The organism is Klebsiella sp. D-Nf1 (assembly GCF_002810515.1).
Classification (GTDB): domain Bacteria; phylum Pseudomonadota; class Gammaproteobacteria; order Enterobacterales; family Enterobacteriaceae; genus Klebsiella; species Klebsiella variicola.
In genome coordinates this window covers 1,766,086-1,822,418 of the sequence record NZ_PIOK01000001.1, presented here as the reverse complement: position 1 = coordinate 1,822,418, position 56,333 = coordinate 1,766,086, and the positions used below count along the sequence as shown (strand labels likewise).

At 56.7% G+C, this 56,333-nt stretch carries 54 protein-coding genes, 3 pseudogenes and 1 riboswitch (1 of these 58 running past the window's edge); of the genes and pseudogenes, 31 read left to right on the top strand and 26 right to left on the bottom strand.

All coding sequences use genetic code 11. The features are described from left to right. Positions 1–133 precede the first annotated feature (133 nt). Positions 134–787: a protein-serine/threonine phosphatase gene (gene pphA / locus CWM54_RS08935; RefSeq protein ID WP_100696781.1), complete on the top strand. Its 654-nt coding sequence runs from the start codon at positions 134–136 to the stop codon at positions 785–787. Here the strand turns inward: pphA and CWM54_RS08930 are convergent. From CWM54_RS08930 to yebS, 5 genes are all read right to left on the bottom strand, one after another. Beyond that, on the bottom strand, positions 784–975 hold the full coding sequence (locus tag CWM54_RS08930; RefSeq protein WP_002911395.1) for a YebW family protein: 192 nt from the start codon (positions 973–975) through the stop codon (positions 784–786). The genes pphA and CWM54_RS08930 overlap by 4 nt on opposite strands. A 97-nt stretch (positions 976–1,072) precedes the next feature. Further along, entirely contained in the window at positions 1,073–1,312 is a 240-nt protein-coding gene (locus CWM54_RS08925) for a YebV family protein (RefSeq protein ID WP_002911393.1), read from the bottom strand. Positions 1,313–1,427: 115 nt separating this feature from the next. Next, complete coding sequence (rsmF, locus tag CWM54_RS08920; RefSeq protein ID WP_100696779.1) at positions 1,428–2,861, bottom strand: 16S rRNA (cytosine(1407)-C(5))-methyltransferase RsmF; 1,434 nt, start codon at positions 2,859–2,861, stop codon at positions 1,428–1,430. Positions 2,862–2,990: 129 nt separating this feature from the next. Beyond that, the gene (locus CWM54_RS08915; protein ID WP_061154116.1) at positions 2,991–5,624 is read right to left on the bottom strand and encodes a PqiB family protein; all 2,634 of its coding nucleotides are present in this window, start codon (positions 5,622–5,624) and stop codon (positions 2,991–2,993) included. Continuing rightward, complete coding sequence (gene yebS / locus CWM54_RS08910) at positions 5,593–6,876, bottom strand: membrane integrity lipid transport subunit YebS (protein ID WP_074385466.1); 1,284 nt, start codon at positions 6,874–6,876, stop codon at positions 5,593–5,595. The genes CWM54_RS08915 and yebS overlap by 32 nt, the downstream gene beginning before the upstream one ends. 132 nt (positions 6,877–7,008) lie before the next feature. Between yebS and CWM54_RS08905 the strand changes: the two are divergent. The 4 genes and pseudogenes from CWM54_RS08905 to htpX all read left to right on the top strand — a co-directional run bounded on the left by CWM54_RS08905 (position 7,009) and on the right by htpX (position 11,468). After that, positions 7,009–7,522 (top strand): annotated as a pseudogene (locus CWM54_RS08905) (GAF domain-containing protein). An 81-nt stretch (positions 7,523–7,603) separates the two neighbouring features. Next, positions 7,604–8,281, top strand: coding sequence for an RNA chaperone ProQ (gene proQ, locus CWM54_RS08900; protein ID WP_008804278.1), 678 nt, complete (start codon positions 7,604–7,606; stop codon positions 8,279–8,281). A gap of 19 nt (positions 8,282–8,300) precedes the next feature. Then, positions 8,301–10,349, top strand: coding sequence for a carboxy terminal-processing peptidase (gene prc, locus CWM54_RS08895; protein WP_074385467.1), 2,049 nt, complete (start codon positions 8,301–8,303; stop codon positions 10,347–10,349). 234 nt (positions 10,350–10,583) lie between these two features. Continuing rightward, positions 10,584–11,468 carry a protease HtpX gene (gene htpX, locus CWM54_RS08890; protein WP_008804280.1) on the top strand — a complete coding sequence of 295 codons (885 nt, stop codon included), beginning with the start codon at positions 10,584–10,586 and terminating at the stop codon, positions 11,466–11,468. 69 nt (positions 11,469–11,537) lie between these two features. On the opposite strand, the gene CWM54_RS08885 is transcribed toward htpX, so the two are convergent. Further along, positions 11,538–12,887, bottom strand: a complete 1,350-nt coding sequence (locus CWM54_RS08885; protein ID WP_100696777.1) for an MFS transporter — start codon at positions 12,885–12,887, stop codon at positions 11,538–11,540. 177 nt (positions 12,888–13,064) lie between these two features. Here CWM54_RS08885 and kdgR point away from each other — a divergent pair, with 177 nt between their 5' ends. Further along, the gene (gene kdgR, locus CWM54_RS08875) at positions 13,065–13,856 is read left to right on the top strand and encodes a DNA-binding transcriptional regulator KdgR (RefSeq protein ID WP_061154121.1); all 792 of its coding nucleotides are present in this window, start codon (positions 13,065–13,067) and stop codon (positions 13,854–13,856) included. A 58-nt stretch (positions 13,857–13,914) separates the two neighbouring features. Here the strand turns inward: kdgR and CWM54_RS08870 are convergent, their stop codons facing one another. Next, the gene (locus CWM54_RS08870) at positions 13,915–14,154 is read right to left on the bottom strand and encodes a YobH family protein (protein ID WP_008804283.1); all 240 of its coding nucleotides are present in this window, start codon (positions 14,152–14,154) and stop codon (positions 13,915–13,917) included. A 159-nt stretch (positions 14,155–14,313) separates the two neighbouring features. Between CWM54_RS08870 and mgrB the strand changes: the two genes are divergently transcribed. The 7 genes and pseudogenes from mgrB (at position 14,314) to rlmA (ending at position 18,572) form a co-directional block, all read left to right on the top strand. Next, positions 14,314–14,457: a PhoP/PhoQ regulator MgrB gene (mgrB, locus tag CWM54_RS08865; RefSeq protein WP_002911375.1), complete on the top strand. Its 144-nt coding sequence runs from the start codon at positions 14,314–14,316 to the stop codon at positions 14,455–14,457. 74 nt (positions 14,458–14,531) lie between these two features. Beyond that, the gene (locus CWM54_RS08860; protein WP_100675394.1) at positions 14,532–14,822 is read left to right on the top strand and encodes a YebO family protein; all 291 of its coding nucleotides are present in this window, start codon (positions 14,532–14,534) and stop codon (positions 14,820–14,822) included. A gap of 284 nt (positions 14,823–15,106) precedes the next feature. Next, positions 15,107–15,316 (top strand): hypothetical protein, encoded by a 210-nt coding sequence (locus tag CWM54_RS28515; protein ID WP_165785796.1) that lies wholly within the window; start codon positions 15,107–15,109, stop codon positions 15,314–15,316. A gap of 97 nt (positions 15,317–15,413) precedes the next feature. Beyond that, positions 15,414–15,485, top strand: a pseudogene (locus CWM54_RS08845) (DUF2627 domain-containing protein); the annotation flags it as partial. 85 nt (positions 15,486–15,570) lie between these two features. Continuing rightward, positions 15,571–15,780, top strand: coding sequence for a transcription antiterminator/RNA stability regulator CspE (cspE, locus tag CWM54_RS08840; protein ID WP_001062678.1), 210 nt, complete (start codon positions 15,571–15,573; stop codon positions 15,778–15,780). A gap of 187 nt (positions 15,781–15,967) precedes the next feature. Beyond that, entirely contained in the window at positions 15,968–17,716 is a 1,749-nt protein-coding gene (ftsI, locus tag CWM54_RS08835; protein ID WP_061154123.1) for a peptidoglycan glycosyltransferase FtsI, read from the top strand. Positions 17,717–17,777: 61 nt separating this feature from the next. Next, complete coding sequence (rlmA, locus tag CWM54_RS08830; protein WP_100681205.1) at positions 17,778–18,572, top strand: 23S rRNA (guanine(745)-N(1))-methyltransferase; 795 nt, start codon at positions 17,778–17,780, stop codon at positions 18,570–18,572. A gap of 3 nt (positions 18,573–18,575) precedes the next feature. On the opposite strand, the gene mntP is transcribed toward rlmA, so the two are convergent. The 5 genes from mntP to manX form a co-directional block, all read right to left on the bottom strand. Beyond that, a complete protein-coding gene (gene mntP / locus CWM54_RS08825) occupies positions 18,576–19,142 on the bottom strand; it encodes a manganese efflux pump MntP (protein WP_061154125.1) in 567 nt (188 codons plus the stop codon). A 117-nt stretch (positions 19,143–19,259) separates the two neighbouring features. After that, a riboswitch (yybP-ykoY riboswitch) is annotated at positions 19,260–19,362 on the bottom strand. A 199-nt stretch (positions 19,363–19,561) separates the two neighbouring features. Beyond that, positions 19,562–20,020 carry a DUF986 family protein gene (locus CWM54_RS08820; protein ID WP_100681204.1) on the bottom strand — a complete coding sequence of 153 codons (459 nt, stop codon included), beginning with the start codon at positions 20,018–20,020 and terminating at the stop codon, positions 19,562–19,564. Positions 20,021–20,082: 62 nt separating this feature from the next. After that, positions 20,083–20,934: a PTS mannose transporter subunit IID gene (locus tag CWM54_RS08815; protein ID WP_061154127.1), complete on the bottom strand. Its 852-nt coding sequence runs from the start codon at positions 20,932–20,934 to the stop codon at positions 20,083–20,085. A 12-nt stretch (positions 20,935–20,946) separates the two neighbouring features. Next, positions 20,947–21,747 (bottom strand): PTS mannose/fructose/sorbose transporter subunit IIC, encoded by an 801-nt coding sequence (locus tag CWM54_RS08810; RefSeq protein ID WP_004203359.1) that lies wholly within the window; start codon positions 21,745–21,747, stop codon positions 20,947–20,949. Positions 21,748–21,803: 56 nt separating this feature from the next. Then, positions 21,804–22,775 (bottom strand): PTS mannose transporter subunit IIAB, encoded by a 972-nt coding sequence (manX, locus tag CWM54_RS08805; protein WP_061154128.1) that lies wholly within the window; start codon positions 22,773–22,775, stop codon positions 21,804–21,806. A gap of 446 nt (positions 22,776–23,221) precedes the next feature. Between manX and yoaE the strand changes: the two genes are divergently transcribed. Continuing rightward, complete coding sequence (yoaE, locus tag CWM54_RS08800; protein ID WP_061154129.1) at positions 23,222–24,781, top strand: CNNM family cation transport protein YoaE; 1,560 nt, start codon at positions 23,222–23,224, stop codon at positions 24,779–24,781. A gap of 33 nt (positions 24,782–24,814) precedes the next feature. Here yoaE and CWM54_RS08795 read toward each other — a convergent pair whose 3' ends face one another. From CWM54_RS08795 to pabB, 4 genes are all read right to left on the bottom strand, one after another. Then, on the bottom strand, positions 24,815–26,386 hold the full coding sequence (locus CWM54_RS08795; protein ID WP_100681202.1) for an EAL domain-containing protein: 1,572 nt from the start codon (positions 26,384–26,386) through the stop codon (positions 24,815–24,817). Between the two features lie 182 nt (positions 26,387–26,568). Further along, entirely contained in the window at positions 26,569–27,933 is a 1,365-nt protein-coding gene (sdaA, locus tag CWM54_RS08790; RefSeq protein ID WP_100696775.1) for an L-serine ammonia-lyase, read from the bottom strand. Positions 27,934–28,095: 162 nt separating this feature from the next. Beyond that, positions 28,096–28,674, bottom strand: coding sequence for a CoA pyrophosphatase (locus CWM54_RS08785; protein ID WP_008804292.1), 579 nt, complete (start codon positions 28,672–28,674; stop codon positions 28,096–28,098). 3 nt (positions 28,675–28,677) lie between these two features. Continuing rightward, the gene (gene pabB, locus CWM54_RS08780; RefSeq protein WP_100696773.1) at positions 28,678–30,033 is read right to left on the bottom strand and encodes an aminodeoxychorismate synthase component 1; all 1,356 of its coding nucleotides are present in this window, start codon (positions 30,031–30,033) and stop codon (positions 28,678–28,680) included. Between the two features lie 88 nt (positions 30,034–30,121). Here pabB and CWM54_RS08775 point away from each other — a divergent pair, with 88 nt between their 5' ends. Further along, positions 30,122–30,319, top strand: coding sequence for a YoaH family protein (locus tag CWM54_RS08775; protein ID WP_061154133.1), 198 nt, complete (start codon positions 30,122–30,124; stop codon positions 30,317–30,319). Positions 30,320–30,349: 30 nt separating this feature from the next. On the opposite strand, the gene CWM54_RS08770 is transcribed toward CWM54_RS08775, so the two are convergent. Both CWM54_RS08770 and CWM54_RS08765 read right to left on the bottom strand, forming a co-directional pair. Further along, positions 30,350–32,356 carry a heparinase II/III family protein gene (locus tag CWM54_RS08770; RefSeq protein ID WP_100696771.1) on the bottom strand — a complete coding sequence of 669 codons (2,007 nt, stop codon included), beginning with the start codon at positions 32,354–32,356 and terminating at the stop codon, positions 30,350–30,352. After that, the gene (locus CWM54_RS08765) at positions 32,356–33,594 is read right to left on the bottom strand and encodes an alginate lyase family protein (RefSeq protein WP_100696769.1); all 1,239 of its coding nucleotides are present in this window, start codon (positions 33,592–33,594) and stop codon (positions 32,356–32,358) included. The genes CWM54_RS08770 and CWM54_RS08765 overlap by 1 nt, the downstream gene beginning before the upstream one ends. Before the next feature lie 525 nt (positions 33,595–34,119). Between CWM54_RS08765 and CWM54_RS08760 the strand changes: the two genes are divergently transcribed. Genes CWM54_RS08760 through CWM54_RS08740 form a run of 5 tightly spaced genes read left to right on the top strand, consistent with a single transcriptional unit; the run spans position 34,120 to position 39,466 of the window. Beyond that, positions 34,120–35,409 (top strand): ABC transporter substrate-binding protein, encoded by a 1,290-nt coding sequence (locus CWM54_RS08760; protein WP_100696767.1) that lies wholly within the window; start codon positions 34,120–34,122, stop codon positions 35,407–35,409. 41 nt (positions 35,410–35,450) lie between these two features. Further along, positions 35,451–36,362 (top strand): carbohydrate ABC transporter permease, encoded by a 912-nt coding sequence (locus tag CWM54_RS08755; RefSeq protein ID WP_413773490.1) that lies wholly within the window; start codon positions 35,451–35,453, stop codon positions 36,360–36,362. Between the two features lie 9 nt (positions 36,363–36,371). Beyond that, the gene (locus tag CWM54_RS08750) at positions 36,372–37,211 is read left to right on the top strand and encodes a carbohydrate ABC transporter permease (protein WP_061154137.1); all 840 of its coding nucleotides are present in this window, start codon (positions 36,372–36,374) and stop codon (positions 37,209–37,211) included. Positions 37,212–37,221: 10 nt separating this feature from the next. After that, positions 37,222–38,316, top strand: coding sequence for an ABC transporter ATP-binding protein (locus tag CWM54_RS08745; RefSeq protein ID WP_100681197.1), 1,095 nt, complete (start codon positions 37,222–37,224; stop codon positions 38,314–38,316). Positions 38,317–38,323: 7 nt separating this feature from the next. Then, entirely contained in the window at positions 38,324–39,466 is a 1,143-nt protein-coding gene (locus CWM54_RS08740) for an alginate lyase family protein (protein ID WP_100696939.1), read from the top strand. Positions 39,467–39,583: 117 nt separating this feature from the next. Here CWM54_RS08740 and CWM54_RS08735 read toward each other — a convergent pair whose 3' ends face one another. Next, positions 39,584–39,928, bottom strand: coding sequence for a RidA family protein (locus tag CWM54_RS08735; protein ID WP_100696937.1), 345 nt, complete (start codon positions 39,926–39,928; stop codon positions 39,584–39,586). Between the two features lie 131 nt (positions 39,929–40,059). Here CWM54_RS08735 and CWM54_RS08730 point away from each other — a divergent pair, with 131 nt between their 5' ends. The 5 genes from CWM54_RS08730 to rnd all read left to right on the top strand — a co-directional run bounded on the left by CWM54_RS08730 (position 40,060) and on the right by rnd (position 46,519). After that, positions 40,060–41,970, top strand: a complete 1,911-nt coding sequence (locus CWM54_RS08730; RefSeq protein WP_100681196.1) for an ATP-dependent DNA helicase — start codon at positions 40,060–40,062, stop codon at positions 41,968–41,970. A 145-nt stretch (positions 41,971–42,115) separates the two neighbouring features. Beyond that, positions 42,116–42,811, top strand: a complete 696-nt coding sequence (tsaB, locus tag CWM54_RS08725; protein WP_061154140.1) for a tRNA (adenosine(37)-N6)-threonylcarbamoyltransferase complex dimerization subunit type 1 TsaB — start codon at positions 42,116–42,118, stop codon at positions 42,809–42,811. Positions 42,812–42,849: 38 nt separating this feature from the next. Then, positions 42,850–43,431 (top strand): Slp family lipoprotein, encoded by a 582-nt coding sequence (locus CWM54_RS08720; protein ID WP_008804297.1) that lies wholly within the window; start codon positions 42,850–42,852, stop codon positions 43,429–43,431. A gap of 205 nt (positions 43,432–43,636) precedes the next feature. Then, complete coding sequence (fadD, locus tag CWM54_RS08715; RefSeq protein WP_077274727.1) at positions 43,637–45,322, top strand: long-chain-fatty-acid--CoA ligase FadD; 1,686 nt, start codon at positions 43,637–43,639, stop codon at positions 45,320–45,322. An 81-nt stretch (positions 45,323–45,403) separates the two neighbouring features. Next, entirely contained in the window at positions 45,404–46,519 is a 1,116-nt protein-coding gene (gene rnd / locus CWM54_RS08710) for a ribonuclease D (RefSeq protein ID WP_165785916.1), read from the top strand. A 77-nt stretch (positions 46,520–46,596) separates the two neighbouring features. Here rnd and minE read toward each other — a convergent pair whose 3' ends face one another. Genes minE through minC form a run of 3 tightly spaced genes read right to left on the bottom strand, consistent with a single transcriptional unit; the run spans position 46,597 to position 48,407 of the window. Continuing rightward, the gene (gene minE, locus CWM54_RS08705) at positions 46,597–46,866 is read right to left on the bottom strand and encodes a cell division topological specificity factor MinE (RefSeq protein WP_004103270.1); all 270 of its coding nucleotides are present in this window, start codon (positions 46,864–46,866) and stop codon (positions 46,597–46,599) included. A gap of 3 nt (positions 46,867–46,869) precedes the next feature. After that, positions 46,870–47,682, bottom strand: coding sequence for a septum site-determining protein MinD (minD, locus tag CWM54_RS08700; protein ID WP_008804300.1), 813 nt, complete (start codon positions 47,680–47,682; stop codon positions 46,870–46,872). Positions 47,683–47,705: 23 nt separating this feature from the next. After that, the gene (gene minC, locus CWM54_RS08695; protein ID WP_008804301.1) at positions 47,706–48,407 is read right to left on the bottom strand and encodes a septum site-determining protein MinC; all 702 of its coding nucleotides are present in this window, start codon (positions 48,405–48,407) and stop codon (positions 47,706–47,708) included. A gap of 126 nt (positions 48,408–48,533) precedes the next feature. On the opposite strand from minC, the gene CWM54_RS08690 reads away from it, so the two are divergent. The 3 genes from CWM54_RS08690 (at position 48,534) to CWM54_RS08680 (ending at position 50,032) form a co-directional block, all read left to right on the top strand. Beyond that, positions 48,534–48,815 carry a YcgL domain-containing protein gene (locus tag CWM54_RS08690; protein ID WP_004203320.1) on the top strand — a complete coding sequence of 94 codons (282 nt, stop codon included), beginning with the start codon at positions 48,534–48,536 and terminating at the stop codon, positions 48,813–48,815. A 16-nt stretch (positions 48,816–48,831) separates the two neighbouring features. Beyond that, complete coding sequence (locus tag CWM54_RS08685; RefSeq protein ID WP_012967776.1) at positions 48,832–49,491, top strand: fumarylacetoacetate hydrolase family protein; 660 nt, start codon at positions 48,832–48,834, stop codon at positions 49,489–49,491. 94 nt (positions 49,492–49,585) lie between these two features. Continuing rightward, complete coding sequence (locus CWM54_RS08680) at positions 49,586–50,032, top strand: YcgN family cysteine cluster protein (RefSeq protein ID WP_100696763.1); 447 nt, start codon at positions 49,586–49,588, stop codon at positions 50,030–50,032. Between the two features lie 8 nt (positions 50,033–50,040). Here CWM54_RS08680 and CWM54_RS08675 read toward each other — a convergent pair whose 3' ends face one another. The 3 genes from CWM54_RS08675 to nhaB form a co-directional block, all read right to left on the bottom strand. Continuing rightward, positions 50,041–50,385, bottom strand: a complete 345-nt coding sequence (locus tag CWM54_RS08675) for a DUF1971 domain-containing protein (protein WP_022065914.1) — start codon at positions 50,383–50,385, stop codon at positions 50,041–50,043. A 152-nt stretch (positions 50,386–50,537) separates the two neighbouring features. Then, positions 50,538–51,068: a disulfide bond formation protein DsbB gene (dsbB, locus tag CWM54_RS08670; RefSeq protein WP_061154144.1), complete on the bottom strand. Its 531-nt coding sequence runs from the start codon at positions 51,066–51,068 to the stop codon at positions 50,538–50,540. Positions 51,069–51,196: 128 nt separating this feature from the next. After that, positions 51,197–52,747 carry a sodium/proton antiporter NhaB gene (nhaB, locus tag CWM54_RS08665; RefSeq protein WP_100696761.1) on the bottom strand — a complete coding sequence of 517 codons (1,551 nt, stop codon included), beginning with the start codon at positions 52,745–52,747 and terminating at the stop codon, positions 51,197–51,199. Positions 52,748–52,995: 248 nt separating this feature from the next. Here nhaB and fadR point away from each other — a divergent pair, with 248 nt between their 5' ends. After that, entirely contained in the window at positions 52,996–53,715 is a 720-nt protein-coding gene (gene fadR / locus CWM54_RS08660; RefSeq protein ID WP_012541278.1) for a fatty acid metabolism transcriptional regulator FadR, read from the top strand. Positions 53,716–53,789: 74 nt separating this feature from the next. Here the strand turns inward: fadR and CWM54_RS08655 are convergent, their stop codons facing one another. Continuing rightward, positions 53,790–55,322, bottom strand: coding sequence for a SpoVR family protein (locus CWM54_RS08655; protein WP_004203310.1), 1,533 nt, complete (start codon positions 55,320–55,322; stop codon positions 53,790–53,792). 88 nt (positions 55,323–55,410) lie between these two features. Between CWM54_RS08655 and CWM54_RS29490 the strand changes: the two are divergent. Both CWM54_RS29490 and CWM54_RS08650 read left to right on the top strand, forming a co-directional pair. After that, a pseudogene (locus CWM54_RS29490) lies at positions 55,411–55,488 on the top strand (hypothetical protein); the annotation flags it as partial. Positions 55,489–55,643: 155 nt separating this feature from the next. Further along, on the top strand, positions 55,644–56,333 hold the 5' portion of the coding sequence (locus CWM54_RS08650) for a D-amino acid dehydrogenase (protein WP_100681192.1). Its footprint extends 609 nt past the window's final position; only the first 690 of its 1,299 coding nucleotides appear in the window; its start codon is at positions 55,644–55,646; its stop codon lies off the right edge, out of view.

The window sequence follows — 56,333 nt, the reverse complement described above, 5'->3', positions numbered from 1 at the left end:
TTAAAGCGAGCCTCTGATAAGCTTAATCCTCTGGCCGACTATATTTCCCGTTTGTTTAAAATCGATTGAGGTGTAAATAAAAATCACCGGGATCCGGCGCAATTACCTATAATTACAGCAGAGAGGTAATTATATGTATCAACGTATTAATGGTAGCGACTGGCGTAATATCTGGCTGATGGGCGATCTGCATGGTTGCTTTGCGCTACTGATGGGCCGCCTGCGTCAGCTGCGCTTTGATCCCTGGGCCGATCTGCTCATTTCCGTGGGCGATCTGATCGATCGCGGACCGCAGAGCGCTGACTGCCTCGGCCTGCTGCGCTGCCGCTGGTTCAGGGCCGTACGGGGGAATCATGAACAGATGGCGCTGGAGGCGCTGGAGAGCGGGGATATGGCACTCTGGCAGATGAATGGCGGCGACTGGTATGGCCGGGGCACCGCGCAGCAGCGGGCCGAAGCCGACCGGCTGTTAGCGCGTTGTCAGCGGCTACCGTTGATTATTGAAGTTGGGTGTGCAGATGCCCGGCATGTGATCGCCCATGCCGATTATCCGGCGCCAGTCTATCGCTGGCAGCAGCCGGTGGATCCCCTGCGGGTGTTATGGAGCCGTCATCGCCTGAGCGAACATCTGGCGGGACGTCATGGCGCCATCGCCGGAGCAGACCATTTCTGGTTTGGCCATACGCCGCTTCGCACGCCTTATGAACGCGATAATCAACACTATATTGATACAGGCGCCGTGTTTGGCGGAACGCTGACGCTGGTGGCGCTACAATCGGCAGGTTAAAAATCGCTGTATTCGCTGGCGGGTTGCCAGAAGCCGTCAATAAAATCTTCTATCGGATAGCAGCCGCCGTGGCGGATCCGCTGATCCTCCATCGCCACTAAACACTGCGTTTCCTCGCGGTAGACGTCAACCACAATGTCCTCACAGCCGCCATCCAGATAGCAAATAAACAACACCAAGGCAAACATCCTGGCCTCATGCTCGGGTTCACATACTATTTAGTGTAGGGGATGACAGCGGGACGGGGAAATAAATAACCCGTCTCTGGCGACGGGTTCATTTGAGTCAGGCAAGGCGCATGACCCAGGCATCAGACTGGCGGTCGTAATGTTTACGGTAGAGAACGGAATGTTCGCCATTGAGAATGGCGGGCACGCTGGTATCGGCATCCCAGGCGTCAAGCTGCATACATAAATCTGGATCGGATTTGCAGGGAATACTTAACGTTCGCTCTCCCTGATGTTCACCGTGCAGTTCGGCATCGTCTATCTCAAACGCGCCGATGCGGACATTGGTTTTACTCATCGCTTCACCCCATTTTTCAGCTGAGTTGTGGTACGACCAGTTGAGGCCGTCATTTTTCAGCGTAGTCAATGGGGTGAAAATCGCCAGTCAAAAAATGCGTATTTTTTGCACGACGTCACACCTTGCCGGCAAAAAGTTTCCCATCGCGCACCAGTTCACGCGGGTAGCTGTTCTTCAGGCGGGAGCCGACGCGCTTGGCCAGGCCCAGCGGGACACCCTGGAAGGTCACGATGGCTTCATCCTGCTGCGGCGCGGTCTGCGGATAGACGTCGCGTCCGCGATACCACTCCTCCGCTTCCTCCTGCGTCAGCTCGAAGGCGCGCTGCGGCGCGGCAAAGGCGATAACCGCCTCATGCTGCCAGCGGTAACCCTTGTTGTGCACCTCCGCCAGGCGTACGCCGATGCGTGAAAAACGCACCTTGCCAAACAGGGGCTCCATAGCCTGCGGGAACAGCCACAGCTCTTTATCGCGCTGCCACAGCGTATGGCCCGCGTCCCACTCGAGGCCAACAGCGTTGGCGGCGGCGGTTACCGCGGCGGCTTCACGGCCCTTCAGCGGAACAAACGGGAATTTGCCGACCTTATAGCCTGGCGCCGGGAGCGGCTCGATCGCTGCAGTCTTGCGCAGACGAGCAACGAAGAAGCCTTCGCAATCGTAGATCTGCGGGAACACGTGCAGAAACCCTTCAGCGGTTAAGGCATCGGCCGCGCCGGAAAACAGATCTCCCAGCGGCAGGATCTCCACCGCCTGCGGATAACGGGACAGCAGCCACTGAACGACCGCCTGATTTTCCTCGCGATTCAGGGTGCAGGTCGAATACACCAGCGTCCCGCCAGGACGCAGGGCATGGAAGGCGCTGTCGATAAGTTCGCGCTGGGTGGCGGCAATGTCGAGGTTGCTCTCCGGCGACCAGTTTTTCAGCGCGTCAGCATCTTTACGCACCACGCCTTCGCCCGAACAGGGAGCATCAAGCAGGATGGCGTCGAAAGCTTCAGGTAGCGCCGCGCCGAAAACCCGGCCGTCGAAGTGGGTCAGGGCGACGTTACTGATGCCGCAGCGGCTGATGTTGGCATGCAGCACCTTCACCCGGCTGGCGGAGAACTCATTGGCCAGGATACCGCCCGCGTTACCCATTCGGGCGGCGATCTGGGTGGTCTTTGACCCCGGCGCAGCGGCAACGTCCATCACTCGTTCAGGCTGCGGGTTATCAGCGAACAGGGCGGCGACCGGTAGCATCGAGCTTGCTTCCTGAATATAGAACAGCCCGCTGAGATGTTCGGCGGTACTGCCCAGCGGCAGTGCATCGTCGTTGTCCCGCTCGATCCAGAATCCCTCTTCACACCAGGGGACCGGCGTCAGCTGCCAGCCATACGGGGCGACCAGAGAGAGGAAATCATCAACGCTAATCTTCAGCGTGTTGACGCGAATACTGCGGCGTAGCGGGCGCTGGCAGGCGGCGATAAAGTCGTCGAAGGAGAGGTGCGCGGGCATTGCCGCACGCATTTGAGCGAGAAACGCTTCAGGGAAATAGACAGTATTTTCAGCCACAGGCAGCGCACCACAGAAAAAAAGGGTGCGCAGTTTAGCACAAACGCCCCGGTGCAGGACACCGGGGCGTGCGGTTGGTTATCTTCCCGCCCCCGGCGTTGGCCGGGGCGGGAGAAGGGGTCGTGAGGGTTACTGCGGCAGGGCGGTGCCCCATTCCCGCCACTCTTTCGGCTCGCTCTCCTGCAGCAGGAAGTGCTTGCCATCCTGAGCCTTTGGCGCCAGCGGCGTACCCGGCGGCGTGGCAAACGCGATCCCACCGCGGATAAACTGATTGAAGGTCCCGGTTTTCACCACGCCGCCAATCAGGCCGAAGTCGAGGCTGTAACCTGAGGCCAGCCAGAACACCGAGTTATTGCGTACCAGATACTGGTAGCGCTTGCTGATACGCAGTTTCACCATCACCCGATCGGACATCGACCCCAGCGACAGGCCGGTGACCGTCCCCACTTCAAGGCCGCGGAACAGGACCGGCGTACCGATGCCAAGCGACCCCGCCTCCGGCGCTTCCACCACAATGTTCAGGCCGTCGATATAGCGTGAGTCGCTGATCGTCGTATCCTGGATCTCAAAGTCGCGGCGCGCCGGGCCGCGTCCGGGCTCAACGTTGATATACGACTGGAACAGGGTGTCCAGATGCTCAACGCCCGCGGCGGAGATTTGCGGGGTGATCACCGAGAAGCGGGTCCCGGCCCGGGCGAAGGTGCCGACGTATTCCGGGTAGAGCACCGCTTTCGCCTGCACTTCGTTTTTGGCGGTGATCAGCTCCAGGGACTGGATCTGACCGATATCGATGCCGAGATAACGAATCGGCATCCCGGCCGCCATCTTCCCGGCGTCAAACGCGTGCAGGGTGATCTGGCCGCCCACGGCGCGTGCCGCCGTTTCAGAAGCATAAAGGATACGTTTGTTATTCAGCCGCGCGTTGGCGCTACTGCCGTTGAGGTTATCGAAACTGATCGCTCCTTTAATGGCGCGCGCCAGCGGCGAGGCCTGGACGGTGAGCCCGTTGCCGTCAAGTTTGACCTTCGCCCCCCCTTCGGCCCAGAAGACGCTGTTGTTGGTCAGCAGGTAGCGGTACTCCGGCTTGATATGCAGATCGATATCGAACGCGTCGCTGCGCGGTTTGACGGAGATGATTTCGCCGACGGCGAATTTACGATACAGCACCACCGAGCCGGCCTGAACGTCAGGCAGGGTCTCCGCTGAGAGGCTTAAGGTGGTGGTCGGCACTTCGCTCAGGCTGTTTTCCTGGGCCTTTTCGAGGTTGGCGTACAGCGGGTAGCTGCTCTGCATTTCGCCTTTTTCTCCCGGAATGACCCGGATCCCGCCATTAACCCATTCGCTGGCGCTGGCCCCCAGCACCTGCACGCCATCGAGTCCGACTTTGACATCCAGACGGCTGTTAACCACAAACTTGCTGTCGCCGCGAATGAGATCGCGGTATTCCGGGGCAATGGCGACCTGGAAGGTGACACCTTTAGCCGTCAGTTTGCGCTCCAGCACCTGGCCGACTTTTACCCCGTGCAGCACCAGCGGCTGGCCGCCGTCAATCCCGTAACTTTCCGGCGCGGAGAGCGTGACGGTGGCGACGTTGGGTTCCTCCAGCAAGGCTTTATCTGCTGGCATGACCGAGAAGTGATTGCGCGGCTCGCCTTCCCCGGGTACCAGTTCAAAGGTATTGCCGGTGAGCAGGGCGCTGACGCTGGGGTTGTCGAGGGAGATCTTCGGCTTCTTCATCTGAATCAGCGTTTTCTCACGCAGCAGCGTCACCACGCTCGGGTCGACGGTCATCTCGCCGGTCACCTTGCCGCCGGGGTTAAGATTCAGCTTACTTAACTGGCCCACTTCCAGCCCCTGATACATCAGCGGCGTCGAGCCTGCTTTCAGCCCATCGCCGTCGGGCAGGTCGAGGGTGACCAGCACACCACGCTGGCTATGCGCCAGATCTTCGTACAGATGATAGTCATCGTTTTGCGCCGCAACCTGCGAATCGGCGGGGGAGTCAAAGGCGATAGCGCCGTTCACCAGTGCAGAAAGGTTCTCCAGCTGCACTTTTGCCCCACTCAGGCCGACGTCGGCTTTGATCCCGGAGACGTTCCAGAATCGGCTGCCTTTTTTCACCAGGTTGGTAAATCGGCGTTCGATCAGGACATCGATGGTGACTCCCTGATTATTGGCATTCAGGGTGAAGTCATACACGCGTCCGACCGGGATCTTGCGGAAATAGACCAGCGAGCCGCTGCTCAGGGAGCCAAGGTCAGGCGCCTGCAGGTGGATCATCAGCTCGCCGTTGTTGATGCGGTATTTCGGCTGAGTGTCGAGGGCCACGAAGTGATCTTCGGGATCGCCTTTGCCTGGCATCATGCCGATGTAGTTCCCGCCCACCAGCGCATCCAGCCCGGAGACCCCGGCCAGAGAGGCTTTCGGCGTGACCAGCCAGAACTGGGTCTCTTTACGCAGTGCATCTTTCATATCGCGTTTGATGCTGGCGGAAACCTCAATCTTGCTCAGGTCTTTACTGAGGCTAATATCCTGGACGGTGCCGACTTCCACCCCCTGATAACGGATAGGCGTCCGCCCCGGGACGATGCCGTTAGCGGACTGGAAATCGATGGTAATCGTCGATCCGCGGTCGTCAAAGCTGGTCCAGATGAGCCAGGCGGCAATCAGTAGCGCGATGACCGGCAACAGCCAGAATGGCGAGATGCGGCGTTTAGTTTTTATTCTGGCTTCAGTCTGCGAAGCGGGCGATTCCTGACTCATGTGCGTCCCAAAGTAAGCGGCTGTCCAGCCATTCAACTGCAAGAATAGTTAAAATTACTGCACCGCCGAAGTAAACCGCCGCCGGCCCCATGGTGAAGGCGAGGAGCTGATCGCGATTTATTAGCGACATGGTGAGTGAGATAACAAACAGATCCAACATCGACCAGCGGCCAATCCAGGTTATCAGCCGCAGCAGCAGGATGCGGGTGCGCAACCCCTGCTCACACTTGAATTGTATGCTGACCAGGAGGGTAAATAACACTATAACTTTGGTGAATGGCACCAAAATACTGGCGATAAACACCACCCCGGCGATGGCGATATTGCTGTTGGCAAGGGAGATTATCCCGGAGAGGATCGTATCGTCCTGGCGCGCACCATTGACATAGATGATCGAGATCGGCAGCAGGTTGGCCGGTAAGAGGAAAATCATCGAAGCGACCAGCGCCGCCCAGCTGCGCTGCAGGCTCTGGGGCCGGCGATGATGCAGCGGGGTGTGGCAGCGTCGGCAGCGGCCACGCGCGTCGCGGTAGCCGGTGTAGTGGCAACTGGTGCACACCTGCAGATTATTATCGGCGCGGGTCGCCGGCCGTTCAGGGTAGAAACGCTCCCACAGCTCTTCGACGTTCATGTGAATAAGCGTCAGGATGCTCAGCAGCGTCAGCGAGATAAACGCCACCAGGCCGATGCCGGGCTGCAGAAAGGCGTAATCCTGCACCTTGATGGAGGCGACGCCAATACCCACCAGATAGATATCCAGCATCACCCACTCTTTGAGCTTGCCGAGCATCAGCAGCACCGGGCGCAGGTTCATCCCCAGGACGTTGCCCAGCCAAAGATAGCTAATCGAGACCACCAGCAGCACCGGGGCGACCACCGCGCAAAACAGCACCATGGCGGCGGTAAGCGGGTCACCCTGTGCGGTCATCTGCCAGATCCCCTGCAGGACGTTGGCGTCGATGCGTACGCCCAACAGATGCAGGCGCAGCAGAGGTTCAGACCAGGCAAAAGGCATTAACAGCAGCATCGCAACAGCCATGCTGCCCAGACGCGTCAGCGACCAGTCGCGCCCATCACGCACCTTCGCGTTACAGCGTGGACACCAGGCGCTTTGGTAGCGTTTAAGCACCGGTAAGCGAAAGAGCATGTCACACTGCGTACAGCGCTGATAATGCGCATAGGGAAGCGGCGTGCTGACGGCATGCACGACCATCTTCTTCGCAGGTTTGATCGTTGGTGTTTTTATCGGCATTTATTACGTACAGGAATGAATGTATCCCACTATCTTAACCTATGAATGAATTCATCTTGAGCCTAAGCGCATTTAATGCTTATTTTAGTAGGCTGTACGTATCAGGCAGTAAGACAACCAAGTGAAGATATAATGAGCAAAACAGAATTTTACGCGGATCTAAACCGCGATTTCCAGGCATTAATGGCAGGTGAAACCAGTTTTCTGGCGATGATCGCCAATACCAGCGCGTTGCTGTTCGAGCGGCTGAGCGAAGTCAACTGGGCCGGTTTCTATCTTCTGGAAGGCGATACCCTGGTATTGGGGCCGTTCCAGGGCAAACTGGCCTGTGTGCGCATTCCGGTCGGTCGCGGCGTGTGCGGCGCCGCGGTGGCGCAAGCCCAGGTCCAGCGCGTTGAGGACGTGCATGCGTTTGATGGTCATATTGCCTGCGATGCGGCCAGTAATTCGGAAATCGTCTTTCCCCTGCGCGTGAACGACCAGATTATCGGCGTGCTGGATATCGACAGCCCGGCATACGGCCGCTTCACCGCTGAAGATGAGCAGGGGTTGCGCACGCTGGTCGAGCAACTCGAAAAACGTATCGCGGCCACTGATTATCAAAAAATCTTTACCCGTGTCGTGGGATAATCAACGGATAACGTAGCATTTAGCGAGGACGTCATTATAATGTCGCCTGTTCATGCCTGCGGCTTGTTGGCTACGTCCGTTGTAATCAGGAAATTTCATGGAAAATCAACCTAAGTTGAATAGCAGTAAAGAAGTTATCGCCTTTCTGGCCGAACGTTTCCCTCAGTGCTTTAGCGCTGAAGGCGAAGCGCGCCCCCTGAAAATTGGTATTTTTCAGGATCTCGTTGAGCGAGTGGGTGGTGAGATGAATCTCAGCAAAACCCAGCTTCGCGCTGCATTACGTCTCTACACGTCTAGCTGGCGTTATCTGTACGGCGTGAAAGCCGGCGCTATCCGCGTTGACCTGGACGGCAACCCGTGTGGCGAACTGGAAGAACAGCACATCGCCCATGCGCGTCAGCAGCTGGAAGAAGCAAAAGCTCGCGTTCAGACGCAGCGCGCTGCCCAGCAGGCGAAAAAACGCGAAGCCGCCGCCGCCGCAGGCCAGCAGGATGAAGGGGTTCGCCGCGAGCGTAAACCGCGTCCTCAGCAGCCGCGTCGTAAAGAAGGCGCTGAACAGCGTAAACCGCGTCCTGTTGCGGCCAAAGCCCCGCGTGAAGAGCGTCATACTCCGGTATCGGATGTTTCCGTTCTGACCGTCGGCCAGGCGCTGAAGGTAAAAGCAGGCAATAACGCAATGGACGCCACCGTTCTGGAAATCACCAAAGATGGCGTTCGTGTACAGCTGACTTCTGGTATGTCAATGATTGTACGCGCAGAACACCTGGTGTTCTGAAACGGAGGCCGGGCCAGGCATGAACACATTTTTTAAAATCACCGCGCTTGCGGGCCTGCTGGCAATAGCAGGCCATGCTTTCGCTGTTGATGAAATAACCCGAGCAGATCAAATTCCCGTGCTGAAAGAAGAGCCGCAGCACGCGACGGTGAGCGAGCGCGTGACGTCGCGCTTTACCCGCTCTCACTACCGTCAGTTTGATCTCGACAACGCCTTCTCGGCAAAGATTTTTGACCGTTATCTGAACCTGCTGGACTACAGCCATAATGTGCTGCTGGCCAGCGATGTGGCGAAGTTTGCGGCCAAAAAAGACCAAATCGGCGACGAACTGCGCACCGGGAAACTGGACGTCTTCTACGACCTCTACAACCTGGCGCAGCAGCGTCGCTTTGAGCGCTATCAGTATGCGCTGAAGGTGCTGGAACGTCCGATGGACTTTACCGGCAACGATAATTTCAACCTTGATCGCTCCAAAGCACCGTGGCCAAAAGATGAGGCCGAGCTGAACAAGCTGTGGGACGCCAAGGTTAAGTTTGACCAGTTAAGCCTGAAGCTGGCGGGTAAAGACGATAAAGAGATCCGCGACACCTTAACCCGTCGCTATAAGTTCGCGATCCGTCGTCTGGCGCAAACCAACAGCGAAGATGTTTTCTCGCTGGCGATGACTGCCTTCGCTCGCGAAATCGACCCGCACACCAACTATCTGTCTCCACGTAATACCGAGCAGTTCAACACTGAGATGAGCCTCTCTCTCGAGGGGATCGGCGCTGTCCTGCAGATGGATGATGACTACACCGTCATCAATTCGCTGGTGGCGGGCGGTCCGGCCGCGAAGAGCAAAGCGATCAGTGTCGGCGACCGCATCGTTGGCGTTGGCCAGACCGGGAAGCCGATGGTTGATGTCATCGGCTGGCGTCTGGATGATGTTGTCGCGCTGATTAAAGGGCCGAAGGGCAGCAAAGTGCGCCTTGAGATCCTGCCGGCCGGCAAAGGAGCCAAGACGCGTATCGTGACTCTGACCCGCGAGCGGATCCGTCTGGAAGACCGCGCGGTGAAGATGTCGGTGAAAACCGTCGGTAAAGAAAAAGTCGGCGTGCTGGATATTCCGGGCTTTTACGTTGGCCTGACCGATGACGTGAAAGTGCAGTTGCAGAAGCTGGAAAAACAGAACGTCAGCAGTATCGTCATTGATCTGCGCAGCAACGGCGGCGGGGCGCTGACCGAGGCGGTATCGCTCTCGGGTCTGTTTATTCCGTCCGGCCCGGTGGTGCAGGTGCGGGATAACAATGGCAAGGTCCGCGAAGACAGCGACAACGATGGCGTGGTCTATTACAAAGGACCGCTGGTGGTGCTGGTTGACCGCTTTAGCGCCTCGGCGTCTGAGATCTTTGCCGCGGCGATGCAGGATTATGGCCGCGCGCTGATCGTTGGCGAGCCGACCTTCGGTAAAGGGACGGTACAGCAGTATCGCTCGTTGAATCGTATCTACGATCAGATGCTGCGTCCGGACTGGCCAGCCTTAGGTTCCGTCCAGTACACCATCCAGAAGTTCTACCGCATTAACGGCGGCAGTACGCAGCGTAAAGGCGTGACGCCGGATATCATGATGCCAACCGGTAATGAAGATCGCGAAACCGGCGAGCAGTATGAAGACAACGCCCTGCCGTGGGACAGCATCAATGCGGCCACCTATGTGAAGTCCGGGGACCTGACCCCGTTTGGACCGGAACTGCTCAAGCGCCATGATGAGCGTATCGCGCAGGATCCCGAGTTCCAGTACATCATGAAGGATATTGCCCGTTATAACGCGATGAAGGACAAGCGTAACATCGTCTCTCTGAACTACGCCCAGCGTGAGAAAGAGAACGAAGAGGATGATGCGATTCGTCTGGCGCGGATTAACGATCGCCTGAAACGCGAAGGCAAGCCGCCGCTGAAAAAACTGGATGACCTGGCGAAGGATTACCAGGAGCCGGATCCGTATCTTGATGAAACGGTCCATATCGCGGTAGACCTGGCGCATCTTGAAAAAGCGCGCCCGGCGGTGGAACCGCCAGCCAGTAAATAAACAGCAAACGGGCACCTCTGAAGGTGCCCGTTTTTTTTGTGCTTTTGTCATTCCCGTTCAGCTCAACTAACAAAATGTCAACCTGCCCGGTCGCTGTCAGCAAGATGCTACAAAATGTAAAGTTGTGTTTTTATCGTGACTTAGCGGGGGCTGATGGTTGAAAATTGCAGTCTGACCCATACGATGTGGGTAATCGCATAGTGCGTTTTGTTAAATTGAGGTAAAAAGAAAATTATGATGCGAATCGCGCTTTTCCTGCTGACGAACCTGGCAGTGATGGTCGTGTTCGGGCTGGTGTTAAGCCTCACGGGGATCCAATCCAGCAGCATGACCGGTCTGTTGATTATGGCCCTGCTGTTCGGCTTCGGTGGTTCTATCGTTTCACTGATGATGTCGAAATGGATGGCGCTGAAGTCTGTGGGTGGGGAAGTGATCGAGCAGCCGCGCAACGAAACGGAACGTTGGCTGATGCACACCGTCGCCCAGCAGGCGCAGCAGGCGGGCATTGCCATGCCGCAGGTGGCTATTTACCACGCGCCTGATATCAACGCCTTTGCCACAGGCGCGCGTCGCGACGCCTCGCTGGTCGCCGTCAGCACCGGGCTGTTACAAAACATGAGTCGTGATGAAGCGGAAGCAGTCATTGCCCATGAAATCAGCCACATCGCTAATGGCGACATGGTCACCATGACGCTGATCCAGGGGGTAGTGAACACCTTCGTTATCTTTATCTCCCGTGTAATTGCCCAGATTGCGGCCGGTTTCCTCGGCGGCAACCGGGAAGATGAAGGGGAGAGCAGCAATGGCAACCCGTTGATTTATTTTGCCGTTGCCACGGTGCTGGAGCTGGTGTTCGGTATTCTGGCCAGCATTATCACCATGTGGTTCTCTCGTCATCGCGAGTTCCACGCTGACGCCGGCTCGGCGCGACTGGTGGGCCGCGAGAAGATGATTGCAGCCCTGCAGCGACTGAAAACCAGCTATGAGCCGCAGGAAGCCAGCAGCATGATGGCGTTCTGCATCAATGGTAAAGCGAAATCCATGAGCGAGCTGTTTATGACTCACCCGCCGCTGGATAAGCGTATTGAAGCCCTGCGTAGCGGTGAGTATCTGAAGTAATTCGTCGGTCCGACGCTAAAAATAAAAATCCGCAGCCCGAAAGCTGCGGATTTTTTTTGCCGCCGTTTATCAGGCTGCGCGCGGCTGGGTGACGCGCAGACCGCTAATCAATGCGGCAACGGTCGCCAGAATACCAGCCAGCAGCAGGGCAGTATGGGTGCCGCTGTTGCCGAGCAGGTTGAACAGCAGGGCGACCAGCGCCGCGCCGGTGCTCTGACCGAGCAGGCGGGCGGTGCCCAGCATCCCGCTGGCGCCACCGCTGCGATGACTCGGGGCCGAGGCGACAATCGTATGGTTATTCGGTGACTGGAACAGCCCGAAACCGGCGCCACACAGCGCCATGCGCCAGATGATATCCAGATCGGACGGCGACTCGGGCAGTAGCGCCAGGCCGAACAGGCCGCAGGCCATAATAAGCAGACCGATGGCCCCCAGCAGCCCCGCATGGCATTTCTCAATCAAATAGCCAGCCAGCGGCGCCATCACCATGGTCGCCAGCGGCCACGGTGTCAGCAGCAGGCCGGTCTCCACTTCGCTGCGTCCCATCATTGACTGCAGAAAGAAGGGCAGGGAAACCATCGCCAGCATCTGCGCGCAGAAGGAGCAGATGGAGGTGCAAATAGAAAGCGAGAAGAGTGGGATGCGCAGCAGGTCGACCGGCAGCAGGGGGACGGGCATGCTGAGCTGGCGGCGAACAAAGAAGAAGCCCACCACCAGCATGGCGGCCACTTCAGCCAGCACCAGTTGAAGAGACTGTCCCTGGGCGAACCCGCTGAGCGCAGTGATCAGCAGCCCGAAGGTGAGGGCGTTCATGATGGCGCTTGGCAGATCGAAGCGGATGATTTTGCTGCGTGCGCTGTTGGGCGGCAGAAAGCGCATGGCCAGAACAAACGCGACGATCCCCAGAGGCACGTTAATTAAAAACAGCCATTGCCATGAGGCGAGGGAAAGGATCGCCGCGGCGATAGTCGGGCCTGCCGCTGATGAGACCGCGACGACAAAGGAGTTAATGCCCATGCCGCGTCCGAGAAAGCGCTGCGGATAAATCAGGCGGATCAGCGCGGCGCCGCCCAGCCCCTGAGCGACGCGGGCGAAGGTCAGCATTTCGAGGCTACGCGACAGCGCGCAGGCCAGCGAGGTAAAGATAAACACCACCAGGCCTATCTTATAGATGCGGCGATAGCCGACCATATCGCCGAGGAAGGAGAGCGGCAGCAGGGCGATAACAATGGCGATTTGGTAGGCGTTGACGATCCAGATTGACGACGCCGGCGAGGCGTTAAGATCGCTGGCGATGGTCGGGAGCGCGACGTTGGCGATAGCCCCGTCGAGCACGGCCATGGTCAGCCCAAGCACGATGGTCAGAATGGCGCCATAGCGTTGCGGCAGCGGCACGCCATCGGAAGAATTTTTATCCATGGTGAATATAAGTCTTAAATGAAACGGGTTTTTGAATGATGAGTTTAGCATTGATTAATCCGCAGTATGTCGCAGATTTGTAACGAAGTGGCAGAAGAATGATTGCGGCGCAGAGGCGGCGAATTTATAATAAAAACCGGTTCTAAATTTTATAAAACAGTTACGACGAGGTGATAAATGGCAGGTGCAGATTTGGATAAACAGCCAGATTCTGTCTCTTCGGTATTGAAGGTTTTTGGCATCCTACAGGCGCTGGGTGAAGAGCGTGAAATTGGCATTACCGAACTGTCCCAGCGCGTCATGATGTCGAAAAGCACCGTTTATCGCTTTTTACAGACCATGAAATCACTGGGCTATGTGGCACAGGAAGGGGAGTCAGAGAAATACTCCCTCACGCTCAAGCTGTTCGAGCTGGGCGCACGTGCGCTGCAGAACGTCGACCTGGTGCGCAGCGCGGATATTCAGATGCGCGAACTCTCGCGACTGACGAAAGAGACTATTCACCTCGGCGCGCTGGATGAAGACAGTATTGTCTACATCCACAAGATTGACTCAATGTACAACCTGCGGATGTACTCACGCATTGGCCGCCGCAACCCGCTGTACAGCACCGCGATCGGCAAGGTGCTGTTGGCCTGGCGCGATCGCAGTGAAGTTGAGCAGATCCTCGAGGGCGTGGAGTATAAGCGCAGCACCGAGCGGACGATCACCAGCACGGAGGAGCTGCTTAAGGTACTGGATGGCGTGCGCGAGCAGGGATATGGCGAAGATAACGAAGAGCAGGAAGAGGGGCTGCGCTGCATCGGAGTCCCGGTGTTCGACCGTTTCGGCGTGGTTATCGCCGGACTGAGCATCTCTTTCCCGACGCTACGTTTCTCAGAAGAACGTCTGCATGAATACGTGGCGATGCTGCACCAGGCGGCGCGTAAGATTTCTGAGCAAATGGGATACAACGACTACCCGTTCTGACGCGGTAGCTGAAACATCCGGTGAGCGCGGTGCTATTGTCGCGCTCGCCGGACCAATTTTAACCGTTATCAACCACGGTTGCGCTTTTGCGCAGAATGGGACAGTTACTGACGCCGATCACACCGCTGTTGGAATGCACATAAAGTGCGGTACTGACCCCGCGGGCGGTGAGATACTGACACTTAAGACCCAGACCACCGACGTTTTCTTCACTGTGGAATAATACGCCATAGCCGCTTAATAATACGCCAATCCATAAGATAGCCACGACGACAATAGTACGAATGATTAATCGCATTGATGCCTCATTATTTGTATGATCCTTGCCGTGATTTTGACACGAACACGTTTTGAAACAAGTCGATGATTCCTAAACTTGCCTTTCGTATTACAGTTAGCCGCGGTTTAAGAAGGCCGTGTTATCCTGGCGACATAAAGTACTAAAGCGGAGAGTGGAGTGAAAAAATTACGGTGGGTTTTACTGATAGTCATCATAGCAGGCTGCCTGTTGCTGTGGACTCAGATGCTTAACGTAATGTGCGACCAGGATGTTCAGTTTTTCAGCGGCATTTGCACTATCAATAAATTCATCCCGTGGTAAGACATTTTTCTGACGACTGATTTCCTTCTGCGGTGTGGGTGGTAGAATGAACGCCTTCTCTTTGAGGTGGTGAAATGAGTGAGTTACTAAATCCTGGGATCTTAAATCTGGCATCGCTGGCCGTGTCCGTCGCGTTGCTGCTTGTCGGTCTGTTGTTATGGTTCTTCGTCAACCGCGCCAGTTCGCGGGCGAACGAGCAGATAGAACTGCTGCAAGCGCTGCTGGATCAGCAAAAGCGGCAGAATGCGCTGTTACGTCGCCTCTGTGAGGCCAATGTGCCGGAAAAAGAGGACGTGGCTGAGCCAACCGTCGCGGGTAAGGCGAAAGGGGAGGATGAGTTTATCCGCCTGGTGGCAGAGCGCTAAGTACCTCGACAGGTGTGCATCATAAGGTGCGCACCTGCATGATAGCTGGCAGTAATATCTTATTCTTATTCCATTATTCCTTTCTCAGCGCAATATTCTCTTTATTACACGCTGTAAATAAAGTCATCCCCGCCACGTTTATTGCTATGGAATGTGACACTGTCATCATTTTTTCATTATTAAGGTGCAGAATTAGCACTATTTTTAGCGTGGCGACTAACAGGTTTTATTATCACTACACTGGCGCGGCTTTAGCGATTTTTCGTCTGCTGTTATGACTAAATATGCGCATCAATATTCATCACCTTCAGCGTGCCGCCGTCAGTATGGCGGTTCGTATACGTACATACCTGGACGAAGCGAAGTTGTTGAGCTATGGTAAAAAAGTTGCAGTAATGAGGCAGCAACCAGGTGATATTAGCGAACGCTATAGTGCCTTGCCAGGGGCGGCAAAGACGCATAAATGTGCAGGCGATCAAATGATTACCTTATAATTTGTGCGAACGATCGTGACACGTTTAAAAATGGCTTGCCATTATTTACGTAGTATGTGATAACACGTTTCGGGTTAAACGAGGTACAGTTCTGTTTATGTGTGGCATTTTCAGTAAAGAAGTCCTGAGTAAACACGTTGTCGTTGAATACCGCTTCTCTGCCGAACCTTAAATTAGTGCCTCATGCAGTTATGTGTCAGTTTTATCTATGTAAACGCCAGCAGGCGAAGAAAACAGTCTAAGGAATTTTGCAAATGGCAAAGATTAAAGGTCAAGTTAAGTGGTTCAACGAGTCTAAAGGTTTTGGTTTCATTACTCCGGCTGATGGCAGCAAAGACGTGTTCGTACACTTCTCCGCTATCCAGGGTAACGGCTTCAAAACTCTGGCTGAAGGCCAGAACGTTGAGTTCGAAATTCAGGACGGCCAGAAAGGTCCGGCTGCAGTTAACGTAACTGCTATCTGATACAAGACCACTCTTCTTGTATAAAAGCCTCGCCTGCGCGGGGCTTTTGCGTTTTTATTGCAAAGCATGTCATTTTACCCCCTCCTGTCGCGTCTTGTTGCAAATACTCAACTTTATTAGCATTGTGTAGCAGTCTGTTTTGCTAATTTTCTGTTAAATCAGATGGTTGCAAAATAATGCCGGAGCTATGGTGCTAAAGAAAAAAATGAAGTCCTCCGCCAGCTTTACCCCGATTCGCTTCGGGTTACTGTGTGTGGCCATTCTCGGTTGTCTGGGACTGCTGCTGGCCCGCGTGGGCTGGCTGCAAATTATCTCTCCCGATAATCTGGTAAAACAAGAAGATATGCGTTCTCTGCGCGAAGAGCCCGTGGCGGTAGAGCGCGGCATGATTAGCGACCGTGAAGGCCGGCCGCTGGCGGTGAGCGTACCGGTCAGCGCTATCTGGATCGACCCACAGACTACCATGGAAAAAGGTGGGGTTGGCTATGGTCCTCGCTGGCAGGCAATGGCCGAAGCACTGCATCTCAACCTCGGGGAGCTGGCCCAGCGGGTACAGAGCCATCCGCACGCCCGTTTTCTCTATCTGGCGCGTCAGATCAATCCGGAGCAGGCGGAGTGGATTGATAAACTGCATCTCCCGGGCGTCTATCTGCGCGATGAATCGCGACGTTTCTATCCGGCAGGACATGTGGCTGCCAATCTGCTGGGCTTTACCAACGTCGATAATCAGGGCATCGAAGGGGTGGAGAAAAGCTTTAATGCCCAGCTGACCGGCAAACCCGGCCGACGTCTGGTGCGCAAAGATAAACATGGCAATGTTATTGAAAATATTACCGAAGTGCCGCCAGTCCCGGCGCACAACCTGCAACTGAGTATTGATGAACGCCTGCAGACAGTGACCGAAGATGCCCTCGACAATGCTGTTCGCTGGAATAAGGCAGAATCCGGGGCGGCGGTGTTGATCAAAATTGATACCGGCGAGATTCTGGCGATGGCCAGCTACCCGGACTTCAATCCGAACAATCGCGATACCGCGACGCTGGATGATTTCCGCAACCGCGCCATCAGTGACACCTTCGAACCCGGGTCGACCGTTAAACCGCTGGTGATCATGACCGCGCTCCAGCAGGGGATTGTCCAGCCGGACAGCGTGGTAGACACCCATCCGTTTGTCCTCGACGGCCACCGTATCCGTGATGTTGGCTATTATCCGGAGCTGAGTCTGACCGGGATCCTGCAAAAATCCAGTGATACCGGCGTGTCGCATCTCTCGCTCGCTATGCCGGTGCAGCATCTGCTTGATACCTATCAGGCATTCGGTTTCGGCGAGCCGACCGGATTGGGGTTGACCGGCGAAAGCGCCGGGCTGATGCCGCATCGTCGCTACTGGGGGCAACTGGATCGCGCCACCTTCGCGTTCGGCTATGGATTAATGGTGACGCCGCTCCAGCTGGCGCACGTCTACGCGACTATCGGCGGTTTCGGTATTGAACGACCGTTGTCGATCACCCGCATCGATCCGCCGGTGATAGGCACACGGGTGATGCCGGAGAACATTGTTCACAGCGTGGAGCATATGATGGAGAGCGTGGCGCTCCCGGGCGGGGGCGGGACCAAAGCGGCGGTGCGCGACTATCGGGTGGCGGTAAAAACCGGGACCGCGAAGAAAATCGGCCCGGACGGAAAATATATCGACAAGTATGTGGCCTATACCGCCGGTGTGGCGCCCGCCAGTCGCCCGCAGTTTGCCCTGGTGGTGGTGATGAACGATCCGAGCAATGGTTCCTATTACGGCGGGGCGGTGTCCGCGCCGGTCTTCAGCCAGATCATGGGCGATGTCCTGCGGCTGGAAAATGTGATGCCGGACGGTATGCCGCAAGGGGCGGAGAATCTGATCGTGATGCACGACAGCCATCCGCTGGCACCGGCGCTGTAACAGTGGTCTGCGGGGGCGAATAGCGCTACACTTTCGCCCTTTCAGCGACACCGGAGCCGTCATGTCATACAGTTGCCCCCTTTGCCACGCGCCGCTATGCCGCAGCGACAACCACTATTCCTGCCCGCAGCGGCATCAGTTCGATCTGGCGAAAGAGGGATACGTCAATCTGCTACCGGTGCAGTTCAAACGGTCACGCGATCCTGGCGATAGCGCAGAGATGATGCAGGCCCGGCGGGCGTTTCTGGATGCGGGTCATTATCAGCCGCTACGGGAGGCGATCGCCGAGCGGCTGCAGCACTACGCCCCAGCGGACTTACTGGATATCGGCTGTGGCGAAGGGTATTACACCCACGCGTTTGCCGCCATCGCCAGCCGCAGCTGGGGGCTGGACGTGTCGAAGCCGGCGATTCGCGCGGCGGCAAAACGCTATCCTGAGGTCAGTTTTTGCGTGGCCTCCAGCCAGCGCCTGCCGTTCTCCGACGCCAGTTTCGATGCAGTGGTGCGCATTTACGCGCCCTGCAACGCCGAAGAGCTGGCGCGGGTGGTGCGTCCTGGCGGATGGGTAATCACTGCCACGCCGGGTCCACGCCATTTACTGGAGCTGAAAGGGCTGATTTACGATGAAGTTCGTCTTCATGAGCTGAAGACGGAAGCGATGCCGGGGTTCCGCCTGGATGCTCAGCAGCAGCTGGCCTATCCGATGACGCTGACCGGTGATGAAGCGCAGGCGCTGCTGCAGATGACGCCGTTCGCGTGGCGGGCAAAACCCGAAGTGCACGCCGCGCTGCGTCAGCAGGCGACATTTGGCTGCCAGACCGATTTCATGATCCATTGCTGGCAGCGAGAGGCATAAGGCTTAGCCGGCGAAATGGCTCCAGAGGATTTCGCTGCCGATACCAATCAGCACAATACCGCCGAGAATTTCGGCCCGTTTGCCCAACAGCGGGCCGATAAAGCGACCGACCATGATCCCCAGCGTCGACATAAGAAACGTCGCGCAACCGATCGCCAGCGCGGTGGTCACAATGCTGACCTGCAGGAAGGCCAGACCCACACCAACGGCCATTGCGTCAAGGCTGGTGGCGAAGGCGGTGGTGACCAGCAGCCAGAAACCATGACGGCGAGGTGCTTCACACACCTCGTCGCTGTCGCCGCGAAAACCTTCCACGATCATTCGCCCGCCGAGAAACACCAGCAGAATAAAGGCAATCCAGTGGTTCCACTCGAGGACAAACTGGCTGGCCAGCATGCCGAGTCCCCAGCCGACCAGCGGGGTCAGGGTTTCGATGGCGCCAAAAATCAGCCCGGTACGGATGGCTTCTGAGAATTTAGGTTTGTGCAGGGTGGCACCCTTGCCGATAGAGGCCGCGAAGGCGTCCATAGACATGCCGAAGGCAAGAAGAATGGTAGCGGATAAATTCATGTGCGTGTCCTGACCGGGGATAATCCATATGACACATCGCTGCCCCCAGTAAATATACGCGGAGCCGCTCAATGGCTGAGCAATACGTACAGCAGTGATGTATCTATGGTCTCGCCTGATTGAATCACTTCAACCCGTACGTGCCACGTTTTGCAACGAGTATGTTGACACGTACATTTCCTGGCAAACAGGAAATCGGCTACTCCCCAACGACGGGCGCAACCTTAACATATTTTTAGAATATAAAACAATAACAGAAGACGGCTATTTTAATAACCAAATGATAACGATTTTCATTTGAATTTATAAGTAAATAAATAGTTAATAAAAAAGGGGAGAGGAGGCGGGGAAATATAGCCATGGCTATATGTTTTTCCAGACGAACGCTGGAAAGATATAGCGCTGGCTATATTCTTAACTCATTGAGTTGAAAGGAGGAGTTTGTATATCTTCTCCAGATCGTCGATATTTCGTACGCGAATAAGCAGCCGCCGTTGCTCTAATTGCATCACCAGCACGCCGTCTTCGGATAAATTCATCTCTTTAATTCGCTGATATTCTATCCACACGTTGGCGAAGAAAAAGCCGCGCGATTTAAAAATGATTTTCGGTGTGCGCATCCAGAATAAATAGAGACCCATCAGCGCCAGGGCAGATAATAACCAGGTGGTGATCGCGGTGCCGTTCTGGGTGATGTTGTTATAGATCAGAATGGCGGTGAGGCCGACAAAGATCAGGCCGTCAACACGGCTGCGGCGAAGCAGGGGGATGGCCAGCAGCACCGGGCCGTTCCGCCTCGGCATAATGAACTGGTCGTACACCGCGTAGGCCAGTAGCGCAAGGATAAACAGAAAGATCACCAGGTCCGTGAATGTCATTGCTTTGCGTTCCTCCTGATAAAAAAAAGCCGGGGGCAAGCCCCCGGCGTACAGCTTGAAAATTACAGACCCAGCAGGCCGACCGCGTAGCCCGCGATACCGATGACGAAGAAGCCAACGATGATCCACAGCGGGTTAACTTTCTTGCGCAGCAGCCACATACACGCGAAGGTCAACAGCAGCGGCACCAGGCCCGGCATCAGCTGGTCGAGGATGGTTTGCACCGTGGTGACGTGAACCTGTCCGTCAGAACCGGTGATTTTTGACACCACCAACGGAATGTTCACGTGCGTCCACTTGTTAACCAGTGCCCCCATCACAAACAGGCCGAGGATTGACGCCCCCTCAGTCAGTTTCTGCAGGAAACCGCCGCCCATGTCCTTCACGATGTCCACGCCTTTACGATAACCGTAGGCAACGCCGTAGTAACGGGTCAGCAGACGCACCGCGTTGAACAGGATAAAGAACAGCAGAGGCCCGAGCAGGCTACCGCTCATCGCGATCCCAGCGCCTAAGGCCGCGAACACGGGACGCACAGTACCCCAGAAGATCGGGTCGCCGACGCCGGCCAGCGGCCCCATCAGACCGACTTTGATGCCGTTGATGGCGCCATCGTCAATCTCTGCGCCATTGGCGCGCTGCTCTTCCATTGCCAGCGTTACGCCCAGTACCGGAGCGGCAACGTAAGGATGGGTGTTGAAGAACTCAAGGTGACGCTTAATCGCCTGCTTACGCGCATCGTTGTTCTCCGGGTACAGGCGACGGATCGCCGGAACCATAGAGAAGCAGAAGCCCAGCGCCTGCATACGTTCGAAGTTCCATGAACCCTGGAACAGGTTAGAACGAATGAACACGCCACGAATATCACTCTGAGTGAGTTTTTTCTCGGTGGTATTTTTAGTCATATCAACCATTTCGCTCACCTGTTAGTCCAGTTCGTTATCGAGATCGTTGTTACCAGCCGCCTGAGCCGGCGCACCGGCAACGCGGTTATATTTCGGGCTCAGCTGGATGTAGAGGATAGCCATGACCGCACCAATCACACCCAGAGCCACCAGGTTGAAGTTGGTGAAGGCGGCGGTGACGAAGCCGAGGTAGAAGAACGGCATCAGGTAGCCTGCGCGCATCATGTTGATGACCATCGCATAACCGACAACCACGATCATACCGCCGGCGATGTTCAGACCGCTGGTGACCACTTCAGGGATCGCGTTCAGCAGGCCCTGGACTTCGCTGGTACCGACGGAAATCGCCACGATAACGGCCGGGATAGCGATACGCATCGCCTGCAGGAACAGGGACGAGACGTGCAACCACGACAGGGCGGTCAGGTTGCCATTCTCCGCCGCTTTATCCGCCGCGTGCTGGAAGGCTACGGTGATGGTACGAACGATAATGGTCAGCACCTGGCCTGCCGCCGCCAGCGGGATAGCCAGCGCGATACCGGCACCGATGCTCTGATGGCCGGCAATAACCAGAACGGTGGAAATAATGGACGCCAGTGCGGCATCAGGGGCAACCGCCGCACCGATGTTCATCCAACCCAGGGCGATCATTTCCAGCGTACCGCCGATGATAATACCGGTTTTCATATCGCCGAGAACGGCACCGATCAGCGTACAGGCGACCAGAGGACGGTGGAACTGAAATTCATCAAGTACCGACTCCATACCCGCAATACACGCGACGATGAACACCAGCACAATCTGAAGAAGGGTAATCTCCATTGTACTTCTCCTGTTGATTAAGTCTTAAAGTGAAAACTGGGGCGCGATCGGCAAGGTTATTTATCAGCCTTAGCGATCAGATCCATCATTTTCAGTTTCGGGTCGGTGGACACTTTACGTGCCTCCAGCTCGATACCGCGTGCGTTCAGTTTTTTAAACGCCTCAATATCTTTAGCATCGACGGAAATCGCGTTGTTAACCTGGGTTTTGCCCTGGCGGAACGCCATACCACCGATGTTGACGCTGGTGATTTTCACGCCGCCCTCGACGATACGCTCAACGTCAGTCGGGTTAGTAAACAGCAGCATAACGCGCTGTCCGGCATACTTCGGGTTGTTGTAGACGCGGATCATTTTAGCCACATCCACGACGTGGGCGGTGACGCCTGGCGGCGCAACCTGAGTCAGCAGGGTTTTGCGCACGGTATCCGCGGCGACTTCGTCGCTGACGACGATGATGCGGGTGACGTTGGTCTCTTTGGTCCAGCGGGTGGCGACCTGACCATGGATCAGACGGTCGTCAATGCGCGCGAGGCCAATCACCATGTAGTCGTTCGGGCCCATCGGTTTGGCCGGCGCGGCGGCTTTTGGCGCCGCGGCAGGGGCTGGCGCGGGAGCCGCTTTTTCTACCGGTTTGGCCTTCAGCGCTTTCACGCCTTCGCTACCGGTCTCTACCGCTAAGGCGACCAGTTCATCAAACGAAGGGTCGTCATCGCGGGCCATGAAGGTTTCCACCAGCATCGGGATGTTGACGCCAGCGATAACTTCGTAATGCTCTTTATCGACGACAATGCGGCTCGCAGCGTTGAACGGGCTGCCTCCCCATGTATCGACGAGAAATAGCACGCCTTTACTGGTATCCAGTTTTGCCAACTGGGCATTGTATTTCTCGATCAGCGTTTCGGCGTTTTCACCCGGAACGAAATCGATCCAGCCAACGTTTTCCTGCTCGCCCAACAGCATCTCTGCTGTTTTCAGCAGCTGTTCTGCAGCCCAACCATGTGTGCCTATTACAATAGCAATCGTCACTTGCTACCTCCTTTATTATCGTGAATGCATCATCTGCTTTGATACATCCTGAATCACTCTTGAGGACAAAATCGATTCAGTTAGGGTGTAAGATAGAAAATAGTTACTACCGCGAATTATTTTAGACAGTGAAAAAATAATTAATGTGATGAAGATCCGTTAATCAGGCATCGCCTGGTAATAATTTTGCAGCGCAAAAAATAGCCTTAGTTATTGCAAATTCAGGTAAATTTTTTCCAATTTCGATCTATATTTTGCTATGTTTAACTTCCGTTTAATTACTCAGGAGTATAGGGCATAGCCCGCAGTATGGACCGTCATCGACGTCTTTTCACTTTCTGGCACCAGGTTGCCACCTCCACGCATCACGCTTTTCTCTCAGCACCTATTGTCGCGCCCATGCATGACATGGCGATGACTCAGCTTGCCGCTAACCGGAGTCGTACATGGAATTGTTAATGGATCCCTCAATCTGGGCCGGCCTGTTGACGCTTATCGTTCTGGAGATTGTGCTCGGTATCGACAACCTGGTGTTTATTGCCATCCTGGCGGATAAACTGCCGCCGAAACAGCGTGACAAGGCCCGACTGATCGGCCTGTCGCTGGCGCTGGTGATGCGCCTGGGGCTGCTGTCGGTGATCTCCTGGATGGTGACCCTGACGAAGCCGCTGATTACCATCGCCGATTTCTCTTTTTCCGGGCGCGACCTCATCATGCTGCTCGGCGGGATCTTCTTGCTGTTTAAGGCGACGACCGAACTGCATGAGCGGCTGGAAAACCGCCAGCACGATGCCGGTCACGGTAAAGGGTATGCCAGTTTCTGGGTGGTGGTACTGCAGATCGTGGTGCTGGACGCCGTCTTCTCTCTGGATGCGGTGATCACGGCGGTCGGGATGGTTAACCATCTGCCGGTGATGATGGCGGCGGTGGTGATCGCCATGATCATGATGCTGCTGGCGTCGAAGCCGTTGACGCGCTTTGTCAACCAGCACCCGACGGTGGTGGTGCTCTGTCTGAGCTTCCTGTTGATGATCGGCCTGAGCCTGGTGGCGGAAGGCTTTGGCTTCCATATTCCGAAAGGGTATCTGTACGCAGCGATCGGTTTCTCGATCATCATCGAGTTCTTTAACCAGGTGGCGCGGCGCAACTTTGTACGACATCAGTCGACGCTGCCGCTGCGTGCCCGTACCGCGGATGCGATCCTGCGTCTGATGGGGGGCCGGAAACAAGCCTCTGCTAGCCATGACGCCGACAGCCCGGCAGCCATACCGGTCCCGGAAGGGGCGTTTGCCGAAGAAGAGCGTTACATGATTAACGGCGTGCTGACGCTGGCCCAACGCTCTCTGCGCGGTATTATGACCCCGCGCGGGGAAATCAGCTGGGTTGACGCTGAACAGAGTGACGATGAAATTCGTCGTCAGCTGCTCTCGTCGCCGCACAGTCTGTTTCCGGTCTGCCGCGGAGAACTGGATGAAATCATCGGTATCGTGCGGGCGAAAGAGTTGCTGGTGGCCCTGGAGGCGGGTGAGAACATTGCGGCGCTGGCCTCTGCCTCTCCGGCAATTGTCGTCCCGGAAACGCTGGACCCGATCAATCTGCTCGGGGTTCTGCGCCGTGCGCGCGGCAGCTTTGTTATCGTGACCAACGAGTTTGGCATGGTACAGGGGCTGGTGACGCCGCTGGACGTCCTTGAAGCCATCGCCGGTGAATTCCCGGATGCCGATGAGACGCCGGAGATCGTCATTGACGGCGATGGCTGGTTGATCAAAGGGTCGACCGACCTGCATGCGCTGCAGCAGGCGCTTGGACTGGATGCGCTGGTCAATGAAGATGAGGATATTGCCACGGTGGCCGGGTTGGTGATCGCCGTCAATGGCCATATCCCGCGCATTGGCGACACCGTGTCGCTACCGCCGCTGCAGTTTACCGTGGTCGAAGCGAATGATTACCGGGTCGACCTGGTCCGCGCGGTGGTCACCCGTCCACTGAGCGACGAAGAAGAGTAATTGCCCTGCTCGTCGGCCCCTGGGGTCGGCGAGCTATTCTGCCCACTCGGTTTTCTGTCCCTCTCTGTCTGCCAGCCACGCCGGAAACGCCTCAACAGGCATCGGCCGGGCGTAATAAAATCCCTGCAGTACATCGACGCCGTGGCCTCTGAGGTAGCTTTCCTGCTCCAGCGTCTCCACCCCTTCGGCAACGGTAACGATATTCAGACGATCGGCGAGGGCAATAATAATATCCGTCACCGTGGCATTGACGCTGTCTATCCCGACTGAACTGGTAAACGAGCGGTCAATCTTCAGCACGTCCGGACGCAGTTTTTCCAGCCACGAGAGCGAGCTGTTACCGGTGCCAAAATCATCTATCGCCAGCTGAACCCCTTTGAAGTGCAGATGTTCAGCCATGTGCTGGTCGCCATCCTGCAGGACATCGCGCTCGGTGAGCTCGACCACCAGCTGCTGTACCGGGTTGACGCTAAACCAGTAATTGTGCAGGTCGCGGAGCAGTAAACCATTGGCAAAGTGACGGGCGGCGACATTAATCGCAATATGAAAATGGCGGTCGCTGGGGAAAGCGTCCAGGCGGCGGGCGGTTTCGGCAATCACGTAGCGGGTGAGGGGAATGATCAGATTGTCCCCTTCGGCGATGGGAATAAACACTTCTGGCGAAATCGCCCCGCGGCGGGGGTTGTTCCAGCGCAGCAGGATTTCCACCCCGCAGCAGCGTCCGCTGCGCGCATCCTGCAGCGGCTGGCACCAGAGCGTAAACTCCCGGGCAGAGATGCCGAGACTTATCTCTCGCGAGAAACTCATCCTGCCGGCGGTGGCCAGCCAGGCGATGCCGGTCATCAACAGGCTGAAGATAAGGGCCAGCGGCAGCTCACCAGGCAGCTCCTCCAGCGCGATAGTCGAGGCGCCCGGACCGTTAATGTTGATGGTAAAGGGAAATTCTGTGGAGCGCTGGCGATAAATCACCGACGCCTGCGGGGCGTGCGCTTTGTCAATCAGGCCGAGTCCGCTGATAAAATAATGGTCGCCAACCTGCAGGCTGACGTCACTGATCAGGGGCGATTTTTCCTTGAGAATTAAGGTTCCCAGCAGCTCGATGTTGACAATTAACATCACGCCGTCGAGGCCGCTTTCCGAGGCAGGATACCACTGGATCAGCACCGGCGTGCCTTTGAGCAGTGAGTTGTCGGTAGAAAAGAGCAGTAAGGGGTGGTGAGCCGGAAGGGCGGGCTGCAGCTGGTGCAGATCCGCCTGCCGTTGCCCAAAGATACTGGAACAGTAGATCATCCCTGACGCCACCAGCGCGACGGAGCGGACCGTCTGCAGCGAGGCCGCCATTTTGCGCAGCGTGAGATGAATATCCATGCAGGGTTTGTCGACCAGGGAGAGTAGCGTCGCCCGCTCTGCACTCAGCGGACGCAGGATATTATTCAGCGCCGTGACCCGCTGGCTGGCGGCAGTACGAATATACTCTTCATTTACGCTACGCTGTGAAATAAATCGGATAGCTAAGGTGGTACCCAGGGTTAGCAAGGCTACCAGCAGGCAGACAATAATGCGTTTGCGACGATAGGCCGTAATGACTTTTTGTGCAGTCTGCATGTGCGACACCCTGTCGACAGGACGAGTGGTTAAGCGTGGCTTATTTAATAGAGCAATTGTAGTGGCAGAATATCGCCAGGTATAGAAAAAAGAAAATGCGCCGGTGAAGGCGCATCAGGGAGCTGTCAGTAACCCATGTTGTCCCCCTGCGCGCTTTGCGGGCGCAGGGGAAGGCGAACAGTTTAGTCACACTGAACTTTAATCGCCAGGCCGCCGCGTGAGGTTTCGCGATACTTGGCGTTCATGTCTTTGCCGGTTTCGTACATGGTCTCGATCACTTTGTCGAGCGAGACGCGCGGTTCGCTGGTACGGCGCATCGCCATTCGCCCGGCATTGATCGCCTTGACAGAGGCAATGGCGTTACGTTCAATGCATGGCACTTGCACCTGGCCAGCGACCGGGTCGCAGGTCAGGCCGAGGTTGTGTTCCATGCCGATCTCCGCCGCCACGCAAACCTGTTCCGGGCTGGCGCCGAGCAGTTCAGCCAGACCTGCCGCCGCCATCGAGCAGGCAACGCCCACTTCACCCTGACAACCGACTTCCGCGCCGGAAATGGACGCATTCATCTTGTACAGCGCGCCGATCGCTCCGCAGGCCATAAAGTAGCGAATATAGATCTCCGGACTGACGGACTCGATAAAGTGATCGTAATAGGCGAGTACGGCCGGAACGATGCCGCAGGCGCCGTTGGTCGGCGCGGTCACTACGCGGCCACCGGCGGCGTTTTCTTCATTGACCGCCAGCGCGAACATATTGACCCAGTCAACGACGTTCATTGGATCGCTGGAGAGCTTATCGCTGGCCACCAGCAGACGACGCAGCGCCGAGGCGCGACGCGGCACGCGAAGCGGACCCGGCAGCACGCCCTCGGTGTTCATCCCGCGGTCGATACAGGCGCGCATGGTCTGCCAGACGTTGGCGAAATAGTCCTCGATCTCTTTTTTGCTGTGCAGCGCCAGTTCGTTCTGCATCACCATGCCGGAGAGCGACAGGCCGGTCTCTTTACAGTACGCCAGCATTTCCTGTGCCGATTTAAACGGGTAGGGAACCTGCAATTCGTTGGCGTCTTCTTTGCCGAAGTGCTCTTCGTCGACGATAAAGCCGCCGCCAATCGAGTAGTACGTTTTGCTGTAGATCTCTTTCTCGCCGGCCCAGGCATGAATGGTCATGCCGTTTTCGTGCAGCGGCAGATTGTCACTGCGAAAACGCATGCCGTCATCGGCCGGGAAGTCGACTTCGTGCTGCCCGTTGGCCAGCAGCAGTCGGCCGCGCGCCTCGACGTCACGGATAAATGCCGGGATCGCGTCAATATCGACCGTATCGGGCTGATTGCCCGCCAGTCCCATGATAATAGCGATGTCCGTATGGTGGCCTTTGCCGGTTAATGACAGTGAACCGTAGACGTCAACCGCCACACGGGTCACCGCATTAAGCAATCCTTTTTCGACCAGGTCATCGACGAACTGTTTACCGGCCTTCATCGGGCCAACAGTGTGGGAAGATGAGGGACCAATCCCCACCTTGAACATGTCGAATAGACTAATCACGATAATACTCCTGACAGGGTTACCGCGGGTGCGGTAACGATGTAATAACTGCGCATAGTGTAAGAGGGAAGCGCGCTGCCAGTTGAACTATTCACATGAATTAAACTAATGGATAACCGCGATTTTACTAATAGTGAGAGCGCTCTCTCATAAACAGTATAGCTAAGGTCGAGCGCCAATTTGCAGCGCCAGTTCGCGAATGATCCCGGCGGTCATTCCCCAGACAAAATAATGCTGGTACCAGGAGAGCCAGACGCGGTGGTCGTTACCCCGACGGTGGATGTCGAGCGGATGGTAGCGCCCCAGGCGCAGGGCTTCGGCGAGCGGCATTTCGAATACCGCTGAGACTTCGTCCTGACTGGCGTGATAGTGCAGATTGGGGGGAATAATGCCCACCACTGGCGTCACCTGAAAACCGGTAACGCTGTCCACCGGCGGCAGAACGCCGATCACCTCGACGGCTTCCGGCGGGATCGCGACCTCTTCCTGGGCTTCGCGCAAAGCAGCAGCGATAAGCGTCGCATCGGTATTATCTACCGCGCCGCCGGGAAAGGCGACCTGACCGGCGTGCTTGCGCAGCAGCGGCGAACGCTGGGTCAGCAGCAGGCCGGGCTGCGGGCGGCGCACGATCGGCACCAGCACCGCCGCCTGCCGCTGATTGAGCGCATGGCGCGAAGGCTGGGGGCGCAGCAGCTGGAAGCGGGACAGAAAATCATCCAGATTGAGGGCGTGGTCCGCCATGGTCTAGTTCTCCAGTTGGTGCAGGATACGATTAACTTTATCAAAAGTTTCCTGATATTCCGCATCTTCCTCGCTGTCCGCGACGATACCGCCCCCGGCGGAGCAATACAGTTGCCCCTGCCAGGCCGTCAGGGTGCGAATGGTGATGCTGGTATCCATATTGCCGCAATAGCTCAGGTAGCCAATGCTCCCGCACCAGGCGTTACGTCGCTGAGGTTCCAGTTCATCAATAATCTCCATCGCCCGGACCTTCGGGGCGCCAGTGATAGACCCCCCGGGGAAGGCGGCGCGCAGCAGATCGCTGGCGTGCAGCGTCGCCGGTAAGCGGGCGGTGATGGTGCTGACCAGATGATGGATCGCCGGGAACGGCTCCACCACGAACAGCTCGGGTACCCGCACGCTGCCCGGCACGGCGACGCGGCCGATGTCGTTGCGCATCAGGTCGACAATCATTAAATTCTCGGCGCGGTCTTTCGGCGAATTCGCCAGCTTCTCAGCCTGCCGCGCATCTTCCTGCGGCGAATCGAGCCGTGGCAGGGTGCCTTTTATCGGGCGCGTCTGGATCTCTCCCTGGCGCAACTGAATAAAGCGCTCCGGCGACAGGCTTAAAATCGCCCCTTCCTCGAGGCGAATAAAGGCGCTAAAGGGGGCGCGGTTGGCGGTATTCAGCTGGCGGAAGGCCTGCCATTCATCACCGACGTAGCGGGCCTGAAAACGCTGGGCGAGGTTGACCTGATAGCAGTCGCCGCTGTGCAGATAGGCCTGCACCTGGCGAAATTTCTCGCCGTACTGCTGGCGGCTCATATTTGACTGCCAGGCAGAGGTCAGGGTGAAGGGTTCCCTCGCCGGACGTGATTGCGCCTGCAGCCACTGCAGGCGCTGCTGCGGATCGTCATAGCTGAGCAGCGAAATTTGCTGGCGCTGATGGTCGACAATCAGCGCCCAGTCATAGATCCCCACCGCCATATCCGGCAGCGCGATATCGGCCTGCGCATAGTCCGGAAGTCGCTCAAAGCGGCGGCCCAGATCGTATCCGAATAGCCCCAGTGCGCCGCCAAGAAACGGCAGATCGTCATCGGGCTGTGGCGTGAACGGTTGACGATCCAACTGCTGTTGGAGCAGTTGCAGCGGATCTTCCGTGGAGACCAAAACGGTTTCGCCGTCATCGACCCACGTCTGTTCACCGCGCGTCAACAGCGTGGCGCGCGGGGCAGCCACCAGAATATCAAAGCGGTTATGGGGATGGTCGGCAAAGCCGGAATGCAGCAGCATCGCCCAGGGCAGGGCGCTTAACGGCGCAAAATAGTGTTCGGCCGCATCCGGGCGCCAGGGCAGGGTAATAATCGCGGGGGACAACATCTTTCTCGATCCTGAACGTTGCCATCCCTCTGGCGTAGGCGGGGACGGCGTGAAATAATTACGCCCCACAATGTAGCAGGAGTAAAAGATGTTTGCAGGTTTACCTTCGCTGAGCCACGAGCAACAGCAAAAAGCGGTCGAACGTATCCATGAACTGATGGCCCAGGGGATGAGCAGCGGCCAGGCGATTGCCCTGGTGGCGGAAGAGCTGCGCGCTAATCATACCGGCGAGCGGATCGTAGCGCGCTTTGAAGATGAAGACGACGATCAGGATGAAGACGAGTAATTCAGTTTCGTCTTGCTCAGGTCCGAAACCTTACCTCCTCGACAGGATCACATCAGGGACTCGTCCGGGTTCGTCATAGAGCGTTACCTGCGTCATGTGATGACTGCGCCAGAAGGTTACTCGGGTTCCCTTTGGCGTGGGATCCACATGCGCTTCGGTGAGCGGGGAGCCGTTGGCCAGATCCCACAGACCGACAAAACGCGCCTGTGGAAGATGATTGCGGATAACCAGATAGCTAAGGTCGGTTATCGCCGGGTTATCAGGCGCCAGCCCTTGCCATAGCTCGCCGTCGCCCGCCAGCCACAGCGCGATGGTGCTCCCGTCCCGCACAAAGTGGCGTGGCTGACAGCCATTCAGTGGCGTCATCGTTGCCATCTTCATATGCCGAAGCGGTCCGCTGAGCGAAAAAGGCTGCGGTGTGCCGTTCTGATCCAGCGCCCTGGCAGCCAGATGCAGCGTCCAGTCGAGCTGCTGGCGATGGGGGTTTTCCACCGTTGAGAGATCGATCAGAACGTCTTCAAGCCACAGCAGGCGGCGGCGAAAGCGTACGTCACGCCAGGACTCCCGGTCCCATTCGACTCGACTATGACTGTCGAGCGCTGGCGGCGGTTTACCCCAGTCGGTCTCACAATCCAGCCAGTAAACGTCGTCAGCTATCTGCCAGCCCAGCACCGTCGGGATGGCAGGGGGTTGATTGCTCTGGTTAACTGACAGCGTATTATGCGTGGCGCTGTTTTTATAATAGTCATAATGCATTTCCGCCCCGTAGCCGGTGGTGCCAGGATCCGGCAACAGCCAGCCGTCGCGCTGCCATAGCATCAGGCTTTGTCTGTCGTAGTGGTCGTGTTCCCCTCCCCAGGGACTGTGTTTAATCAGCACCGCCAGCTGTTGCTTCGGACGTCGCCACAGGGTCAACCCCGCGCCAGGTGCAAAAAAGGATTGCTGGGGGATCGGCGACAGCGGTGACTCAGGCAGCGGATGATGGCGCCACAGTAACGTCTCACCCTCGTCAGGCTCCGTTTCGGTGAATTGCAGCACGGCGGCATACAGCGGATCGCGCCAGATAAACCAGGCGAACTCGTACAGATCCCGGTGCTGCAGCTTTTCCTGCCCGGCAAGACAGTCATTCAGCCGCGGGAATGTGCCATCCGGCAGCAGCAGCGACAGCGGGAATTTCAGCATCGGCTGATACCAGGGGCCATCCAGCAGGCTCCAGCGGGTGCCGCGCGCCAGCTTCTCAAAGGCGAAAAAGCCCTGCAGCGCGTAGTAGTGGTAGTGAATCGAACCCTCAAACCATAGCCCCTCTGCCAGCAGGCCATTTTCCAGCTGCCAGCGCAAGCCGTACGGCTGAAAAACGGCAAACTCCAGTAGATCCTCATCTTCGAGGATGAAGCCAAGTACAGCCAGCGCCGCATTGATTTTGACTTCGTGGTTATGGATCTGCGGCGTGCGATGTTGCCGCAAAAACGTGGCTGCACAGCGCAACAGATTTTCCCTGATGTGCTGCTGTTCACCAGGCGTCAGGCTGTCGCCAATAAAGTCATAACCCAACGCCATGTCCAAAATGCAGTTGGCTTCGCACAGGGTCTGGGCGTTCATTTTGCCCGGCCCGTTGTTGGGAATATCGCCGTGGACTTCATAGCCTGGATAGACATCCGCATAGCCCATCAATATGGCGCGTACTTTATCGCGCCAGGCTCTCTCACCGGTTAACTGCCATAACAGGCCGAGCCGCTGGCATGCGCTGGCATTACGTCCGTTCATTTCGCGCCACCACGCGCCGTCCCACGGTTCGCCGCGAAAAATCTCGCCATCGACCGGGCAGGCATGCTGGTGGGGCATGTCCGCTCGCCACGTTAATCGTACGCCGTGGTGCGGGCAAAAGTAGTAAAGATTCCAGCTGGCAATCCCGGTCTGCGGAATGCGTAATGCGGCATGAAGTACCGGCTGTGCATCCTTCACGAGCCGTTCGAGCAGCCCGCTATGGGCGGCGGCACGTTCGACAATGTCGGGCCAGAGCCCAGTAAATTGTTTCATTAGCGGTTATCCCTGACCTCTGAGGATGGTAAAAGCGGGGCAATAAGGGTGGTGATATCGTCGGGATATTTCGCCCGCAGCCACTGCGCTTTGTTGCGAAACAGCGGATCTTCCGGCCAGGCGTGGGCGGCAGTGGCGATATTGCGCAGCGCTTTTTGGTCATCCATGTTATCAATGTCTTTCCATGGCCATGGAGTATCGCTGTTAATAAATCCGGCGATGTACTGATAGCCTTTGCGCAGACTATGGTCATCAAGGGTGAAGTTCCAGATATCGACGCCCGCTTTCTCGCCCAGTCGCCCGAGGCGGTTGTAGGCTTCAAGGTTGAAATTACTGTAGTGCCAGGGCCGCGTACGCTCCAGCTCGGCCATCTGACGGCCTTCGATATCAAATTGACCGGCAATGCGCCGTAGCTGGGTGAGATACAGGCGCTGTTTCGCCTCGTCGGTTTTTCCGCTAAACAGGGCGAAGGTGACGGCCTGCATGTCAAAATAGCTGCCGTGGTTGTTGTGCCAGTTATCTTCTTCGAAACCGTTCTGGCTGGTGGTCATCCAGTGATAATACTCGCCAAACCACTGCTTCAACGCACTCACGTCCTTCTCGCTAAGCGCCGCAGAGGATTGCAGCAGGGCGATAGCGTCCACCACCTCAACCAGCGCCCGGCTATCAATAATGCCGATACCGCGCCCGTTGTTAATGCCGGGAATGGCCTGGGCGTATTGCAGATTGGGGTTCATACGCGTCTGTGGGTCGAGAAACCAGGTCTTCAACTGGGCTGCCGCTTTTTGCGCGTAGCGATCGTCGTGGGAGAAGTACCACGCCAGCGCCAGGGTTGATACATCCTGACTCATCTTCACCAGGCGGTTTTTATCGGTGGCATCGCTATTGGCGTCCGGGTTGGTTTGCCCATCTTTGCGGATATACGGCAGCCCGTCTTTGGTATCGGGATTCGGCCACCAGTAAGGGGGGAAACTATAGTAGTCGTGCTTGTTGCCGCTGGCGGCGACCAGCGTTTTGTCCATCACTGAGCGCAGCGGATGCGTGAGCGCCAGATCGGCTTTTTTTAGCAAGGCCGCCTGCGCCAGAACAAACAACGGATCTTTGGCGGCAATCTGCTGGCGGCTAAAGGCTAAATCCTTTTCGTCCAGCGTGTACGGCTCGGCGGCATGCAGAGAAGCGCTAAGGCTGGAACAAAATAGCGCAACGCATAACCAACCTCGGCGAGGTATTGCGTTCATGGTGATAACCCTTCTGCAAGTGTGAGAAAAGATAACAACGGATTTAAGCCTGTCGCGTATTTAAATAACACATAAAACAGGCGGTTTAATTAAAAACAATATATTTGAATATACAGTGGCGAGCAGTGTAAAAGACAAAGTTATTTTTTGTGTGACGCTCATCAAATTTATCGCTATCGATGGATAATGACCTTTTTAATGTTATGTACATCACGGAATTTAGCGTTTTTCTATATTTTTTGATTATTTTAACAAAAACGATAAATTTATAATTAATTGATTTTAATGTGTAATTTTTTGATGTAACTTTCATTGTCACTTTTCTATGTGATCTGATTCAACTTTTTTGTTTTTGAAACGCAATTTCTTTTTACTGTGGTTGTATTGATGGGTGTGTTTCTATCTAATGAATGGAAATATTTCTTGCGTCAGCTGTTTTAACGCCTGAGTGATATTCAAATTAATTCCTGCGTATTAATTGAGAATTTAATTACCTTTGTGTCCAACAATAAAGGATATGCAATCATGTCTGCGAATAAATTCCGCTCATTATTACTACTCACCGCGCTTGGACTCGGCGTGAGCCAAAGCTATGCCGCCACGACCCTCAACGTCTGGATCCGCGCCAGCAACGACTCGAAAAATATATACAAGCAAGAGGCGGAGAAATTTGAAGCAAAAACCGGTATCAAAATTGAGTATTTCAACGCCACTACTGACTTTGAACAGCGCCTGGCGCGCGCCACGGCGGGTAACGCTTTGCCCGATCTGATTTTTAACGACGCGGCTTCGCTGGGGCAGTTTATCCAGTTGGGTATTGCTGAGGAAATAGATCCGCAGTCGATCGCCGGCGGCGACCAGCTCTTCCCGACCGCATGGAAGAGTACCCGCTATATTGACGGTAAGTACTACGGTGTGCCGACCTCCGCCCAAACGTTCGCCCTGTTTGTACGCAAAGACTGGCGGGAAAAGCTGGGGCTGCCGCAGCCTAAAAGCTGGGAAGATATTCAGACCCTGGCGAAAGCCTTTACCACCGAGGATCCTGACGGCAACGGTAAAAACGATACCTACGGCTTTATCGTCCCCGCCTCCACGACGCGCGGCTATGCCAGCTGGTTTATGAGCAGCTTTATCTGGCAGGCGGGAGGGGATTTCGTCAAAGAAGAGGGCGGCAAATTCCGCGCCTCACTCAATACGCCAGAAGTGGTTCAGGCGATGACCTTTATACGCACCATGATTTGCGAAAAAGTCACCCAGCCGGGGGCGATTAACGCCACCACCGCCGACGTCATCCCGTCTTTCCGCTCCGGGCAAAGCGGCATGTTCTTTAGCGGCCCGTACCATATCGCGCTGTTTGATAAAGACCCGGGTAAAGACAACTTTGAAGTGATTCCGGTGGCAGGGCCAACAGGCGAAGCCACGCTCGCGGAGGGCACCACGGTCTTTATGATGAAGAGCAGCAAACAAAAAGACGCCGCGCGTAAATTTATCGAATTTATGATCTCGGCGGAAGGTCAGGAGATCGGCATGGGTAAAGGCAGCCAGCATATTCCGGTGGTGCGCCTGTCGGTGAATAAGAACGTCGACGTCAAAGCCGTCTATCAGGACGCCCGCTGGGAGACTTTCGCCAGGCTTTACAATGAGCAGGGACGCTATGTGCCGCAAATACCCAACTGGACGCCGGTGCGTCAGGTGGCCGCCGAGGGCTTTAACCGTATTTTTGCCGACTGCAACAGCCCGATCGCCGGCGAGCTGGAGAGTATCGACGGCAAGATGAACGCTGAGCTGAAAAAACAAAATGTGCTGGCTAACTGAGGACAACCGTGATGACGCTGCATGAGACGAAGTCCTCGCCGATGAAGCAGGCCGCGTCGCCTGACTCGATCGGATGGCTGAGCGCAAAGCGTAAGCGGGCGCTGATCCCGTGGCTGTTTTTAGCGCCTGCGCTCATTATTTTTAGCTGGTTTAAGTTCATCCCGATGATTCAGGGTCTGGTGATGAGCTTTTACAAGGTCAACTTTAATCAGCCGAACGAGTGGGTAGGACTCGATAACTTTACCCGTGCTTTTGCCGACGTCGAGTTGCACGCGGCGGTGGTGAATACGCTGCTGTACGTGGTAGTCACGATGTTCGCTGCGGCTATCCTGGCGTTCTTCCTCGCGATGCTGCTGGAAGGCCCGGCGCGCCACCTGCGTTTTATTCGCACCGCCATCTTTTTACCCGCCGTCACCAGCGCGGCGATCGTCGCCGAAATGTGGCGTATTTTATTCAACCCGACGCCCAACGGCGTGGTTAACCACATTCTCAGCTGGTTTGGCGTCGCCGATCAGGGCTTTCTTGCCAGTTCCGACCAGGCGCTGGGGGTCATCATGCTGCTGCACATCTGGAAAGCGGTGCCTTACAACATGGTGATCTTTATTGCCGGTCTGGCGGGGATCAGCCGCGATTTATACGATGCGGCGAACGTCGACGGCGCTAACTGGTGGAATCGTCTGCGCTACGTCACGCTGCCCGGCATGATCCCGGCGCTTTCGGTGGTGCTGATGCTCTCCTTTATCCGCGGTTTCCGAGTGTTTGCCGAGGTGTATGCCACCACCGGCGGCGGGCCATCTAATGCGACGGAAATGGTCATGACCCACATCTACAAACTGGGGTTTGAGCAGTTTGACTATGGCTACGCGTCGGCAGTGTCGTTCCTGCTGTTCGCCTTCACGGTTTTCTTAACCATTTGTCATCTGACGCTGAAAAAACGTATTGCACGTTACTAAGGAGCCGCGATGTTAAGTCAACGTTGGGATACTGCAGGGCGCTGGTGCATCTATGCGCTGCTGCTGATCGTTTTTGTCGGACCGTTCTGGGGCATCGTCGCCACGGCATTCAGCGGTGCGCCGGTGAAACCGGGTGAGCTGCTGGCCTGGCCGAATCAATTCTCGTTTGAAAATTTCATCTTCGCCTGGCGGGATATCGGTGTCTGGCAGTATCTGTTGAACTCCATCCTGGTGGTGTTCTTCGGCACTGTTTTGCAGGTGTCGGTCAGCGCGCTGGCGGCGTATGCCCTGGCCCGTAAGCAGTTCCGCGGCGTGGCGCTGGTGAGTCTGGTGATTTTGTCGACCATGATGCTACCGGAAGAGGTGATTGCGATCCCGCTGTACATGATCATCAACTGGCGGCTGCCGCTGATCGATGCCTCACTCTACAACAGCTATCTCGGGATGATACTGCCGGTCGTTGGCTGGGCGTTTTCCATCTTTGTGCTCACGGAATTTATGTCGGCGATCCCAAAAGAGCTGGAAGAGGCGGCGCGCATTGATGGCGCCAACGAATGGCAGATTTTCTTTCACGTGATCCTGCCGCTGGTGAAACCGGCGCTTGGCACGGTAGTCACCTTCGGCTTCATTATGATTTGGGACCAGTACCTGCTGCCGCTGATTGTGGTCAACCACGACAGTCTGAACACCATTCCGGTGATCCTCGGTACGCTGCGTACTGACGAGAGCATCACGCCAAACATTTTTATCGCCATTACGCTGCTGGCGATGCTGCCCAGCATCATCGTCTATCTCGGTCTGCAAAAACATTTCAATCGCGGGATTATGTCCGGCGCGGTCAAAGGATAAGGAGTTACCCATGGGATCTGTTGTACTGAATAGCGTACGTAAATCGTATGGTGATGCGCACGTGATAAAGGATGTGTCGCTGACCATTCCGGACGGCGAGTTCTGCGTGCTTGTCGGGCCCAGCGGCTGCGGCAAGTCGACGCTGCTGCGCATGATTGCCGGCCTGGAGGAGATTTCCGGCGGGGAAGTGCATATCAATGAACGCAATGTTACCGACGTCGAGCCGAAGCTGCGCGACATTGCCATGGTGTTCCAGAGCTACGCCCTCTATCCGCAGATGACGGTGCGGGAAAATATGGGCTTTGCGCTAAAGATGGCTAAGTTGCCGAAAGCGGAGATTAACCAGAAGGTGAATGAAGCCGCTGCACTGCTGGGGCTGGATCCCCTGCTGGAGCGCTTACCAAAGGATCTCTCCGGCGGCCAGCGGCAGCGCGTGGCGATGGGACGTGCCATCGTGCGTAAACCGCAGGTGTTTTTGTTTGATGAACCGCTGTCAAACCTCGACGCTAAGCTGCGTACCCAGGTGCGGGGTGAGATCCGCGAACTGCATCGCCGGCTGAAAACCACCTCGGTATACGTCACCCACGATCAGATCGAAGCCATGACCATGGGGCAGATGATTGTGGTCCTGCGCGATGGGCGCATCGAGCAGGCGGGTACCCCACTGGAGCTGTACGACCAGCCGGCGAATCTGTTCGTTGCCGGGTTTATTGGTTCGCCGGAGATTAACCAGCTGCCCGGTGAGGTCGAATTGAACGGAGATGCGACCAGCCTGCGGCTGAAAGATGGTTCGCTTCTGGCATTACCTGCGGGGTTAGCGGTCACCAATGGTCAACAGGTGGTGTATGCCATTCGCCCTGAGCAGGTCAACGTGGTGCATGAGCCCCGCGATGATGCGCTGGCGGCGAAGGTCACAGCGGTAGAGAACACCGGTTCGGATATGCAGTTGTTCTGCGATACCGGCGGCGGGGCGTTTACTTCGGTATTTAAACAGCGACTGGCGGTGAAAGAAGGCGACAGCATCTGGCTGCAGCCGAAGCTTTCTGGCGTGCATCTGTTCGATGCGCAAAGCGGTCAACGTATAGCCTGCCGGGAGGGCGTCTGACGTGGCGATGAAGCTGTACACCCTTGACGAAAGCTGTCTGGAAAACGCGCGTGCGGGATTAAAACAGCCGTTCTCGCCGCTGCAGCTGGCGCTGAGCAAGCTGGTTTCGCAGGCCGATATTCTGCGTCGTGAAGCGCCGGAAAGCGTTGTGCATAAAAAACTGCGGCCGGCGAGCGGCGACGCGCACGATTACTACAGCCTGGGCACCTACTGGTGGCCGAACCCACGGCGCCCCAACGGGCTGCCGTATATTCGCCGCGACGGGCATATCAATCCGCAGTGTGAAAATAACGATACCGACACCTCGCGCATTATCCGCATGTGCGAACGCTGTCTGACTCTGGGACTGGCGTGGTATTTCACCGGTCAGCGCCACTACGCCCAGGCGGCGGCCATGCAGATCCGCTGCTGGTTCCTGGATTCAGAGACGCGAATGAATCCGCATCTGAACTACGGCCAGGCAATTCCGGGGATTGTCTCCGGTCGCGGCACCGGGCTAATAGACACTCGCTTAATGTGGATGGTGGTCGATACCATCGGCTTGATTAGCCCGGCGAACGTGCTGGATACCGACGATATTATCGGCCTGCATCAGTGGTTCCGGGATTTTAACCACTGGATGTACTACAGCGAAATCGGCCATTCAGAGTATGTCTGGCACAACAACCACGGCACCTGGTACGACGCCCAGCGGACGGTTAACGCGCTATTCTACGGCGATAAAGGGCTGGCGGCGCGGATCATTGCGCAGGGGATCACCCAGCGAATGGCGGCGCAGATTGACCAGGATGGCAAGCAGACCATGGAGCTTGAGCGCACCATTCCGTTCCATTACTCGCTGTTTAATCTGGAGGCGCATCTGCTGCTGAATCGCTATGCCGAGCATGTCGAATTCGATCGCTGGAACACCATCCGCGACGGGCGAGGAGTGAAGCAGGGGATAGATTACCTGGTGCCGTTTATCCGTGAACCCGATCTCTGGCCGTACAGTGACCTGCAGGGGATAGTGTGGGATAGCGCGCTGCGGGTGCTGCTGCAGTCAGCCCGTGGTTATGCAAAACAATCCGCCAGCTATCGCGATGTGCTGAAATGCCTGCCGCAGGAGACGCTGCAGTTGAAGGAACAACTGATGTGGTGTCCGGGTTTGTAGGCCTGATAAGCGCAGCGCCATCAGGCATTAGGTGCACGTTGCCGGATGGCGGCGTGCCGCCTTATCCGGCCTACAGATACCGTGTCTCGCCGACCTCGGGAGGCACGGTATAACGAGTTACACCGCGGCGATAATCTTAATCTCAACCTTATATTTTGGGTTCATCAGTTTCGCCTGTACCGTACAGCGTACCGGCGCGTGACCGGCGACGACCCATGCATCCCAGGCCTGATTCATTGCCGCAAAGTCTGCGCCGTCGGCGAGGAAAATGGTGGCATCAAGAATACGCGACTTATCGCTGCCCTGTTTTTCCAGCACCGCGTCAATCTGCGCCAGGGTGTTGGCGGTCTGCTCGAAGGCGTCGGCATCGAGATTTGTCGGCACGCCGGTGTAGTACAGGGTCTGGTTGTGGATCACCACGTCTGACCAACGGGCTTCGGCATCAATACGCGTAATTGTCATGTCTTTTTCCTCTTTGAGCATTCCATTCGGCAGCGGCAAGACTGCCATAATGTTCCGCTCGCGTCACTACCCGGACTGGCGAAACGCCGTCCTCCCTGACATAATCACTGTCCAAATAACCAGGGGGCAATGTGATCGACGATTTTGCAGCAGACGGCCAGCTAGCCAAAGCCATACCGGGATTTAAGCCGCGCGAGCCGCAGCGCCAGATGGCGATAGCCGTTAGCGAAGCGATTGAGGCCTCCCGTCCGCTGGTGGTGGAAGCGGGGACCGGAACCGGTAAAACCTACGCTTACCTGGCGCCTGCGCTGCGGGCGAAAAAAAAGGTGATTATCTCCACCGGCTCGAAAGCGCTGCAGGATCAGCTCTACAGCCGCGATCTGCCCACCGTCGCCAAAGCGCTCAAATTCACCGGCAAACTGGCGCTGCTCAAAGGGCGCTCCAACTACCTGTGCCTCGAACGTCTTGAGCAGCAGGCGCTGGCGGGCGGCGATCTGCCGGTACAAACCCTCAGCGATGTGATCCTCCTGCGCTCCTGGTCGAACCAAACCCAGGATGGCGATATCAGCACCTGCGCCAGCGTGGCGGAAGACTCCCAGGCCTGGCCGCTGGTCACCAGCACCAACGATAACTGTCTCGGGAGCGACTGCCCACTGTATAAAGATTGCTTCGTGGTGAAGGCGCGTAAAAAAGCGATGGACGCCGACGTGGTGGTGGTCAACCATCATCTTTTTCTTGCCGATATGGTGGTCAAAGAGAGCGGCTTTGCCGAGCTGATCCCCGAGGCGGAAGTGATGATCTTCGATGAAGCCCATCAGCTGCCGGATATCGCCAGTCAGTACTTTGGTCAGTCGCTCTCCAGCCGCCAGCTGCTGGATCTGGCGAAAGACATCACCATTGCCTACCGCACCGAACTGAAAGACACCCAGCAGTTGCAAAAATGCGCCGACCGCCTGGCGCAAAGCGCGCAGGATTTCCGCCTGCAACTGGGGGATCCCGGCTATCGCGGCAACCTGCGCGAACTGCTGGCGGATAGCCACATTCAGCGCGCGCTGCTGCTGCTCGATGACGCGCTCGAGCTATGCTATGACGTCGCCAAACTTTCGCTGGGCCGTTCGGCGCTGCTCGACGCCGCTTTTGAGCGCGCCACCCTCTATCGCGGGCGCTTAAAGCGGCTGAAAGAGATTAACCAACCGGGCTACAGCTACTGGTATGAGTGCACCTCGCGCCACTTTACTCTCGCCCTGACGCCGTTGACCGTGGCCGAGAAGTTTAAAGAGGTGATGACGCAGAAGTCGGGGAGCTGGATCTTTACCTCAGCGACGCTGTCAGTGAACGACGATCTGCACCACTTCACCGCCCGGCTGGGGATCGACGAGGCGCAGTCCCTGCTGCTGCCAAGCCCCTTTGATTATCAACATCAGGCGCTGCTTTGCGTGCCGCGCAATCTGCCGCTGCCGAATCAGCCTGGCGCGGCGCGCCACCTGGCGGCGATGCTCAAGCCGCTGATCGAGGCCAACGACGGTCGCTGCTTCATGCTGTGTACCTCGCACGCCATGATGCGCGATCTGGCGGAGCAGTTCCGTGCCACCATGACGCTACCGGTGCTGCTGCAGGGGGAGACCAGCAAAGGCCAGCTGTTGCAGCAGTTTGTCAGCGCCGGCAACGCCCTGCTGGTGGCCACCAGCAGCTTCTGGGAAGGGGTCGACGTGCGCGGCGATGCGCTGTCGCTGGTGATCATCGATAAGCTGCCGTTTACTTCGCCGGACGACCCGCTGCTAAAAGCGCGCATGGAAGATTGCCGGCTGCGCGGCGGCGATCCGTTCGATGAAGTGCAGTTGCCGGAAGCCGTCATCACCCTCAAACAGGGGGTGGGACGCCTGATCCGCGATATCGACGATCGCGGGGTGCTGGTGATCTGCGACAACCGGCTGGTGATGCGCCCCTACGGCGCGGTGTTCCTGGCCAGCTTGCCTCCTGCGCCGCGGACCCGCGATATCCGCCGGGCGGTGCGCTTCCTCGCCGTGCCGCCGGCAAGGTAATCCGCACTAAAATGTGTTAAGCTGCGCGCCATTTTGTTAATTAGCGGTTCCCAATAGACTTCGGGCGGCATGGCGGCGGGTTGGCCGTTTGCCGGAAAACAGGCTGCCTGAAGGCCTGAACTATGTAACGAGAGCGTGACCACCCATGCGAATTTTGGCTATCGATACCGCCACAGAGGCCTGCTCCGCGGCGCTGTGGAATGATGGCACCCTTAGTGCTCATTTCGAAATTTGTCCCCGCGAACATACCCAACGTATCCTGCCGCTGGTGCAGGAGGTCCTCACCGAGAGCGGCACCACGCTGACCGAGCTGGACGCGCTGGCCTTTGGCCGCGGTCCGGGTAGCTTTACCGGCGTGCGCATCGGCATCGGTATCGCTCAGGGGCTGGCGCTGGGCGCTGAGCTGCCAATGATCGGCGTTTCCACGCTGGCCACCATGGCGCAGGGCGCCTGGCGCAAAACTGGCGCCACCCGCGTGCTGGCGGCTATTGACGCGCGGATGGGCGAAGTCTACTGGGCCGAGTACCAGCGCGACGAGCAGGGCGTGTGGCATGGCGAAGAGACGGAAGCGGTGCTCAAACCGGAAGCGGTAGCCGAACGGCTGGCACAGCTTTCCGGCGAATGGGCCACCGTCGGCACCGGCTGGCAGGCGTGGCCGGATCTGGCGAAAGCGAGCGGACTGACCTTAAGCAGCGGCGAAATTGAACTGCCGGCGGCGGAGGATATGCTGCCGTTAGCCTGTTACCTGCTGGCGGCGGGGAAAACCGTGGCCGTGGAGAAAGCGGAGCCGGTTTATTTGCGAAACGAGGTGGCGTGGAAGAAACTTCCAGGCCGCGAGTGAATCTCAGTAACAAGAAGACTGAGAAAAGGAGTCGCATCATGGCGGGTCAAAAACAGGGCGTTCGCTGGCTGTTAGCCGCGGCGGTTGCCGTTGCGCTAAGCGGCTGCGTGTCAGTGCCGGATGCCATCAAAGGCACCAGCCCTACGCCGCAGCAGGATTTAGTGCGGGTGATGAACGCGCCGCAGCTGTACGTTGGCCAGGAAGCACGCTTTGGCGGCAAAGTGGTCAATGTGCAGAACCAGCAGGGTAAAACCCGCCTGGAAATCGCCACCGTGCCGCTGGACAGCGGCGCACGGCCTGTGCTCGGCGAACCGTCACGTGGGCGGATCTATGCCGACGTTAATGGCTTCCTCGATCCGGTCGACTACCGCGGCCAGCTGGTGACCGTGGTCGGGCCGATTGCCGGGGTGGTCGACGGCAAAGTGGGCAGCACGCCGTATAAATTTATGCTGATGAACGCCATCGGCTACAAACGCTGGAACGTGGTGCAGCAGGTGGTGATGCCCCCGCAGCCCATCGATCCGTGGATGCTGGGTCCGCGCCCCTGGGGTTACGGCTATGGCGGCTGGGGCTGGTACAACCCCGGCCCTGCTGAGGTGAGAAACGTCGTAACTGAATGATTTTGTTGTTTATGTTAGTTCAAAGAAACAGCGGCCGGTCCGCTGTTTCTTTGTTTTCAGTCGAATAAGAAAAAAAATAGTGACGCGCTTCGCAACCTGCTCATTGCCTAATTAATAAACTGGTACGCTGAGTTAATATAATGTTAACAAAATGTATTTGCCAGGGGCTGTGATGACGACGAATAACTATTTCAGAGGTGATGCAGTGAAAAAGGTTTGGCTAAACCGTTATCCCGCAGATGTTCCTGCGGAGATAAACCCTGACCGCTATCAATCCCTGGTTGAACTGTTTGAACATGGCACCACCCGCTACGCCGACCAACCGGCGTTTATCAATATGGGTGAAGTGATGACCTACCGTAAGCTGGAAGAGCGTAGTCGCGCCTTCGCCGCTTACCTTCAGGAGGGGTTAGGATTACAGAAGGGCGATCGCGTGGCCCTGATGATGCCTAACCTGCTGCAGTATCCGGTGGCCCTGTTTGGCATCCTGCGCGCCGGGATGATCGTGGTCAACGTCAACCCCTTGTATACCCCGCGTGAACTGGAGCATCAGCTCAACGACAGCGGCGCGGCGGCGATCGTTATTGTCTCCAACTTTGCCCATACCCTGGAAAAAGTGGTGGCGAAAACTCAGGTTAAGCACGTGATCCTGACGCGAATGGGCGACCAACTCTCCACCGCCAAAGGCACGCTGGTGAACTTTGTGGTCAAGTACATCAAGCGCCTGGTGCCGAAGTATCACCTGCCGGATGCCATCTCGTTTCGCAGCGCGCTGCAGCATGGCTACCGCATGCAGTACGTGAAGCCAGAGATCGTTCCAGAAGATCTGGCGTTTCTGCAGTACACCGGGGGCACCACCGGCGTGGCCAAAGGGGCGATGCTGACCCACCGCAACATGCTGGCTAACCTCGAGCAGGTCAATGCCACCTACGGCCCGCTGCTGCATCGCGGCAAAGAGTTCGTGGTGACCGCGCTGCCGCTGTATCACATTTTCGCCCTGACCATGAACTGCCTGCTGTTTATCGAACTGGGCGGGCAAAATTTGCTGATCACCAACCCACGCGACATTCCCGGGCTGGTGAAGGAGCTGGCGAAATATCCCTTTACCGCCATGACTGGGGTCAATACCCTGTTCAACGCCTTGCTGAACAACAAAGAGTTCCAGCAGCTTGATTTCTCCTCGCTGCACCTGTCCGCCGGCGGTGGGATGCCGGTGCAGCAGGCGGTGGCCGAGCGCTGGGTAAAACTGACCGGACAATATCTGCTGGAGGGCTATGGCCTGACCGAATGTTCGCCGCTGGTCAGCGTCAACCCGCACGACATCGACTACCACAGCGGCAGCATTGGCCTGCCGGTGCCCTCCACCGAAGCCAAACTGGTGGACGACGACGATAACGAAGTGGCGCCGGGTCAGCCGGGCGAACTCTGTATCAAGGGGCCGCAGGTGATGCTGGGCTACTGGCAGCGTCCTGACGCGACGGATGAGATTATCAAAGACGGCTGGTTGCACACCGGGGATATCGCGGTGATGGATGAAGAGGGATTCCTGCGCATCGTTGACCGGAAAAAAGATATGATCCTGGTGTCGGGGTTTAACGTCTATCCGAATGAAATCGAAGATGTGGTCATGCAGCACAGCGGCGTCCTCGAAGTGGCGGCCATCGGCGTGCCGTCCGGCAGCAGCGGTGAAGCGGTGAAGATTTTCGTGGTCAAGAAAGATGCCGCGTTAACCGAAGAAGCGCTGATTACGTTCTGCCGCCGCCATCTCACCGGCTACAAAGTGCCGAAGCTGGTGGAATTCCGTGACGAACTGCCGAAATCCAACGTCGGGAAAATTTTGCGGCGAGAACTGCGTGACGAAGCGCGCGCTAAAGTGGACAATAAAGGCTAAGTAACGAATGAGTCGCCTGACGCCGGCTACGCCGGCGTTTTTTATGGGCGCAAGTTAAGAGAGTATGCTTTGAACTATCAGATGATCACCACCGACGATGGCCTGCGCGCTGTCTGCGAAGCGGCAAGCGCGGCCTCCACCGTTGCTCTGGATACGGAATTTGTCCGCACTCGCACCTACTATCCGCAGCTGGGCCTGCTGCAGCTGTTCGACGGCACTCAGGTCTCTCTGATCGATCCCTTGACGATTAGCGACTGGGCGCCGATGCGTGAGCTGCTGCTCAACCAGGATGTGACTAAATATCTGCATGCCGGTAGCGAGGATTTAGAAGTCTTCCTCAATGCGTTCAACCTGATGCCGCAGCCGCTGATCGACACCCAGATCCTGGCGGCGTTCTGCGGCCGCCCGATGTCCTGGGGCTTTGCCTCCATGGTGGAAGAGTATTCCGGAGTGGCGCTGGATAAAAGTGAATCCCGCACCGACTGGCTGGCTCGCCCGCTGACCGAGCGTCAGTGTGAATACGCCGCAGCTGACGTCTGGTACCTGTTGCCGATCGCCAGCAAATTAATGGCGGAGACCGACCGCGCAGGCTGGCTGTCGGCGGCGCTGGACGAATGTCGTCTGATGCAGCAGCGCCGTCAGGAGGTGGTCGACCCGGCCGAGGCCTGGCGCGACATCGGCAACGCCTGGCAGCTGCGTACCCGCCAGCTGGGCTGCCTGCAGCTGCTGGCAGAGTGGCGTCTGCGCAAAGCGCGTGAGCGCGACCTGGCGGTGAACTTTGTGGTGCGGGAAGAGCATCTGTGGAGCGTGGCGCGCTATATGCCCACCAGCCTCGGCGAGCTCGACAGCCTCGGGTTGTCCGGCAGTGAAATTCGCTTCCACGGCAAAACGTTGATTAGCCTGGTCGAGAAAGCCCAGGCGCTGCCGGAATCGGCCCTGCCGGCGCCGCTGCAGAACCTCATTGACATGCCGGGTTACCGCAAAGCCTTTAAAGATATTAAAGCGCTGGTGCAGGAAGTGAGTGCCGACAAGGGCGTGAGCGCGGAACTGCTGGCCTCGCGTCGGCAGATCAACCAGCTGCTGAACTGGCACTGGCAGTTGAAAACGCAAGCCGGTGAGCCTGAGCTGATTTCCGGCTGGCGCGGCGAACTGATGGCCGAGCGGCTGAAGTTGCTGTTAAACGACTATCCGCGTTAACGAACGGCCAGTTCCAGGCAATAAAAAACCGGCGGCGCAGGGCGTTGCCGGTTTTTTTTCGGGGCGGAACAACAGGGTCAGGGTTTCGACTCTTCCGTTTCGGGTAGGGTCACGTTCAGCTCAAGAATCGAAATATCACCATCCCGCTGCTCCAGCTGCACGCTGACCATCTCCGGGTCGATCTGCACGTATTTACAGATCACTTCCAGAATATCTTTGCGCAACTGCGGCAGGTAGTGCGGCTCCGCGTCGCCGCGGCGACGCTCGGCGACGATGATTTGCAGGCGTTCTTTCGCAATATTTGCCGTGTTCTTTTTTCGCGAGAGAAAAAAGTCGAGTAAAGCCATAATTTATCCTCCGAACAGGCGTTTGAGGAATCCTTTCTTCTCTTCTTCAATGAAGCGGAAAGGGCGTTCTTCTCCGAGCAGACGTTCAACGGTATCGGCATAGGCTTTGCCTGCGTCCGACGCGGCATCCAGAATCACGGGCTCACCCTGGTTGGATGCGCGCAGAACTGACTGGTCTTCCGGGATCACGCCCACCAGATTAATGCGCAGAATTTCCAGCACGTCTTCCATGCTCAGCATATCGCCTTTATTGACGCGGCCTGGATTGTAGCGGGTCAGCAGTAAGTGCTCTTTGATCGGCTCTTCGCCATTTTCCGCACGACGGGATTTCGACGCGAGAATGCCAAGGATACGGTCGGAGTCGCGAACGGAGGAGACTTCCGGGTTGGTGGTGATAATGGCTTCATCAGCAAAGTAGAGGGCCATTAGCGCACCGGTTTCGATACCTGCCGGTGAATCACAGACAATGAAATCGAAGTCCATTTTCTTCAGTTCTTCGAGAACTTTGTCGACGCCTTCGCGGGTCAGGGCATCTTTATCCCGGGTCTGAGAGGCCGGGAGAATGTAGAGATTTTCCGTGCGCTTATCTTTGATCAGCGCCTGGTTCAACGTGGCATCGCCCTGGATGACGTTGACGAAATCATAAACGACGCGACGTTCGCAGCCCATAATCAGATCGAGGTTACGCAGGCCGATGTCGAAGTCGATAACGACGGTTTTCTTTCCCTTCTGGGCCAAACCTGTAGCGATGGCCGCGCTGGAGGTGGTCTTGCCAACGCCCCCTTTACCCGAAGTCACAACAATAATGCGTGCCATAGAAATTCCTTGTTAAAAAGGGATTAATTCAACGGTTGAACTGTCAAAGCGCTTTCACCTAAACGCAGGCGTGCCGCTTTGCCATAAAATTCGGCCGGGATGTTATCGCTCAGCCAATATTCCCCGGCGATGGAGACCAGCTCCGCCGCAAGGTGGGTACAAAATATCTGGGCGTCTCTGTCGCCACCGGCGCCTGCCAGCGCGCGTCCTCGCATCATGCCATATACATGGATATTGCCGTCAGCGATAAGTTCCGCACCGGCACTCACATGATTTGTAACAATAAGATCACAGTGTGGCGCATAAATGCGCTGACCGGAACGTACCGGCTGATCAATCAAACGCGTTTTTGTGATCTGGTTAGCAACTGGCGGCGGCGGAGGGGTGGGTTCGGACGGTGCCGGACGAGGGGCTTTCTCTTTCCCTTCGGTTAATAACGGGATCCCGGCGCGATCGATTTCGGTTTTCAGGCGCGGGATTTTGCATCCGCTGACGCCCATAATGCGTAAACCGGTCGCGGCGATGGCCTCGTTAATGGCGCGCCATTCGACCTCCTCCTCCACGCTGGCGATATTCACCACCACCGGAGCATGGCGTAAAAAGGCGGGAGCCTGGGCGATTTTGTCTTCTAACGCCTGACGAATAACCTCGGGATTTGCATCGTGCAAATGAACGACAGATAACGTGAAGCTACTGCCTTTAAGTTCGATTGGCGTATTTGACATCCTGGCCTTACTCAATTTGCTGTTTATCAACCGCAGAAGTGCGGTGATATTCCGAAGACTAAAAGGCATGTTATAGTCACTCATATATTGAGGCAAGTGACCACGGGTCTAATTCCGAGTAAAACTATGTTTTGTGTGATCTATCGAAGTACTAAACGTGAACAAACCTATTTATACGTCGAAAAAAAGGACGATTTCTCACGCGTTCCTGACGAGCTAATGCGCGGCTTCGGCACGCCGCAAATGGCGATGCTGCTGCCGCTGGATGGGCGCAAAAAGCTGGTTAACGCCGACCTGGAAAAAGTGAAACAGGCGTTGAGCGAGCAGGGCTATTACCTGCAACTTCCCCCGCCATCTGAAAATCTACTAAAGAAACACCTGGCGGAACAGGGGAAACAATCCGATTAACCCACGAGGGGAAATAATGTACCAACATCATAACTGGCAGGGTGCGCTTCTGGATTATCCAGTAAGCAAAGTGGTTTGCGTCGGCAGTAATTATGCGAAACACATCAAGGAAATGGGCAGTGCGACGCCGGAAGAGCCGGTGCTGTTTATTAAACCTGAGACCGCGCTGTGCGATCTCCGTCAGCCGTTGGTGCTTCCTGAAGGGCTGGGCTCAGTGCACCACGAAGTCGAGCTGGCGGTGCTGATCGGCAGTACGCTGCGTCAGGCGACGGAAGAGCATGTGCAGAAAGGGATCGCTGGCTATGGCGTCGCGCTGGATCTCACCCTGCGCGACCTGCAGGCTAAGATGAAAAAGGCCGGGCAGCCGTGGGAGAAGGCGAAAGGCTTCGATAACGCCAGCCCGATCTCCGGCTTTATCCCGGCCGCTGAGTTCCACGGCGACCCGCAGAATACGCCGTTAAGCCTGAAGATTAATGGCGAAGTGCGCCAGCAGGGAACCACAGCCGACATGATCCATAAGATTGTGCCGCTGATTGCCTATATGTCGCGCTTCTTTACCCTCAAAGCCGGGGATGTGATCCTCACCGGCACCCCGGAAGGGGTGGGGCCGCTGCACAGCGGTGACGAACTGGAAGTTGGCTTCAACGGCCTGTCGCTCACCACCCGCGTGCTGTAAGCGTTGCTTGCCGCCTTTTGGGGCGGCAAAACTTGCATCGGCGTGCCAGACTGGTTATAAGGTGCACCCTTAACTGGCAACGACGGACACTCCGATGAGCGAACAACCTTTCTGGCAACAAAAAACACTGGATGAAATGACCGACGCGGAGTGGGAATCGCTGTGTGATGGTTGCGGCCAGTGCTGCCTGCACAAGCTGATGGATGAAGACACCGATGAAATCTACTTCACCAACGTTGCCTGCCGTCAGCTCAATATCAAAACCTGCCAGTGCCGTAACTATGAGCGTCGCTTCGAGTACGAGCCGGACTGCATCAAGCTTACCCGCGAAAACCTGCCAACCTTCGAATGGCTGCCGCCGACCTGCGCCTATCGCCTGCTGGCGGAGGGCAAACCGCTGCCGGCCTGGCATCCGCTGTTGACCGGTTCAAAAGCGGCAATGCACGGTGAACGCATCTCCGTTCGCCATATTGCGGTGCCCGAGTCCACCGTCGTCGACTGGCAGGACCATATCCTCAATCTGCCTGACAGGGCGCGCTAAGCGCCGGGTCACGCTTTCTTCGCGTGAAACAGCCCGTTTTCACCGTCGGTTTCTTCGGCCACCCAGAAGTGAATATTGAAGCGGGCGTCGTCACTGAGTTCGACGCGGTGCCAGTACTGCGGCGGACTGGTGGCAAACTGTCCGGCATGAATGACCACTTTTTTTTCCGGCTCCGTCGCCTGCTCATCGGCAAAACCGTAATAGGTGACCGTTCCCTCCATGACGCACAGCTGACCGAAGACGCCGGCCGCGGTGTTGTGATGGCTCAGCAGGGCGGCGGGGACGTTCTCTTTAGTAAAGAACGGGGTGGAGCGTTTAACTTTCCAGTCTGCGGGGATCAGTAAAGATGACATGTGAGCTCCTGTGGAGTTGTAAAAGATGTATTTAATATGCATCTTTTAGGGGCTGTGGTCAACCACAGGCAGGAAACGATGCAACGATGCGCAGCAGACATAAAAAAAAACGCCCCGCAGGGCGTTTCATTGTGTGCGGTACACGCAGCGACTTAGCGGCCAAACAGATCGCGTTTTTTGATTTTGACTGGCTGAGCAATGATCACCAGGATGGCGACCACCAGATAGGCAGCAAAAATACCGACCAGCCATTGCGGCATCTCCAGTGACAGAAATTGCCACTGACGTACCGAACAGTCGCCTGAGGCAACAAACATCTGCGGCAGCCATTTATCCAGCGGCAGCCAGGTCGGGAAGCGGGCGGCGAAATCGCAGGTCTGGAACGGCGAAGGGTGCAGCTGGATCATCGTATGCTCCCACGCCAGCTGCAGCCCGCGAATCGCGCTGTATAGCCAGATCAGCAGCGCGACATAGCGCAGCGGCGTTTTAGGCGCGATGGCGCCCACCAGCCCCGCGCCCATGATGCCGAGCAGGGCACAGCGTTCGTAAATACACATCACACACGGCTGCAGCAGCATCACATGCTGGAACCACAGCGCAACGAGTTCGAGAATAAAAGCGGTCAATGCCATCAGGAGCCAGGCACCGCGTCCCCTTGAGCACTGGTTTAAATATTGCAACATAATCATTTCCCTGGAAGATGCTAAATCATGGCAGTGTAAACGAAAACCGAACCGACGCCAGCGGCCCGGCAGAAAATATTACGTAACGGGTTATTGAATGGCCCGGATGGACCCGGGCCAGGATCGGGTCAGGGCAGCGTGGGCGTGGTCACCCAGCCGTGCGCCAGCAGCCAGTTGGTGACCGGCATCAAGGTGAACTCGACGCACAGCAGGCCGACCAGCGTCAGTACGATGGTGTAGGGCAGCGCCATCCACACCATGCGGCCATAGGAGAGTCGGATCAGCGGCGCCAGCGCGGAGGTCAGCAGGAAAAGGAATGCCGCCTGGCCGTTGGGGGTGGCGACCGACGGCAGGTTGGTACCGGTGTTGATCGCCACTGCCAGCATCTCAAACTGTGGCAGGCTGATAACGCCATGTTCGAGGGCGGTTTTCGCTTCGTTAATGTAGACCGTGCCGACAAAAACGTTATCTGAAATGGACGACAGCAGGCCGTTAAACAGGTAAAAGAGCGACAACTGCGCATGCGGCGAGGCCTGCAGCACAAATTCAATGACCGGAGCGAACAGCTGCTGGTCGATGATCACCGCCACAATGGCAAAGAACACCGTCAGCAGCGCGGTGAAGGGCAGCGCCTCGGTGAACGCCTTGCCAATGGCGTGCTCATCAGTCACCCCGGAAAACGTGGTGGCGAGGATGATCACCGACAGACCAATGAGCCCGACTTCGGCCAGATGAAAGGCGAGGGCGACGATCAGCCAGACACCAATCACCGCCTGGGCAATCAGCCGCAACTGCTCCTGACGGCTGCGCTGGGCGCGGCTGCGGTCGTCAAAGTCCTGCAGCACCTTCCGCACCGCGGGCGGCAGCGGTTCGCCGTAGCCAAACAGGCGATACTTTTCGACCAGCAGGCAGGTCAACAGCCCACACACCATCACCGGCACGGTGACGGGCGCCATGCGGATAAAGAACTCGCCAAAATGCCAGCCCGCCGCTTTGGCGATAATCAGATTTTGCGGTTCGCCTACCATGGTCATGACTCCGCCGAGGGCGGTCCCGACGCCGGCGTGCATCATCAGGCTGCGCAGAAAGCCGCGGAACTGCTCCAGCACCTCGCGGTAGTGCTGGTCGATATGGCTGTCGTCCAGCAGATCGTTATCATCAGGGCGAGCTGAAGCGACGCGGTGGTAGATGCCGTAGAACCCAACGGCGACGCTAATCACCACCGCCACCACGGTAAGCGCATCGAGAAAGGCGGAGAGGAAAGCGGCCGCCAGGCAGAAGGCCAGCGACAGCAGCATCTTGCTGCGGATCCCCAGCAGCAGGCGCGTGAAGACGAACAGCAGCAGTTGTTTCATAAAGTAGATGCCCGCCACCATGAAGATCAGCAGGAGCAGCACTTCAAGGTTGCCGGCGATCTCTTCCCGCACATGCGCCGGGCTGGTCATGCCGATCAGCAGCGCTTCAATCGCCAACAGGCCGCCCGGCAGCAGCGGGTAGCACTTCAGCGCCATGGCGAGGGTAAAGATAAACTCGATGACCAGCAGCCAGCCGGCGACAAACGGCGCCACGGCAAACACCAGCGGATTTACGATTAAGAAAATGATTAATGCCAGCTTGTACCAGTCAGGTGACTGGCCAAGAAAATTGCGCCACAGTGCGCGGCCATATGAAATTTCCACGACAGAATCCTTCCCCGTCAATTAGTACATGATTTTGTGCGTAACTATTGGCAAGAGTATCAGTTGAGCAAAATGAGAAGCAACTTTCTTCGCACCGCGGCGGCGGTGACGGGTGATAAGGAAAAGAGCAAAGTAAAAGCGGAAAATGAAACGGCGATCCCTTTTTAATTCACTTGCGATGCTATCTGCGCTATAGCGGCTCTGGTATGATGAGTGCAATTGCAACAATGTGTAATGGAAATATTATTATGGTCATTAAGGCGCAGAGCCCTGCGGGTTTCGCGGAAGAGTATATCATTGAGAGCATCTGGAATAACCGCTTCCCACCTGGATCGATTCTCCCCGCTGAACGCGAGCTTTCTGAGCTGATCGGTGTTACCCGCACCACTCTGCGTGAAGTGTTGCAGCGTCTGGCGCGTGACGGCTGGTTGACCATTCAGCATGGCAAACCCACCAAAGTGAATAACTTCTGGGAGACCTCCGGGCTGAATATCCTCGAAACGCTGGCACGCCTTGATCACGACAGCGTGCCGCAGCTGATTGATAACCTGCTCTCCGTGCGCACCAATATTTCCACGATTTTTATTCGCACCGCGTTCCGTCAGCATCCGGATAAAGCGCTGGCGGTACTGGACAGCGCCCGGGAAGTGGAAGATCACGCCGACGCCTTTGCCGACCTCGATTACAACATTTTCCGTGGTCTGGCGTTTGCCTCCGGCAACCCGATTTACGGCCTGATCCTCAACGGCATGAAGGGGCTGTATACCCGCATCGGCCGCCACTATTTCTCCAGCCCGGAAGCGCGCAGCCTGGCGCTGGGCTTTTATCATCAGCTGGCGAAGGTGTGCGAAGGCGGCCTGCACGATCAGGTGTATGAGCTGGTCCGTCGCTACGGCCATGACAGCGGGGAGATCTGGCATCGGATGCAGAAATCGCTGCCCGGCGATTTAGCCATGAATATGCGTTAAGCCGGATATGAGCGATCGATAAACAACATAAGGGGGCCAATGGCCCCCTTCGTCGTTTTCATCGTCCCCCAATGCTATAGCGCGTTCGGGCGCGCCGGGCAGCGGTCCAGCAGCTCAATGCTGCCGTCGGCGTTCTGCTGCTCCAGCAGCACATCGAATCCCCACAGACGATGCACATGTTTCAGCACTTCGCGCCGGCCTTTGTCCAGTGGGACGCGGTTGTGCGGCACATAGCGCAAGGTCAGCGAGCGGTCGCCGCGCAGGTCAACGTTCCACACCTGGATGTTCGGCTCAAGATTGCTGAGGTTATACTGCGCCGAGAGCTTGTTACGGATCTCGCGATAGCCCTCTTCGTTGTGGATCGCCGAGATCTCAAGATAATTGTTGTGATCGTCGTCGAGCACGGTGAAGAAGCGGAAATCGCGCATGATCTTCGGCGACAGGAACTGGCTGATAAAGCTCTCGTCCTTGAAATCACGCATCGCGAAATGCAACGTTTCCAGCCAGTCAGAACCGGCGATATCCGGGAACCAGTACTTGTCCTCTTCCGTGGGCGACTGACAGATGCGCTTGATGTCCTGGAACATGGCGAAGCCCAGCGCGTAGGGGTTAATCCCGCTATACCACGGACTGTTGTACGGCGGCTGGAACACCACGTTAGTGTGACTGTGGAGAAACTCCAGCATAAAGCGCTCCGTCACTTTCCCTTCATCATAGAGATGGTTGAGGATGGTGTAGTGCCAGAAGGTCGCCCATCCCTCGTTCATCACCTGGGTCTGTTTCTGCGGATAGAAATACTGGCTGACTTTACGCACGATGCGCAGGATCTCGCGCTGCCACGATTCGAGCAGTGGGGCGTTCTTCTCCATAAAGTACAGCAGGTTCTCCTGCGGTTCGGAGGGGTAGCGACGGGCGGACTCAATCGCTTTTTCTTCCTCGCGCTTCGGCAGGGTGCGCCACAGCATATTCACCTGGCTTTGCAGATACTCCTCCCGGCTTTTCTGCCGCGCTTTCTCCTCCTGCAGAGAGATTTTTTGCGGACGTTTATAGCGGTCGACGCCGTAGTTCATCAGCGCGTGGCAGGAGTCGAGCAGTTTCTCCACTTCGTCGACGCCATAGCGCTCTTCACACTCGGTAATGTATTTGCGGGCGAAGATCAGGTAATCGATGATCGAGCTGGCGTCGGTCCAGCTGCGAAACAGATAGTTATTTTTAAAGAATGAGTTATGCCCATAGCAGGCGTGCGCCATGACCAGCGCTTGCATGGTGATGGTGTTTTCTTCCATCAGATAGGCGATACAAGGATTAGAGTTGATGACTATCTCATACGCCAGGCCCTGCTGACCGTGCTTATAGGCCTGCTCGGTCTCAATGAATTTTTTGCCGAACGACCAGTGAGGATAGTTGATGGGCATGCCGACGCTGGAGTAGGCGTCCATCATCTGCTCGGAAGTAATGACTTCGATCTGGTGCGGGTAGGTGTCAAGACGATAGAGCTTGGCGACCCGGTCCACTTCGGCCAGGTAGGTCTCCAGTAACTCGAACGTCCAGTCGGGTCCATCGCTTAAACGGGTGGTGTCCCTGTTCATGGAGTCAATCGTAGCCATTAGCGCGCCCTCGTTGTTGTTGGTTTTCTCTGAACGGAAAACCTCTAAACAAGCATAGAACACCGGATGGCAAACTGTATCGTCAGACAATTTCTTTTCTTCGCGATTTCCCCATCTCAAAGCCGTTTTTTGCGCTTATTTGCAGAATTTAATGCTGAGTAAAAATTAAGCGCAGCATGAGATCGTAAATCTCGCAGCGCAGGGCTGGTGCGGTTTGCTGTGAGTTAAGTCACCATAAATAAAGCGTATGTTGAATAATATTTTCAACTGAGTTATCAATTTGTAATTAGATGATTGTTCTTTAACTGTTACGGAGTCGCTATGCGTGTCGTCATACTGGGAAGTGGGGTGGTTGGGGTAGCCAGCGCGTGGTATTTGAGTCAGGCGGGTCATGAGGTGACGATTATCGACCGTCAGCCCGGTCCGGCGGAGGAGACCAGCGCGGCCAACGCCGGGCAGATTTCTCCCGGCTATGCGGCGCCCTGGGCGGCGCCAGGGGTGCCGCTGAAGGCGATCAAATGGATGTTTCAGCGCCATGCGCCGCTGGCGATCGGCCTTGACGGCACGTCGTTCCAGCTGAAGTGGATGTGGCAGATGCTGCGTAACTGCGACACCCGCCACTATATGGAGAACAAAGGCCGTATGGTGCGCCTGGCGGAGTACAGCCGCGACTGCCTGAAAGCGCTGCGCGATACCACCGGCATTCAGTATGAAGGACGTCAGGGCGGGACGCTGCAGCTGTTCCGGACCGCCAAACAGTATGAAAATGCCACCCGCGACATCGCGGTGCTGGAAGACGCCGGCGTGCCGTACCAGCTGCTGGAAGCGAAGCGGCTGGCGGAGGTGGAGCCGGCGCTGGCGGAAGTCAGCCATAAACTGACCGGCGGCCTGCGCCTGCCCAATGATGAAACCGGTGACTGCCAGCTGTTTACCACCCGTCTGGCGGCGATGGCGGAACAGGCCGGGGTCACCTTCCGCTTCAACACCGCAGTGGACGCCCTGTTGCAGGAG

What these genes read in the sequence shown, in the direction of transcription:
- pphA (WP_100696781.1), top strand. Translation starts at nt 134, where the DNA reads ATGTATCAACGTATTAATGGTAGCGACTGGCGTAATATCTGGCTGATG.
- CWM54_RS08930 (WP_002911395.1), bottom strand. Translation starts at nt 975, where the DNA reads ATGTTTGCCTTGGTGTTGTTTATTTGCTATCTGGATGGCGGCTGTGAG.
- CWM54_RS08925 (WP_002911393.1), bottom strand. Translation starts at nt 1,312, where the DNA reads ATGAGTAAAACCAATGTCCGCATCGGCGCGTTTGAGATAGACGATGCC.
- CWM54_RS08915 (WP_061154116.1), bottom strand. Translation starts at nt 5,624, where the DNA reads ATGAGTCAGGAATCGCCCGCTTCGCAGACTGAAGCCAGAATAAAAACT.
- yebS (WP_074385466.1), bottom strand. Translation starts at nt 6,876, where the DNA reads ATGCCGATAAAAACACCAACGATCAAACCTGCGAAGAAGATGGTCGTG.
- proQ (WP_008804278.1), top strand. Translation starts at nt 7,604, where the DNA reads ATGGAAAATCAACCTAAGTTGAATAGCAGTAAAGAAGTTATCGCCTTT.
- prc (WP_074385467.1), top strand. Translation starts at nt 8,301, where the DNA reads ATGAACACATTTTTTAAAATCACCGCGCTTGCGGGCCTGCTGGCAATA.
- htpX (WP_008804280.1), top strand. Translation starts at nt 10,584, where the DNA reads ATGATGCGAATCGCGCTTTTCCTGCTGACGAACCTGGCAGTGATGGTC.
- CWM54_RS08885 (WP_100696777.1), bottom strand. Translation starts at nt 12,887, where the DNA reads ATGGATAAAAATTCTTCCGATGGCGTGCCGCTGCCGCAACGCTATGGC.
- kdgR (WP_061154121.1), top strand. Translation starts at nt 13,065, where the DNA reads ATGGCAGGTGCAGATTTGGATAAACAGCCAGATTCTGTCTCTTCGGTA.
- CWM54_RS08870 (WP_008804283.1), bottom strand. Translation starts at nt 14,154, where the DNA reads ATGCGATTAATCATTCGTACTATTGTCGTCGTGGCTATCTTATGGATT.
- CWM54_RS08860 (WP_100675394.1), top strand. Translation starts at nt 14,532, where the DNA reads ATGAGTGAGTTACTAAATCCTGGGATCTTAAATCTGGCATCGCTGGCC.
- CWM54_RS28515 (WP_165785796.1), top strand. Translation starts at nt 15,107, where the DNA reads ATGCGCATCAATATTCATCACCTTCAGCGTGCCGCCGTCAGTATGGCG.
- cspE (WP_001062678.1), top strand. Translation starts at nt 15,571, where the DNA reads ATGGCAAAGATTAAAGGTCAAGTTAAGTGGTTCAACGAGTCTAAAGGT.
- ftsI (WP_061154123.1), top strand. Translation starts at nt 15,968, where the DNA reads ATGGTGCTAAAGAAAAAAATGAAGTCCTCCGCCAGCTTTACCCCGATT.
- rlmA (WP_100681205.1), top strand. Translation starts at nt 17,778, where the DNA reads ATGTCATACAGTTGCCCCCTTTGCCACGCGCCGCTATGCCGCAGCGAC.
- mntP (WP_061154125.1), bottom strand. Translation starts at nt 19,142, where the DNA reads ATGAATTTATCCGCTACCATTCTTCTTGCCTTCGGCATGTCTATGGAC.
- CWM54_RS08820 (WP_100681204.1), bottom strand. Translation starts at nt 20,020, where the DNA reads ATGACATTCACGGACCTGGTGATCTTTCTGTTTATCCTTGCGCTACTG.
- CWM54_RS08815 (WP_061154127.1), bottom strand. Translation starts at nt 20,934, where the DNA reads ATGGTTGATATGACTAAAAATACCACCGAGAAAAAACTCACTCAGAGT.
- CWM54_RS08810 (WP_004203359.1), bottom strand. Translation starts at nt 21,747, where the DNA reads ATGGAGATTACCCTTCTTCAGATTGTGCTGGTGTTCATCGTCGCGTGT.
- yoaE (WP_061154129.1), top strand. Translation starts at nt 23,222, where the DNA reads ATGGAATTGTTAATGGATCCCTCAATCTGGGCCGGCCTGTTGACGCTT.
- CWM54_RS08795 (WP_100681202.1), bottom strand. Translation starts at nt 26,386, where the DNA reads ATGCAGACTGCACAAAAAGTCATTACGGCCTATCGTCGCAAACGCATT.
- CWM54_RS08785 (WP_008804292.1), bottom strand. Translation starts at nt 28,674, where the DNA reads ATGGCGGACCACGCCCTCAATCTGGATGATTTTCTGTCCCGCTTCCAG.
- pabB (WP_100696773.1), bottom strand. Translation starts at nt 30,033, where the DNA reads ATGTTGTCCCCCGCGATTATTACCCTGCCCTGGCGCCCGGATGCGGCC.
- CWM54_RS08775 (WP_061154133.1), top strand. Translation starts at nt 30,122, where the DNA reads ATGTTTGCAGGTTTACCTTCGCTGAGCCACGAGCAACAGCAAAAAGCG.
- CWM54_RS08770 (WP_100696771.1), bottom strand. Translation starts at nt 32,356, where the DNA reads ATGAAACAATTTACTGGGCTCTGGCCCGACATTGTCGAACGTGCCGCC.
- CWM54_RS08765 (WP_100696769.1), bottom strand. Translation starts at nt 33,594, where the DNA reads ATGAACGCAATACCTCGCCGAGGTTGGTTATGCGTTGCGCTATTTTGT.
- CWM54_RS08760 (WP_100696767.1), top strand. Translation starts at nt 34,120, where the DNA reads ATGTCTGCGAATAAATTCCGCTCATTATTACTACTCACCGCGCTTGGA.
- CWM54_RS08755 (WP_413773490.1), top strand. Translation starts at nt 35,451, where the DNA reads ATGAAGCAGGCCGCGTCGCCTGACTCGATCGGATGGCTGAGCGCAAAG.
- CWM54_RS08750 (WP_061154137.1), top strand. Translation starts at nt 36,372, where the DNA reads ATGTTAAGTCAACGTTGGGATACTGCAGGGCGCTGGTGCATCTATGCG.
- CWM54_RS08745 (WP_100681197.1), top strand. Translation starts at nt 37,222, where the DNA reads ATGGGATCTGTTGTACTGAATAGCGTACGTAAATCGTATGGTGATGCG.
- CWM54_RS08740 (WP_100696939.1), top strand. Translation starts at nt 38,324, where the DNA reads ATGAAGCTGTACACCCTTGACGAAAGCTGTCTGGAAAACGCGCGTGCG.
- CWM54_RS08735 (WP_100696937.1), bottom strand. Translation starts at nt 39,928, where the DNA reads ATGACAATTACGCGTATTGATGCCGAAGCCCGTTGGTCAGACGTGGTG.
- tsaB (WP_061154140.1), top strand. Translation starts at nt 42,116, where the DNA reads ATGCGAATTTTGGCTATCGATACCGCCACAGAGGCCTGCTCCGCGGCG.
- CWM54_RS08720 (WP_008804297.1), top strand. Translation starts at nt 42,850, where the DNA reads ATGGCGGGTCAAAAACAGGGCGTTCGCTGGCTGTTAGCCGCGGCGGTT.
- rnd (WP_165785916.1), top strand. Translation starts at nt 45,404, where the DNA reads ATGATCACCACCGACGATGGCCTGCGCGCTGTCTGCGAAGCGGCAAGC.
- minE (WP_004103270.1), bottom strand. Translation starts at nt 46,866, where the DNA reads ATGGCTTTACTCGACTTTTTTCTCTCGCGAAAAAAGAACACGGCAAAT.
- minD (WP_008804300.1), bottom strand. Translation starts at nt 47,682, where the DNA reads ATGGCACGCATTATTGTTGTGACTTCGGGTAAAGGGGGCGTTGGCAAG.
- minC (WP_008804301.1), bottom strand. Translation starts at nt 48,407, where the DNA reads ATGTCAAATACGCCAATCGAACTTAAAGGCAGTAGCTTCACGTTATCT.
- CWM54_RS08690 (WP_004203320.1), top strand. Translation starts at nt 48,534, where the DNA reads ATGTTTTGTGTGATCTATCGAAGTACTAAACGTGAACAAACCTATTTA.
- CWM54_RS08685 (WP_012967776.1), top strand. Translation starts at nt 48,832, where the DNA reads ATGTACCAACATCATAACTGGCAGGGTGCGCTTCTGGATTATCCAGTA.
- CWM54_RS08680 (WP_100696763.1), top strand. Translation starts at nt 49,586, where the DNA reads ATGAGCGAACAACCTTTCTGGCAACAAAAAACACTGGATGAAATGACC.
- CWM54_RS08675 (WP_022065914.1), bottom strand. Translation starts at nt 50,385, where the DNA reads ATGTCATCTTTACTGATCCCCGCAGACTGGAAAGTTAAACGCTCCACC.
- dsbB (WP_061154144.1), bottom strand. Translation starts at nt 51,068, where the DNA reads ATGTTGCAATATTTAAACCAGTGCTCAAGGGGACGCGGTGCCTGGCTC.
- fadR (WP_012541278.1), top strand. Translation starts at nt 52,996, where the DNA reads ATGGTCATTAAGGCGCAGAGCCCTGCGGGTTTCGCGGAAGAGTATATC.
- CWM54_RS08655 (WP_004203310.1), bottom strand. Translation starts at nt 55,322, where the DNA reads ATGGCTACGATTGACTCCATGAACAGGGACACCACCCGTTTAAGCGAT.